General features: G+C 45.3%; 60 protein-coding genes, 6 tRNA genes and 1 riboswitch (2 of these 67 only partly in view). Of the genes, 49 read left to right on the plus strand and 17 right to left on the minus strand.

What is annotated here, in order from left to right; translation table 11 throughout:
• Positions 1-219, plus strand: the 3' end of a protein-coding gene (locus ABIE27_RS21975; protein ID WP_123063288.1) for a Tex family protein. It extends 1,995 nt beyond the left edge of the window; 219 of the gene's 2,214 nt are visible here — the last part of the coding sequence; the start codon falls outside the window, past its left edge; it ends in the stop codon at positions 217-219.
• Positions 220-395: 176 nt separating this feature from the next.
• On the opposite strand, the gene cmpA is transcribed toward ABIE27_RS21975, so the two are convergent.
• Positions 396-539, minus strand: coding sequence for a cortex morphogenetic protein CmpA (gene cmpA / locus ABIE27_RS21980; RefSeq protein WP_123063289.1), 144 nt, complete (start codon positions 537-539; stop codon positions 396-398).
• A 347-nt stretch (positions 540-886) separates the two neighbouring features.
• Entirely contained in the window at positions 887-1,237 is a 351-nt protein-coding gene (locus tag ABIE27_RS21985; RefSeq protein WP_123063290.1) for a hydrolase/acyltransferase, read from the minus strand.
• A 119-nt stretch (positions 1,238-1,356) separates the two neighbouring features.
• Between ABIE27_RS21985 and ABIE27_RS21990 the strand changes: the two genes are divergently transcribed.
• From ABIE27_RS21990 to ABIE27_RS22000, 3 genes are all read left to right on the plus strand, one after another.
• On the plus strand, positions 1,357-1,818 hold the full coding sequence (locus ABIE27_RS21990; protein ID WP_154958617.1) for a SprT family protein: 462 nt from the start codon (positions 1,357-1,359) through the stop codon (positions 1,816-1,818).
• A gap of 94 nt (positions 1,819-1,912) precedes the next feature.
• A tRNA-Asn gene (locus tag ABIE27_RS21995) sits at positions 1,913-1,988 on the plus strand.
• 6 nt (positions 1,989-1,994) lie between these two features.
• Positions 1,995-2,083: transfer RNA gene (locus ABIE27_RS22000), tRNA-Ser, on the plus strand.
• 94 nt (positions 2,084-2,177) lie between these two features.
• On the opposite strand, the gene ABIE27_RS22005 is transcribed toward ABIE27_RS22000, so the two are convergent.
• Positions 2,178-2,876, minus strand: coding sequence for an ArsR/SmtB family transcription factor (locus ABIE27_RS22005; RefSeq protein WP_429351472.1), 699 nt, complete (start codon positions 2,874-2,876; stop codon positions 2,178-2,180).
• Positions 2,877-3,007: 131 nt separating this feature from the next.
• Here ABIE27_RS22005 and ABIE27_RS22010 point away from each other — a divergent pair, with 131 nt between their 5' ends.
• Positions 3,008-3,604, plus strand: coding sequence for a flavin reductase family protein (locus ABIE27_RS22010; RefSeq protein ID WP_123063429.1), 597 nt, complete (start codon positions 3,008-3,010; stop codon positions 3,602-3,604).
• A 169-nt stretch (positions 3,605-3,773) separates the two neighbouring features.
• On the opposite strand, the gene ABIE27_RS22015 is transcribed toward ABIE27_RS22010, so the two are convergent.
• Positions 3,774-4,667 carry a Cof-type HAD-IIB family hydrolase gene (locus ABIE27_RS22015; RefSeq protein ID WP_429351473.1) on the minus strand — a complete coding sequence of 298 codons (894 nt, stop codon included), beginning with the start codon at positions 4,665-4,667 and terminating at the stop codon, positions 3,774-3,776.
• A 5-nt stretch (positions 4,668-4,672) separates the two neighbouring features.
• A complete protein-coding gene (locus ABIE27_RS22020) occupies positions 4,673-5,449 on the minus strand; it encodes a DeoR/GlpR family DNA-binding transcription regulator (RefSeq protein ID WP_123063293.1) in 777 nt (258 codons plus the stop codon).
• Positions 5,450-5,802: 353 nt separating this feature from the next.
• On the opposite strand from ABIE27_RS22020, the gene ABIE27_RS22025 reads away from it, so the two are divergent.
• The 3 genes from ABIE27_RS22025 (at position 5,803) to ABIE27_RS22035 (ending at position 6,167) form a co-directional block, all read left to right on the plus strand.
• Positions 5,803-5,874: transfer RNA gene (locus tag ABIE27_RS22025), tRNA-Glu, on the plus strand.
• Positions 5,875-5,993: 119 nt separating this feature from the next.
• Positions 5,994-6,069 (plus strand) — tRNA-Lys (locus tag ABIE27_RS22030).
• Between the two features lie 15 nt (positions 6,070-6,084).
• Positions 6,085-6,167: transfer RNA gene (locus ABIE27_RS22035), tRNA-Leu, on the plus strand.
• A 103-nt stretch (positions 6,168-6,270) separates the two neighbouring features.
• On the opposite strand, the gene ABIE27_RS22040 is transcribed toward ABIE27_RS22035, so the two are convergent.
• Positions 6,271-7,359 carry a hypothetical protein gene (locus ABIE27_RS22040; RefSeq protein ID WP_429351474.1) on the minus strand — a complete coding sequence of 363 codons (1,089 nt, stop codon included), beginning with the start codon at positions 7,357-7,359 and terminating at the stop codon, positions 6,271-6,273.
• A gap of 301 nt (positions 7,360-7,660) precedes the next feature.
• On the opposite strand from ABIE27_RS22040, the gene ABIE27_RS22045 reads away from it, so the two are divergent.
• On the plus strand, positions 7,661-8,086 hold the full coding sequence (locus ABIE27_RS22045) for a helix-turn-helix domain-containing protein (RefSeq protein WP_123063295.1): 426 nt from the start codon (positions 7,661-7,663) through the stop codon (positions 8,084-8,086).
• Between the two features lie 139 nt (positions 8,087-8,225).
• Positions 8,226-8,651, plus strand: a complete 426-nt coding sequence (locus tag ABIE27_RS22050; protein ID WP_429351475.1) for a helix-turn-helix domain-containing protein — start codon at positions 8,226-8,228, stop codon at positions 8,649-8,651.
• Between the two features lie 86 nt (positions 8,652-8,737).
• Here the strand turns inward: ABIE27_RS22050 and ABIE27_RS22055 are convergent, their stop codons facing one another.
• The 3 genes from ABIE27_RS22055 to ABIE27_RS22065 form a co-directional block, all read right to left on the minus strand.
• Positions 8,738-9,364, minus strand: a complete 627-nt coding sequence (locus tag ABIE27_RS22055; RefSeq protein WP_123063297.1) for a hypothetical protein — start codon at positions 9,362-9,364, stop codon at positions 8,738-8,740.
• Positions 9,365-9,399: 35 nt separating this feature from the next.
• Positions 9,400-9,603, minus strand: a complete 204-nt coding sequence (locus tag ABIE27_RS22060; RefSeq protein ID WP_123063298.1) for an XRE family transcriptional regulator — start codon at positions 9,601-9,603, stop codon at positions 9,400-9,402.
• Positions 9,604-9,865: 262 nt separating this feature from the next.
• Complete coding sequence (locus ABIE27_RS22065) at positions 9,866-10,567, minus strand: urease accessory protein UreF (RefSeq protein WP_123063299.1); 702 nt, start codon at positions 10,565-10,567, stop codon at positions 9,866-9,868.
• Between the two features lie 441 nt (positions 10,568-11,008).
• On the opposite strand from ABIE27_RS22065, the gene ABIE27_RS22070 reads away from it, so the two are divergent.
• Positions 11,009-11,091, plus strand: a tRNA-Leu gene (locus tag ABIE27_RS22070).
• Positions 11,092-11,285: 194 nt separating this feature from the next.
• On the opposite strand, the gene ABIE27_RS22075 is transcribed toward ABIE27_RS22070, so the two are convergent.
• The gene (locus tag ABIE27_RS22075) at positions 11,286-11,765 is read right to left on the minus strand and encodes a glutathione peroxidase (protein ID WP_123063300.1); all 480 of its coding nucleotides are present in this window, start codon (positions 11,763-11,765) and stop codon (positions 11,286-11,288) included.
• 378 nt (positions 11,766-12,143) lie between these two features.
• A riboswitch (cyclic di-AMP (ydaO/yuaA leader) is annotated at positions 12,144-12,319 on the plus strand.
• A gap of 117 nt (positions 12,320-12,436) precedes the next feature.
• Between ABIE27_RS22075 and ABIE27_RS22080 the strand changes: the two genes are divergently transcribed.
• Complete coding sequence (locus ABIE27_RS22080) at positions 12,437-12,865, plus strand: hypothetical protein (protein ID WP_123063301.1); 429 nt, start codon at positions 12,437-12,439, stop codon at positions 12,863-12,865.
• A 157-nt stretch (positions 12,866-13,022) separates the two neighbouring features.
• Positions 13,023-13,721 carry an HAD family hydrolase gene (locus tag ABIE27_RS22085; protein WP_161556870.1) on the plus strand — a complete coding sequence of 233 codons (699 nt, stop codon included), beginning with the start codon at positions 13,023-13,025 and terminating at the stop codon, positions 13,719-13,721.
• 245 nt (positions 13,722-13,966) lie between these two features.
• Here ABIE27_RS22085 and ABIE27_RS22090 read toward each other — a convergent pair whose 3' ends face one another.
• Entirely contained in the window at positions 13,967-15,325 is a 1,359-nt protein-coding gene (locus ABIE27_RS22090) for an Nramp family divalent metal transporter (protein WP_275670033.1), read from the minus strand.
• Positions 15,326-15,734: 409 nt separating this feature from the next.
• Here ABIE27_RS22090 and ABIE27_RS22095 point away from each other — a divergent pair, with 409 nt between their 5' ends.
• The 16 genes from ABIE27_RS22095 to ABIE27_RS22170 all read left to right on the plus strand — a co-directional run bounded on the left by ABIE27_RS22095 (position 15,735) and on the right by ABIE27_RS22170 (position 30,367).
• On the plus strand, positions 15,735-16,154 hold the full coding sequence (locus tag ABIE27_RS22095; protein ID WP_123063303.1) for an organic hydroperoxide resistance protein: 420 nt from the start codon (positions 15,735-15,737) through the stop codon (positions 16,152-16,154).
• A 249-nt stretch (positions 16,155-16,403) separates the two neighbouring features.
• A complete protein-coding gene (locus ABIE27_RS22100; protein ID WP_123063304.1) occupies positions 16,404-16,649 on the plus strand; it encodes a zinc ribbon domain-containing protein in 246 nt (81 codons plus the stop codon).
• Positions 16,650-16,753: 104 nt separating this feature from the next.
• Positions 16,754-17,032 (plus strand): hypothetical protein, encoded by a 279-nt coding sequence (locus tag ABIE27_RS22105; RefSeq protein ID WP_090918103.1) that lies wholly within the window; start codon positions 16,754-16,756, stop codon positions 17,030-17,032.
• Positions 17,033-17,182: 150 nt separating this feature from the next.
• Complete coding sequence (locus tag ABIE27_RS22110) at positions 17,183-17,605, plus strand: thiol-disulfide oxidoreductase DCC family protein (protein ID WP_123063431.1); 423 nt, start codon at positions 17,183-17,185, stop codon at positions 17,603-17,605.
• Positions 17,606-17,736: 131 nt separating this feature from the next.
• Positions 17,737-18,594, plus strand: coding sequence for a DUF6612 family protein (locus ABIE27_RS22115; protein ID WP_123063305.1), 858 nt, complete (start codon positions 17,737-17,739; stop codon positions 18,592-18,594).
• A 218-nt stretch (positions 18,595-18,812) separates the two neighbouring features.
• Positions 18,813-19,196 (plus strand): VOC family protein, encoded by a 384-nt coding sequence (locus ABIE27_RS22120; RefSeq protein ID WP_123063306.1) that lies wholly within the window; start codon positions 18,813-18,815, stop codon positions 19,194-19,196.
• A gap of 159 nt (positions 19,197-19,355) precedes the next feature.
• The gene (locus ABIE27_RS22125; protein ID WP_123063307.1) at positions 19,356-20,636 is read left to right on the plus strand and encodes a hypothetical protein; all 1,281 of its coding nucleotides are present in this window, start codon (positions 19,356-19,358) and stop codon (positions 20,634-20,636) included.
• A gap of 44 nt (positions 20,637-20,680) precedes the next feature.
• On the plus strand, positions 20,681-21,979 hold the full coding sequence (locus ABIE27_RS22130) for a CpaF family protein (protein WP_123063308.1): 1,299 nt from the start codon (positions 20,681-20,683) through the stop codon (positions 21,977-21,979).
• A gap of 154 nt (positions 21,980-22,133) precedes the next feature.
• Positions 22,134-22,895 (plus strand): type II secretion system F family protein, encoded by a 762-nt coding sequence (locus tag ABIE27_RS22135; protein ID WP_429351476.1) that lies wholly within the window; start codon positions 22,134-22,136, stop codon positions 22,893-22,895.
• Positions 22,896-22,907: 12 nt separating this feature from the next.
• The gene (locus tag ABIE27_RS22140) at positions 22,908-23,777 is read left to right on the plus strand and encodes a type II secretion system F family protein (protein ID WP_123063309.1); all 870 of its coding nucleotides are present in this window, start codon (positions 22,908-22,910) and stop codon (positions 23,775-23,777) included.
• 11 nt (positions 23,778-23,788) lie between these two features.
• Positions 23,789-24,040 carry a Flp1 family type IVb pilin gene (locus tag ABIE27_RS22145; protein ID WP_429351477.1) on the plus strand — a complete coding sequence of 84 codons (252 nt, stop codon included), beginning with the start codon at positions 23,789-23,791 and terminating at the stop codon, positions 24,038-24,040.
• The gene (locus ABIE27_RS22150; protein WP_123063310.1) at positions 24,024-24,698 is read left to right on the plus strand and encodes a TadE/TadG family type IV pilus assembly protein; all 675 of its coding nucleotides are present in this window, start codon (positions 24,024-24,026) and stop codon (positions 24,696-24,698) included. The genes ABIE27_RS22145 and ABIE27_RS22150 overlap by 17 nt, the downstream gene beginning before the upstream one ends.
• Positions 24,699-24,794: 96 nt before the next feature.
• On the plus strand, positions 24,795-26,906 hold the full coding sequence (locus ABIE27_RS22155; protein ID WP_429351478.1) for a hypothetical protein: 2,112 nt from the start codon (positions 24,795-24,797) through the stop codon (positions 26,904-26,906).
• Positions 26,907-26,980: 74 nt separating this feature from the next.
• The gene (locus ABIE27_RS22160) at positions 26,981-27,973 is read left to right on the plus strand and encodes a pilus assembly protein (RefSeq protein ID WP_429351527.1); all 993 of its coding nucleotides are present in this window, start codon (positions 26,981-26,983) and stop codon (positions 27,971-27,973) included.
• A gap of 15 nt (positions 27,974-27,988) precedes the next feature.
• Positions 27,989-28,495, plus strand: coding sequence for an A24 family peptidase (locus tag ABIE27_RS22165; RefSeq protein WP_429351479.1), 507 nt, complete (start codon positions 27,989-27,991; stop codon positions 28,493-28,495).
• Between the two features lie 108 nt (positions 28,496-28,603).
• Entirely contained in the window at positions 28,604-30,367 is a 1,764-nt protein-coding gene (locus ABIE27_RS22170; protein WP_429351480.1) for a DUF6382 domain-containing protein, read from the plus strand.
• 26 nt (positions 30,368-30,393) lie between these two features.
• Here the strand turns inward: ABIE27_RS22170 and ABIE27_RS22175 are convergent, their stop codons facing one another.
• Together ABIE27_RS22175 and ABIE27_RS22180 are read right to left on the minus strand one after the other, a co-directional pair.
• Entirely contained in the window at positions 30,394-31,305 is a 912-nt protein-coding gene (locus tag ABIE27_RS22175; RefSeq protein WP_123063314.1) for a TIGR01777 family oxidoreductase, read from the minus strand.
• Positions 31,306-31,478: 173 nt separating this feature from the next.
• Positions 31,479-31,946, minus strand: a complete 468-nt coding sequence (locus ABIE27_RS22180; RefSeq protein WP_192895063.1) for a DUF2621 domain-containing protein — start codon at positions 31,944-31,946, stop codon at positions 31,479-31,481.
• A 166-nt stretch (positions 31,947-32,112) separates the two neighbouring features.
• On the opposite strand from ABIE27_RS22180, the gene ABIE27_RS22185 reads away from it, so the two are divergent.
• Together ABIE27_RS22185 and purU are read left to right on the plus strand one after the other, a co-directional pair.
• The gene (locus tag ABIE27_RS22185) at positions 32,113-33,219 is read left to right on the plus strand and encodes a deoxyribonuclease IV (protein ID WP_123063315.1); all 1,107 of its coding nucleotides are present in this window, start codon (positions 32,113-32,115) and stop codon (positions 33,217-33,219) included.
• A gap of 67 nt (positions 33,220-33,286) precedes the next feature.
• A complete protein-coding gene (gene purU, locus ABIE27_RS22190) occupies positions 33,287-34,180 on the plus strand; it encodes a formyltetrahydrofolate deformylase (RefSeq protein WP_123063316.1) in 894 nt (297 codons plus the stop codon).
• A 108-nt stretch (positions 34,181-34,288) separates the two neighbouring features.
• Here the strand turns inward: purU and ABIE27_RS22195 are convergent, their stop codons facing one another.
• Positions 34,289-34,768 carry a hypothetical protein gene (locus ABIE27_RS22195; protein ID WP_429351481.1) on the minus strand — a complete coding sequence of 160 codons (480 nt, stop codon included), beginning with the start codon at positions 34,766-34,768 and terminating at the stop codon, positions 34,289-34,291.
• 531 nt (positions 34,769-35,299) lie between these two features.
• Between ABIE27_RS22195 and tkt the strand changes: the two genes are divergently transcribed.
• The 5 genes from tkt to ABIE27_RS22220 all read left to right on the plus strand — a co-directional run bounded on the left by tkt (position 35,300) and on the right by ABIE27_RS22220 (position 40,761).
• On the plus strand, positions 35,300-37,342 hold the full coding sequence (gene tkt, locus ABIE27_RS22200) for a transketolase (RefSeq protein ID WP_123063318.1): 2,043 nt from the start codon (positions 35,300-35,302) through the stop codon (positions 37,340-37,342).
• Between the two features lie 154 nt (positions 37,343-37,496).
• Positions 37,497-37,814 (plus strand): pyrimidine/purine nucleoside phosphorylase, encoded by a 318-nt coding sequence (locus ABIE27_RS22205; RefSeq protein ID WP_090918062.1) that lies wholly within the window; start codon positions 37,497-37,499, stop codon positions 37,812-37,814.
• A gap of 182 nt (positions 37,815-37,996) precedes the next feature.
• Positions 37,997-39,352, plus strand: coding sequence for a glucose-6-phosphate isomerase (locus ABIE27_RS22210; RefSeq protein ID WP_090918059.1), 1,356 nt, complete (start codon positions 37,997-37,999; stop codon positions 39,350-39,352).
• A 168-nt stretch (positions 39,353-39,520) separates the two neighbouring features.
• Positions 39,521-40,153, plus strand: a complete 633-nt coding sequence (locus tag ABIE27_RS22215) for a YigZ family protein (protein ID WP_123063436.1) — start codon at positions 39,521-39,523, stop codon at positions 40,151-40,153.
• Positions 40,154-40,158: 5 nt separating this feature from the next.
• The gene (locus ABIE27_RS22220) at positions 40,159-40,761 is read left to right on the plus strand and encodes a TetR/AcrR family transcriptional regulator (protein ID WP_429351482.1); all 603 of its coding nucleotides are present in this window, start codon (positions 40,159-40,161) and stop codon (positions 40,759-40,761) included.
• Positions 40,762-40,935: 174 nt separating this feature from the next.
• Here ABIE27_RS22220 and ABIE27_RS22225 read toward each other — a convergent pair whose 3' ends face one another.
• Entirely contained in the window at positions 40,936-41,337 is a 402-nt protein-coding gene (locus ABIE27_RS22225) for a secondary thiamine-phosphate synthase enzyme YjbQ (protein ID WP_123063321.1), read from the minus strand.
• A gap of 383 nt (positions 41,338-41,720) precedes the next feature.
• On the opposite strand from ABIE27_RS22225, the gene cysT reads away from it, so the two are divergent.
• The 11 genes from cysT (at position 41,721) to ABIE27_RS22280 (ending at position 51,005) form a co-directional block, all read left to right on the plus strand.
• Positions 41,721-42,536 (plus strand): sulfate ABC transporter permease subunit CysT, encoded by an 816-nt coding sequence (gene cysT / locus ABIE27_RS22230; RefSeq protein WP_123063322.1) that lies wholly within the window; start codon positions 41,721-41,723, stop codon positions 42,534-42,536.
• Entirely contained in the window at positions 42,533-43,330 is a 798-nt protein-coding gene (locus ABIE27_RS22235; protein WP_429351483.1) for a sulfate ABC transporter permease subunit, read from the plus strand. Before cysT ends, ABIE27_RS22235 begins: the two co-directional genes overlap by 4 nt.
• Position 43,331: 1 nt before the next feature.
• A complete protein-coding gene (locus tag ABIE27_RS22240) occupies positions 43,332-44,396 on the plus strand; it encodes a sulfate/molybdate ABC transporter ATP-binding protein (protein WP_429351484.1) in 1,065 nt (354 codons plus the stop codon).
• A gap of 46 nt (positions 44,397-44,442) precedes the next feature.
• Positions 44,443-45,510 (plus strand): sulfate ABC transporter substrate-binding protein, encoded by a 1,068-nt coding sequence (locus tag ABIE27_RS22245; RefSeq protein WP_192895070.1) that lies wholly within the window; start codon positions 44,443-44,445, stop codon positions 45,508-45,510.
• A 189-nt stretch (positions 45,511-45,699) separates the two neighbouring features.
• Positions 45,700-46,146 (plus strand): hypothetical protein, encoded by a 447-nt coding sequence (locus tag ABIE27_RS22250; RefSeq protein ID WP_123063324.1) that lies wholly within the window; start codon positions 45,700-45,702, stop codon positions 46,144-46,146.
• A 233-nt stretch (positions 46,147-46,379) separates the two neighbouring features.
• On the plus strand, positions 46,380-47,174 hold the full coding sequence (locus ABIE27_RS22255; protein ID WP_123063325.1) for an MBL fold metallo-hydrolase: 795 nt from the start codon (positions 46,380-46,382) through the stop codon (positions 47,172-47,174).
• Between the two features lie 164 nt (positions 47,175-47,338).
• A complete protein-coding gene (locus ABIE27_RS22260) occupies positions 47,339-48,304 on the plus strand; it encodes an RNA polymerase sigma factor (protein WP_429351485.1) in 966 nt (321 codons plus the stop codon).
• A gap of 18 nt (positions 48,305-48,322) precedes the next feature.
• Positions 48,323-48,904: an ATP-dependent Clp endopeptidase proteolytic subunit ClpP gene (gene clpP, locus ABIE27_RS22265; RefSeq protein ID WP_123063326.1), complete on the plus strand. Its 582-nt coding sequence runs from the start codon at positions 48,323-48,325 to the stop codon at positions 48,902-48,904.
• Between the two features lie 235 nt (positions 48,905-49,139).
• On the plus strand, positions 49,140-49,514 hold the full coding sequence (locus ABIE27_RS22270; protein WP_123063327.1) for a GntR family transcriptional regulator: 375 nt from the start codon (positions 49,140-49,142) through the stop codon (positions 49,512-49,514).
• 5 nt (positions 49,515-49,519) lie between these two features.
• A complete protein-coding gene (locus ABIE27_RS22275) occupies positions 49,520-50,386 on the plus strand; it encodes an ABC transporter ATP-binding protein (protein WP_429351486.1) in 867 nt (288 codons plus the stop codon).
• On the plus strand, positions 50,379-51,005 hold the full coding sequence (locus tag ABIE27_RS22280; RefSeq protein ID WP_123063329.1) for an ABC-2 transporter permease: 627 nt from the start codon (positions 50,379-50,381) through the stop codon (positions 51,003-51,005). The genes ABIE27_RS22275 and ABIE27_RS22280 overlap by 8 nt, the downstream gene beginning before the upstream one ends.
• Before the next feature lie 551 nt (positions 51,006-51,556).
• Here the strand turns inward: ABIE27_RS22280 and ABIE27_RS22285 are convergent.
• Positions 51,557-52,978, minus strand: a complete 1,422-nt coding sequence (locus tag ABIE27_RS22285) for a PLP-dependent aminotransferase family protein (RefSeq protein ID WP_429351487.1) — start codon at positions 52,976-52,978, stop codon at positions 51,557-51,559.
• A gap of 120 nt (positions 52,979-53,098) precedes the next feature.
• On the opposite strand from ABIE27_RS22285, the gene ABIE27_RS22290 reads away from it, so the two are divergent.
• Positions 53,099-54,031 (plus strand): DMT family transporter, encoded by a 933-nt coding sequence (locus ABIE27_RS22290; protein WP_123063331.1) that lies wholly within the window; start codon positions 53,099-53,101, stop codon positions 54,029-54,031.
• A gap of 88 nt (positions 54,032-54,119) precedes the next feature.
• Here ABIE27_RS22290 and ABIE27_RS22295 read toward each other — a convergent pair whose 3' ends face one another.
• Positions 54,120-54,458, minus strand: a complete 339-nt coding sequence (locus tag ABIE27_RS22295; RefSeq protein ID WP_429351488.1) for a hypothetical protein — start codon at positions 54,456-54,458, stop codon at positions 54,120-54,122.
• Positions 54,459-54,844: 386 nt separating this feature from the next.
• Between ABIE27_RS22295 and ABIE27_RS22300 the strand changes: the two genes are divergently transcribed.
• Positions 54,845-56,165 carry the 5' portion of an NAD(P)/FAD-dependent oxidoreductase gene (locus ABIE27_RS22300; protein ID WP_429351489.1) on the plus strand. It continues 200 nt past the right edge of the window, so only the first 1,321 of its 1,521 coding nucleotides appear in the window; it begins with the start codon at positions 54,845-54,847; its stop codon lies off the right edge, out of view.

The following is a 56,165-nucleotide window of genomic DNA, read 5'->3' on the forward strand; positions in this document are numbered from 1 at the left end:
CAAGGTACCGTTCGCAACGTCATTGACTTTGGTGCCTTCGTTGACATCGGCATCAAGAGTGATGGGCTTGTCCATATCTCTCAACTGAGTAACGGGTACGTTAAACATCCGATGGATGTTGTTTCCGTTGGGGATAATGTGACCGTCTGGGTGATGAATGTGGATACGAAAAAAGGTCGTGTTGGCCTGACGATGAAAAAACCTGCATCTGCAAATTAATTATGAATTATCGTTCTGGCATCATGATGTGATGTCAAAGTCAGCATACGTCCGCAAAAGTATATGCGTGTAAACGTATAAGGGGACAGCCTTCCCGCATGGGGAAGGCTGTTTGCTGTTAAGTATTATCCTTTTTCGTGCAATGGTATGGATTGGGATGGTTTGGTTTACAAGGCTTAAATTTCGTTCTCCATGTTGCGCTGTGAACCGCTGGCAGGTTTGTTGCGATAGAAGTACCAGCATTCGTTCAGCAACTTGATTTGACGACTGTCCTTTTTGTGGAACGCTCGCATGAGTTGGTTGCAGAGCCATTGAGGCAAAGGAATCTCCTCCTTTTGCTAATTCATCTGTACGTTAGCATATGTGGCAATAGCCTGGACTGTGCGAGATAACTCCATGTCAATTGAAAATTGAAAATGATCATAATCTGTTGAACCGGAACGAATCGCATCCTTTTGGCGACAAACTAAGGTTGCTGGGCTGAAGTGATGTCGTTAGTGCGGTGGGCCAAGCTCAAAAAAACAAGGATGAAAAAACAAGAAAAAAGCACATTCCCCGGTGCGGGAAGTGCGCCTTTTGCATTGTAATGAATTTTGCCTATCAAAAGAGAAGAACTACAATATTGCGGTAGATTTTTAAAACGAAGTCATCTCCCTATGAAGGAGAACTACTCCATCTCTTCTTCATACCATTGTTCCAATTGGGCCTGTAGTGCCCGGATCTCGGTAAGCAGGGAAATCAAAGGATAATTGCTTTCACGCAGAGCGGCAAAACGAGCTTCAAGGGCATTGATATAATCAAGGCCGCCAATGATGGACAAGTTTTCGTTTAACAGATCGAGATGATCACATTCGGCAATAGCCCAGGGTAGAACGGGTACATCTGTTGCCGTGAGTTTGTCGATTTCCTTGTGCAGACGCAGATTAAGAGCGCTGAGCTGATAAGCATAGTCCGCGGGCATTTCAACAAACTGCAATTGTTGTTCCTGCTGCAGGATGACGTAGCGCATTGTAGGCATAACGAGTATTAATCTCCCCTCATACATTCTACTTGACAGTGTAGCCTACGAAACGGTTAAAATTCAAGTATTGTACAGGAAAAACAGTGTGCTCGAGCGGGTGGAGAGAGAGGAGAATGATGGAAAATAAGGAATTGCAACAATGGATCGAGCAGATTTCTCTGGAGCATTTCGGAGTTCCGTTTACTCATGAAGCAATATTTAACCGTCGTCTGACGACAACAGGTGGGCGATATATGCTCAAAAGCCATCGGATCGAGATAAATCCACATCAGTTAGAAGTCTACGGAAAAGACGAGGTTGAGAAAATTATCAAACATGAATTATGCCACTATCATCTGCATATTCGAGGGCGGGGATACCAGCATAGAGATCCGGAATTCAAGGCGCTTTTGCAAAAAGTGGGTGGCTCAAGGTTCTGTCAGTCTCTCCCCGGAGACAAGGGCAGAAAACCGCTGCCGTATCGGTACAAGCTGGTCTGCAAGAGCTGCGGGATGGAATATTTGCGTAAACGGAAAATAGATCCCAAGCGTTATCGCTGCGGTCGTTGTTCTGGCAAACTTACACTTCAAACCATCTGATGTACACTATGAATAATCTGTTGTAGAAAGTGAGTCAAAGGCAGGTTGACTTGAATTATTAATCATGATAAATTAATGTTATTCAAGTTAATTTTCCCTGATAGCTCAGTTGGTAGAGCACTCGACTGTTAATCGAGTTGTCACAGGTTCGAGTCCTGTTCGGGGAGCCATTTCTTGGAGAGATACCCAAGTGGCTATAAGGGGACCCTCTGCTAAGGGGTTAGACTGCGTAAGCGGTGCGAGGGTTCGAATCCCTCTCTCTCCGTTCTGAATATACTTTACATTTTTAATCCTCTTTACGTGAATGAGTAAACTCTTCATGTAAAGAGGATTTTTTGGTTTTTTAGCATCTGAGCCGTTTACAGGGAAATCCCCAAAAGCTCGTACAAACCTGATTTTCCAGCCTCGGTCACTTCAACAGAGCGACTTCCTGTTTTTTGACGAATCCAATCCAGTTCAAGTAATCGGTGAACGAGCTGCTCACCAAGCAAGCCGGACAGGTGATGACGGCGTTCGCTCCAGTCCAGACATTTACGAGCGATGGCCCGGCGTGATCCTGGCTTCAATTGTAGCTTAATTCCAAATGAGCTAAACCACTGCAATCCTTTTTCCGTAATTAGATAATCCTTGTCTTGCACTTCTTTGTGTTCAACCAGATAACCTCTTTTGAGCAATGCTTCGCAGAGTAAAACCCCGAGTTTCCCGGCTAGATGACCGTAACAGGTGCGAGCATAACTTAATTGTTGCAGTTGATTGGATTGCTTCAATGAGCGAATCTGTGCAGGTGGAGCGATGCTGGCCATTTTCTCAATCAGATCCGCAATGTCCTCGTTCGCGAGACGATAATACCGATGACGACCTTGCTGTTCTACTTCCAATAGTCCTCCCTTTACAAGTTTAGCAAGGTGATTACTTGCGGTCTGTGGACTGACCGCGGCCATATAGGCCAGCTCGCCGGCAGGTAGAGCCCTTCCATCCAGCAAAGCGGAGAGAAATATAGAACGGCTTGTATCAGCAATAAGTGAGGCGATAACAGTGATATTCGGATATGCATTCATACTTCGATGATAATTGAAATAATGCTGTATTACAATTGGCTATGAATTCATTATCTGAACAGGAGAGGTATAAGGTGAGCAACGATATGAAGCAACAGTATAGCACAAAACAAACGACCCAATCGGCTCAGATGAATCAGCACGAGATTATCAACCCCAGTATTTTATACTATGGCACCCCTGTTATCATCCTTAGTACTTTAAACGAAGATGGGTCTACGAATCTTTCCCCATTATCGTCTTCTTGGGCGCTGGGGGATTGTCTGGTGCTAGGGATAGGTACACAGGGCAAGGCTTATGAGAATCTCTGTCATCATCCTGAATGTGTTATTAATCTGCCGGATGACTCGATGTGGGGAAAAGTTGAAGCGCTGGGGCGGTTGACGGGAAGCTCTCCCGTGCCAGAAGTTAAAGAACAAATGGGATATACGTTTTGCCAAGATAAATTTAGGACAGTAGGTCTGACGTCTCAAAGTTCAGTTCAAGTAGCGCCAGATAAAATAGCTGAATGTCCGCTTCAGATTGAAGCGGCTGTACAATATATACGTATCCCGGAGCATACGCCGAATATGGCGATTGTAGAAGTGAAAGCGGTGAAGGTGCATGCACATTCTCATTTGATATCAGATAGCAATAAGATTGATCCGAAGCAATGGCATCCGTTGATTTATAATTTCAGGCATTATTACGGACTTGGGGAGAGACAAGGGGAGAATTTTCGGGCATAGAAATAAATGGCTGATGAGATCGAGTAAGAGGCCAAATAAGAGGTCGAGTGAGAATTACACTCCTTGGCATGTTGCGGAACCAAAAAAACAAGCACAGGCTGCTCGGTTAAGGAGACTGCTGTGCTTGTTTTCACTTCACTAATGTCATTAACCTTTCATTGGCCTTGTATTAGCCCTCCGAGACAATCGTTTCTTCTGGAGCGATCGGTTTGCCTTCTAACAGGCTATGAATCGCATGAGCGACGCCATGCTCCACATTGGTCCGTGTAATCGTTTTAGCCAACGCACGAATTTCGGGTTCGGCATTGCCCATTGCGATACCTAGCCCAGCCATTTGCAACATGGAAACATCATTAAAGTTATCTCCGATAGCGGCTGTGTCTTTCATCGAAATGTTCAAATGCTCCGCCAGTTTGGAGAGGGCATTGCCTTTGGATACATCCGGGTGCTGCATTTCAAAATTATGCTCAAAGGAGACAACCATTGCAACATCGGTTCTGGAAGAGAAGTATTCTCGTCCGAGTTGCACTTTTTCAGGATTCATCGAGAAGGCCATAATATTGTAAATGCATGCTTCTGCCGGAATTTCAAGGTGGCTGTTCACACGATGATAGTCTTTTTTAGTGTAATGTTTCTTGATTGAATGGATCATCCGCTCGATATCTTCACCGGGTTTTGAACCTAGGACACGTTCGAGCTCGGCGAGCATCGTTTCATGCGTACTGATTGCAGCGAAGATGCCCATCTGAGTTGAAGCTTCATAATAGATATGCTGATCTTCCAGCCATTGCATGACAGAAGCGGCTGTTTCGCGTTCCAAAGGGAGGTGGAATAAGCGTTCTCCATTCTCATCATGAATGGTCGCGCCGTTGGAACCGATAATTGGTGTTTTGATTCCCCCTTGGCGGCTGATCGCCACAACATCTGAATATACGCGTCCGGTCGCTATGGTGACTTTCATGCCAGCCTGTTGCGCCTTCTGGATGGCATCGGCGTTCTCGCGGCTAATTTGGCTGTCTCGATTCAACAATGTTCCATCTAGATCGGTAGCAAATAATTTCATATCTTTTACAACTCCTTATCTTGTGTAGGTTCGGGGATTAAAATCTCAACCTTTTGCTCGTTTAAAAAATCTAGCCATTCCTGATCCGGCCATTGATCTGTAATTAATACATCTACCAGTGACCAATCTGCAAAACGATAACCGTAACGTTTGCCCATCTTGGAATGATCGGCGAGCACAATGACCTTTTTGGCGGATTTCATCATCTGATGTTTGATCTTGCCTTCTTCTTCGGAAGCACTGAATCCATCCATCGTAAAACCACCAATGCCAATAAAGGCTTTATCCACATAGTAGTGGGAGAGTGTCTCAATAACAGGTGTTCCATAGACATAACGCTGTTCCTTATCTAATCGGCCCCCGAGCAGTCGAATCTGGACAGCTGTGTGTTTGGAGAGCGAATCAGCAGAATGGATGGAATTTGTAATAACAGTACAGGATTTACCGTTCAAATTCTCTGCGCAGGATTGAACGGTTGTGGAGGAATCCAAAATGATCGTTTCTCCTGAACGAACCAGAGCCGCGGCCAGTTTGCCAATGGCCCGTTTTTCTTCAGATACATACTTCAGCCGATCTTGATACGACTTGAACTCTTGTGGGGGAGAGGGGAGGATTGCACCGCCGCGTGTGCGAATAATGGCTTCCTGTTCTTCAAGTTTAATCAGATCCCGGCGTGCTGTATCTCGTGAGACATCAAATAAAGATACAATCTCTTCTGCCGAGATACGATGATGTTTGCGCAGGTGCTCTATGATGAGTTGCATGCGTTCTTCTTGAAACAAACGTAAAGCCTCCTTATATTCATGGATGACCGTGCGTTGTACTATAGTTTAATTATAAGTAATTATAATGTGATCTGCAATATTTTAAGGGAGAATAAGTTTTTGTAAGTTTTTTGATCATTAATTTACAAAATTAAAGTACAGTCATGACACGAATATGATTTTGGATTTAAAGAGTAAAGTTTAAATTAAGAAGAGAGATAAGCAGACAAGATGTAGACTGATCGGATAAAAAATGACCTGTAAATACAAGCGAAAATTTGGATTTTAAAAGAAAATAAAAAAAGTATTGCACTATTCTATTTTTCTGTGGTATACTCATTCTTGTCGCCAAGAAGACAAGATGTTTATAAGGCCCGTTGGTCAAGGGGTTAAGACACCTCCCTTTCACGGAGGTAACAGGGGTTCGAATCCCCTACGGGTCATAGTATTACCTCATTCTTCACCGTTAAGAGATTCGCCTTTGAGAAGGATTTCTTTGAAAGTCACTGCTCTGTAACATCCGATAGGAAGCATGGCATAACATCAGGTGAAGTTACATTGAGAGCCATTAGCTCAGTTGGTAGAGCACCTGACTTTTAATCAGGGTGTCGAAGGTTCGAGTCCTTCATGGCTCACCATTTACAATTTTATATGCGGTCGTGGTGGAATGGCAGACACGCTATCTTGAGGGGGTAGTGGGTGTATACCCGTGGAGGTTCGAGTCCTCTCGACCGCATCAGATTAAAAAAGCAAAAACTCTGGGTGCCCAGGGTTTTTGCTTTTTTTTATGTAAGTCAAAGTGGTTTATCAAATAAATAATTTATGGACAATTTTGTAGCCTAGATTCTATTTAAGGTGTCTATATTTTTTTCGATGGATTGAAAAAACTGATCCTCTGCAAGAAGTGCGTTGTTCATCCGTTCTTCGAACGAATGAGAGAGTGTAAAATTTTTTGTTAAATATTGTTTGGTTAAGTATTTTCTCAAGAGATCCCATTGTTTGATGGCTTGTTGTGTAGTTTGAATAATTTCATTCAATGTATTGGAGTTTGTGGATGAACTTAGCAGCGATATTAGTACTTTTTTTCTGTCCGAGTGTCGATTCAAAATTGTGTGAAGCAGAGAATAGGCATCATGTATGCGGTTAGGTATCTTTCTGTTAAGGGGGATGAGCCCGCTAGCCAATAGGTTGTTCAATTCCAAAATCGCTGATCTTCCGAAACATTCGATATATCCATCAACAATTGAGTCGGGCTTATAATAATTTTCCAGTGTTTGCTTAAAAATCTTGGGTACTCTATCGGGTAAATCATGGAGCTCGTCTTGATTAGGGTGTATCGTAAAACAGTTGAATTGGTGATTAAAAGCATTCATAAATGAATGTTTAGTATCTTGGCCAATGCCTTTGTTGACGAGGTAGGGTTTAAAGAATTGTGGATTATAGTTTATGTGATTATCTAAAAAATAAAAGTCTGTATCGGTTTGTCCCAGAATTAAGAATATATGTCCGTCAATAGCAGCTTCTGTTTCATAAGCTGAATTTAATTCATATGTTTTGTAATAGGGGACTTTCTTCATGAAAGTGTTAACAAACACAACCTCGCCGTTAGCCAGAAGGGTCTCTAATTTATCGATGGCGGATGGAGCATCATTGTTAAAGGTATGTTGGTTTGATTTAATTACATAATCTTCTGGAGATTTGATGTTGTTTAATTTAACGTCCAAAGGGTAATTCGCGAGGTCTTTAACGATCTTAAGATTAAAATCATCGAGAAACATTTTATAAGAAAGATTTGAATTTTTTAATTCTTTCTTTAACATGAAGAAAATATTACGAGTATAACAGTCTCCAAGTGCCTGTACTTCAGAATTCGGTTCTCCTTGAGGGGTATAGTAATAATCCATCTCTAATGGATGAAGCGCTCCCATATTGTGCCCTCCCAAAATGATATTTTAGTTTATGATGTTTTGTAATCTATACTGTGGTTATCTCTGTCATTAAAAAGGAATATTGTAGATTTTTATATGTATTATTCAGCGTGATATAAAATGTATATAATGACTCTTATGATGAATATTATGGTAATTATAATCATATTTTATATTTATTTCAAGTTTGGTTTGGGACTCTGATCGTCTGGATAAAAGGGCTGAGGATTCAGAAATATTGTGCTATAATTCAATCATATGGCATTTAAGTTGATTATTACGGTTGGAAGGCGGTTCTTGCATGCAGTCAATCTATGAGCGAATTGAACATCTGATTGCCGAAAGAGGGATGACGAAGAAGGCCTTCTGTGAACAGCTGAAGATAAGCACAGGCAATTTGGGTGACTGGAAACGTGGTAAATCAATCCCAAGTACCAATAAACTGATTGAAATTGCTTCATTTTTTGATGTGAGTCTGGACTGGTTAATGATTGGGCGTTTATCTAAGGAAGCCATTGTGCGGGAAAAGCGGGAAGATTATTTTTTTAACGTGTTGCGGCAAATGAATTGCCAAGAGAGTGAATTATCGACTGTGGAACAGTCTTTTATTAGTGAATATATCGAGTTTACTCGTTATCGTAAATTTAAAGAGAGTAAAGATGCCGGAAACTATCGTTACCAACCTGAATTGGAATACGAAAATAAGTCAGAGCTGGATGAAAGGTGAAATGGTTTCTGGAACTCCCGACGCGCGTGTGTCATATGCCTCGTGGAAAGAGTAGATGAAAACCTCCAGTGGTGCTAAAACAGCATGGAGGTTGTTTGTGTTAAAATGTTGATTATTACGGTTGGAAGGCGGTTCTTGCATGCAGTCAATCTATGAGCGAATTGAACACCTGATTGCCGAAAGAGGGATGACGAAGAAGGCCTTCTGTGAACAGCTGAAGATAAGCACAGGCAATTTGGGTGACTGGAAACGTGGTAAATCAATCCCAAGTACCAATAAACTGATTGAAATTGCTTCATTTTTTGATGTGAGTCTGGACTGGTTAATGATTGGGCGTTTATCGAAGGAAGCCATTGTGCGGGAAAAGCGGGAAGATTATTTTTTTAACGTGTTGCGGCAAATGAATTGCCAAGAGAGTGAATTATCGACTGTAGAACAGTCTTTTATTAGTGAATATATCGAGTTCACTCGTTATCGCAAATTTAAAGAGAGTAAAGATGCCGGAAACTATCGTTACCAACCTGAAACGGAAGACGAAAATAAGTCAGGGCAGGAAGGGACGTAATTGCCTCTGGATGACAAAAAACCTCCATTTGTGCCGCAGGGAATACCTTTGGTACAAATGGAGGTTTTTTATGTAGAAATATCCGTTTAGTGATGCTGATCAAGAATGCTGGAGTATTGGGGGTACAACTCACGGATACACTCTGGGCAGATGTCATGAGTAAACTCGGCGGAAGTGTGTTTCTCCAGATAATGTTCAACGCTGCTCCATTCGTCTGATTCATCCTTGATGTGTTTGCAAACGGCACAAATAGGCAGCAGTCCATGGAGGGTGCGAGCTTCAGTCAAGGCTTGTCGCAGCTGAAGCTCTGTCTGCTTCTGTTCTGTAATATCTGTGTGAGCAACCAATGCGAGGTCGGTATCTAACGCAGGCCCATCCTGTAAGGGAGTAAGTTCTACGCGAAACCATTTCTCTTCATTGTGTGGTGTGGTAACAGAGATGTCGTATGTATGGGTTTTGTTAAAAGGAACAACGTTATGTCTCAGATACCTCGCGAACTTGGTTGGATAGTGGTTTTTCTGTTGTGCTGCCCAAGCTTCCATCAGGTGAAGATAATGATTGTGGCGGCTGGCTGCGTGTAAGAAAAGTTTATGAAGTCCGTGCTGCCAGGCGCGATTGCAGCTCCGTATCATCCATTGATGATCAATAATGATCAACTGATGCTTGGTGGCCTGGAATGATAGGCTTTCTAGGTCGGATGTAATAGGTCTCATGGGAGAAGTCCTCCTTATGATGGATGAAAGTGTTCTTATCTCAGTTCCTCTGGTATGTTCAAAATGTCAGCGACCTGATGTCTGAATCGGGTTGCTTTGCGTGTGCCATGAATAAGGTTGGATAGACGGTAAGGAGGAATGCCGTGTTGTTCACAAAAGGTTTTCTGGTCGACCTGAAGTTCGGTTAGCCTTCGTTTGATAGCCCATCCGAACGGAGTGACTGGCTTTTTCTTGTTCAATAGGGTTCACCCCTGAGTAGATTTTATAGTATTCAGCAGGTTGTTCTTCGTGTAAAATGGATAGAAATACGTGCTGTTAATTCCATTATATACGTAAATTCGTCATCTAACAATTAAAAGATACGGAAATAAGTGTATTTTTTGAATTATTATGACGTAAATACGCTTTTTGTAATTGGATAAAATATAAAAAACACGCCAGCAAGGGGATTGCGGCGTGTTTTTGGTGTGCTCTGAAGAGAGGGAGAGAGGAGTGTGGAATTTATGCTCTGTAAGCATGGAGGCCTGCTCCAAGCATATGGAAGCTGGGGAATAACGACTTCATAGACATGGACGTAGGGTGCACATGTGCATCCGGTGAGGAGGCACTCACGGTAGTCCATTCATCCTCAAGGTCTGCGGTCAGGCGAGCCAACAGTTCCCGAGTGGTATTTTCACTTAGAGGTATAACTTTGCTAGCTTCGGATACACACGCATTCATGGCTGAATGCAAGTAACCGAGAACCGCCTCCTCGACGGGGATGTCGAGGTGGTGGTTGATCCAGGCGTGAACGGTGGGGAGACAGCCTACTGAATTGTATTTTGCGAAGATTTGTTCAAGTGGGCTAAAGTCGATCCAAGGATGCAAGGCGCGAGAAAGTTTGATTAAACGTTTGCCTATGATTGTTGCTTGCTCTCTCAGTTCAGGAGGGGTTCGCTGTACATGCACAAGTTTGTCGATCAGGGCAATCCGCCAAGTATCCTTATGATCTGTTGCGGTATATATCCCCTTGATGGCCATACCTTCGAGACGAACGAGACTGGGGTGTAACTGGCAGCGCATAAACGATTCGAGTTCCTCGGCTGTTCGAATGGTGCCTTCCTTGATGTGAGTGTCCATGCCGAAGAAATGGGTGAATCCTCCCACTTGGACAGAGGGATCAAGCAGTTTCGCATAATCGAGCAGCTTATTCCCGCGGTTCACGATCTTTCGCCTCCTGTACTTTAATGTGTTAGTTTTAATTACACAAATTATTTTTTCTTAAGTTTTATGTGTAAATCCGAATTATATGATATATATATTCACATAAACATCCGTATTTTGTCAATGGTTTATGAGAAAATAAAGACTTTATTAGATATGCATCGCTTATTGTGTTAACTAAAGTTACATGATTATTCTATCTGTGTTATATATTCATCTTTAAAATCATTTTGGTTCTTTTTACCGAATCGGATTAATGATATGTGTTTTTCGAGGAAATATGACTACATTTTGCAGGGGGGAGATTGGAATGGAAAAGGGGTTTTTTAGAATTAGAGTAAATCCGATTGTGATGAAAAAAATAATAAAGTGAATCATAAATGCTTTACTTTTGTTTGAGAATCCGGTATAATCAATTCTGTTGCCGATAATTTACGACATGCGGTCGTGGTGGAATGGCAGACACGCTATCTTGAGGGGGTAGTGGGCGTACGCCCGTGGAGGTTCGAGTCCTCTCGACCGCATTATTATGAAGTGTTACCGTGGGAAGCTTTCCGTGATGGAGAGCTTCTTTTTTTTTGTTGTCACATCGAAACAAGGGCGAATTATTAAGGATGTGCCTCAAAAGAGGGGGTAAAAAATCCACCTAAAAGCTTGAGCAGTGTCGGGCTCTTTGCTTTGTAGGTGGCTTGTTTTTGTTCGTTCGAACGTCTACATTTTATTTGTTAATCAGCTTCTGAATATCCTCTTCGATTTTATCCGGTGTAGTCTGTGGAGCATATCGTTTCACAACTTTACCGTCTTGATCGACAAGGAATTTGGTGAAGTTCCATTTGATGGCTTTGGAACCGAGCAAGCCTGGTGCTTCTTTCGTAATGTGCTGGAAGAGCGGATGAGCGCTGGAACCATTGACGTCAATTTTTTCAAACATAGGGAAGCTTACGCCATAATTCATCTGACAGAATTCAGCAATATCGTCGGAAGATCCTTTTTCCTGCGCGAACTGATTGCTTGGAAAACCAAGTACTTCGAACGGTGCATCCTGGAATTTATCCTGCAACTCTTGCAATCCCTTGAATTGAGGTGTTAGTCCACATTGGCTTGCGGTATTCACAATTAACAACACTTTGCCGCGATATTGGGACATCTCAATTTCTTGTCCGCGGAGGGTGTTTACTTTGTAATCATAAACTGACATGGGGAAAGCCTCCATCCTTTTATTCTTAATATACTTATTATATTTTAAACAATTAAATAATGCAAAATTTATTTTGGTTTACCGTTGTTATAACCATTAACTTGCTGGAGTCCCAAATGGATAAGAGATATATGAATCAATTTTTGTGCGGTTGAGAATTAGATAGATTGGAAGAGAGGGATGGCGTATAACCTTATTGTAAGCGTTATTATCGCTGGTTATTGCCGGAAATCTGGCGATTCGGTGATCTGTATGCACTTTACATGATCATGGCACGGGTGTATGATTCATAGCGTAATTTGAATTTTAATTAAATTGTACCTGAAAAACGAAACAAACGATAATATCGATCGGTCTTATAATCAAGATGTACGAACGATGTTTTAATCGCTGAGTTTCCATTCATTGTGGGTGGAAAACGGGGGAACCAACAGAATGGGCTGTATGACAGCAGCAGACATTCATGGGGTGAATTTTCCGGTGAAAGCTGGAAATAGGGCGACTCTCGCGCCCGAATCCGTCAGCTAACCTCGTAAGCGTTAAAGGGAGAGGCAACAAACCGCACGCTGGTTCATGGCGCATTTGTCATGGATTATTTAAGAAGCGTTTCGGAGGCCTTGGTCCCCACGCTTCTTTTTTGTTGTCTTTTCACGCCAAGGGAGGAACAAAGAATGGATAAAGAGATGATTTTGGTAACCGCTCCAAATGAAGCAGGACGTAAATTTGTGAAATTGCTGATGTATAAAAAAATGCCATTTGCCGTTCTGACGAACAGTGCTGATGAGGAGCGCAAACTTCGCCGTATTGGCGTAGAACACGTCATCCGTATGAATACAGCAGCTGCTGAGAAATGGTTTTTGCCGCAAGGCAGTGTAGGCAATGTGTTTATTTTTGAGAACAGTTTGAACTTGACATGTCGCTATCTTCAAATTTGTCGCTCCTGGACATCGAAGTCCTTGTGTGTGATCACGGAGCAGAGCCATCCTAAAGGGATTTATCGTGGAATGGGCGCGGATAAAATTGTGTATTCACTGAATGGAGAAGTTGGGTTCCTTCTCAATAGTTGCAATAAACCGGAAGCTGAAGTGAGTAGCTTGTGATTGACATTGATCCCAGGTAGGACGCCTGTTATAATTGCAGGTATAGACTAACGGAATTTGAGGAGACTCATGCTTGTCGTGAGTCTTCTTTTTTTATGGAAACTGTACGGTAGTATAGAAGCTAGGGGTAACCTGTAGCTTACGAGGAGGAATCAGCGTGCCGGATATTGCCGGATTGAAGTGGTTGTTTTTTGATGTGGGGGATACGCTGGTGGATGAATGGGAGCCAGTAGATGATATTATTGGGCAGTTCGTTCGTGAGGCTAATGATTACGGCTATCCAGTAAAGATTGAGGCGGTACGAGAACTGTTTGCTACCTGTTACCGTAATTATGAACAGTGGCCTATGAAAGTAGCCATACGTACATATATTCATGATGAAGACCACCGCATTCAGATTCAGAACAAGCTGAAATTCCATAAAGAATTGGAGCAACCGTTTCCTTCTGCAACCAAGGTGCTTGAACAGCTTTCGGAGCATTATCGTATTGGCATCATTGCGAATCAGAGTCCTGGGACTGAAGCAAGGCTGGAGAGCTACGGACTTCGTAAATACGTTCATGTTTTGGCCTGTTCGGCAGAAGAAGGGGTGTCCAAGCCTGATCCGGAGTTGTATGCAGTTGCTCTGAAGCAGGCTGAATGCTTGCCCGAAGAAGCGGTTATGATTGGTGATCGAATCGACAATGATATTATGCCAGCACGTAGTTTGGGCTTACGCACCATTCGTATTTTGCAGGGGTACGGAAGGTTCCAGCCAGAGCTTTCGGATGGCGAGCGTGCAGACTGGACGGTTGAGTCGCTCGATGAACTTCTACCCCTGCTACTACCTGATAACGATGCTAAAGAATCCTTGTGAGTATCTAGTTAAATCAGTGGATTTAGAGGGGATAACGGCTACTCGCCAGGTTCTTCTGTCATCGGAGTGGACTGTGTAAAATCTTTAGTTCAACTTATATAGAAAAGGCTGATTCGCCCGGTATGTGAATACCGTGGGCGCATCAGCCTTTTTTAAAATTTATGATACATAAAAAGTTGAACAAGTTTTTTTACACAGTAACGGAGTGAAAGTGTAAACATCCTTAGTTTGACTTATATATAAGCTTAGAACAGCATGATGGTCTGGATGATTAAATACACATTCAGGACAACGATAATAGCCGCGATAATCCAGGAAACGGTTTTGAGCCACAGTTTGTTTGCAAAAGGCCCCATGCTTTTTTTGTCACTTGTGAACATCACAAGCGGGATGACGGCAAATGGCAGTTGCAGGGATAGGATGACCTGACTCAAGATCAGTAACTCTTCTGTGCCGCGCTCACCGGCAATAGCAGTGACGATGACAGCAGGGATGATGGCGATCAGTCGGGTAACCAGTCTACGCAACCACGCCGGGATACGGATATTCAGGAAGCCTTCCATAACGATCTGTCCTGCGAGCGTGCCTGTAAGGGTTGAGTTCTGACCGGATGCGAGCAAAGCTACGCCGAACAGGACGCTGGCAATGGTTGTGCCAAGCAGCGGAGTTAGTAGATGATACGCATCGGATATCTCTGCTACCTGTGTCATGCCAGCGCTGTGGAATACAGCTGCAGATACGATCAGGATGGCCGCGTTAATGAATAGAGCTAGCGTCAAAGCAATGGTTGAATCCAGTGTGGTGTAGCGAATAGCTTCTCTCTTGCCCTGAGTCGTCTGCTCAATCTGGCGGGTCTGCACGATGGATGAATGCAGATACAGATTGTGCGGCATAACGGTAGCTCCGATGATGCCAATGGCGATGTAGAGCATGGCTGGGTTCTGCAAAATTTCGGTACTAGGAACGAATCCGTGAAGAACACCGCCCATATCCGGTTTCGCCAAAAATAGGTCGATGCCAAAACAAAGAGCTATGGTCGCCATCAGCACGATGACGAGTGTTTCCAGCGCACGGAATCCTTTATTTTGCAACACGAGAATGAGTAACACATCCACGGCGGTAATAATCACGCCGTATAACATGGGAATATTAAACAAAAGTTTAAGGGCGATTGCTGAGCCGATGACTTCAGCGAGGTCCGTAGCGGCTATAGCCAGTTCGCATAAAATCCATAACATCATGACAACGGGAGCGCTAAAGCGTTCACGACAGGCCTGGGCAAGATCACGCCCAGTGACAATACCCAGCTTGCCTGCGAGGGATTGAAGCACCACAGCCATCATGTTGGAAAAAAGGATGACGGACAATAACGTATATCCGAATTGCGAGCCGCCTGCGATATCCGTAGCCCAGTTGCCGGGGTCCATATAACCGACAGCGACAAGATAACCTGGGCCGACAAAGGCGAGGAACTTTTTCCACCACGCCGCATTTTTGGGTACTTTCATGGAACTGTGTGCCTCGCCTAGCGAAGGGGTCATCGTAGCTGCAGAAGCAGACGCATATTCGCTGGATGGAGGATTGAACGGATTTTTTTGACTCATACATGGATCACCTGACTTTACAATAAGATGTGGCCGGCTTGTAGCCGGAATAAATTCAATGTTAGGATGTGCTCTGGCACAAACGCTGTGACAAACGCACGGCATGAATAGGGGTGCTAATATATCTAAAATTGTATGTTGATATTTACATTGTACATCCTCAATAATTTTTGTCTAGTGCAACTTTTGTGTATTCGGACAAAACATGAGACGAATCAGAGGTTATATTTTCAAATAACCTCTTTGTATCGTACCCAATACGTAAAAAGATACGACTTTTACCAAGTGCGCATGAAATACAGCAAGATGTAAAAGCTGATAAAGTACACAATCAGACGTTTCAAATTGAGCCAGAAGTTTAAAATGAATTGTAGGCAGTTAAAACTTTATTAACGAAGGAGAGATTCTGATGGAAGCTTTATATACAGCAACAGCGACAGTAAAAGGTGGACGAACAGGTTCGGTGGCTTCTTCGGACGGTGTACTGCAACATGATCTGAAAATGCCGAAAGAGCTTGGCGGTGCCGGTGGAGAAGGCACGAATCCCGAGCAACTTTTTGCAGCTGGATACGGTGCATGTTACGAGAGCGCTCTGGCTAACGTGGCACGCAAAGCAGGTGTGAAATTGGAGAATGTCGTTGTAACCAGCAACGTATCGATCGGCAAAGATCCAACAGATGACGGATTCAAGCTAGCGGTTCGTCTGGATGTGAGTATGCCGGGAGTGGATCGCAGCCAGGCTGAGGATCTTGCCCGCAAGGCGCATGACTTCTGTCCTTATTCAAAAGCAACACGCGGCAACATTGACGTTGTACTCAACGTCGTTTAATAGATAGGAGAATTCCTGGCTCTTTCTCTTTGAGAGTGACAGGTAAAATAAAGAGCAAGGTATCCAGTGATATCTGATCTTCAAGCACACAAACCCTGCTGGTAGCTCAGCAGGGTTTTGTTTTCCAAATTATTACACCCAAGAATCACCTAATCTGAAAACGGGGGAGGATTTCTCCGTGTTAGGTCGTACTCTTTTACATAAACGTACAGTCACTTCATGCCACATATTCCATAAGGGGGAACGGCGATGAGTATTGAAGAGATGATTGAGAGAAAATTTGTATGCACCAAATGCCGGGGCACGGAATGCAGTATCAAGGAGGTTTCCATGTCAGGGGCGGGGCTCAGCAAGGTGTTTGATATTCAGCATAACCATTATTTGTTTGTGGGCTGTACGGCTTGCGGATATGTGGAGGTCTTTAACCCGGACGTGCTGAAAGGCAAGAAACAGGGACAAGTTGGTACGATTTTGGATATTCTGTTTGGCGGATAGACATGCGTGAGTTGACATCGACCTGAAATTTCTTTAATATGATTTAGTACTGAAAGTGTCAGTGTCATTAGCATGAACCAAATTTGAATTCACGGGTGATATCCATGTCTTATAGACCAAGCATTGCACAACTGCAAGTAGCCAGCAAAAACGAAAAAGACGGATTGTACGAATTTACGATGAAACTGGTGGATGGTACACAGTGCCGTGTATTCTACTCCAAATCTCCGGATTGGAAAATGACTGCGATCAGCCGTCTGCAGAAAACACCTTGTCCTGTATGTCGCAAAGACTTTATCTGCAAATGTATGGATCAATGGTCAGGTGACCTGCATCAACAAATGATTAACGACGAGTGGATGGAAAAAGCACTGGCTGAGTAATTGTCGGACAGTTATGAGCGTAGGCACTGAGCCTGCGCTTTTTTTCTATTTTACCAGAGAGCTTGGCAGGATAAATTCAGGTTAGGCGAGAAAAGTTGGCTCAAAATGGGTAAGTAATCTAACAGCACCATATAGGAGGCCACGATCATGATGACAGTAGCGCAAGAGGATAAGCACCAGGGACACCCAATTGTTCTTGTAGACGGCGTATGCAACTTTTGCCAGGGGATAACAAAATGGATTATCAAGCGTGACCCGGAAGGGAAATATCACTTTGCTTCACTTCAGTCAGATGTGGCGAAAGGGTTGCTGGAGAAGGGTGGACTGAGAACTGACAGCATGGATACGTTTGTATTGATTGAAAATGGAACATATTATACACGCTCAACAGCAGCGTTAAGATTGGCTAAAGGTCTCAAGTTTCCTTATCCGCTACTATATGCGTTTATTATTGTACCCAAATTCATTCGTAATGCAGTATACAACTGGATTGCGCGCAATCGTTATCGTTGGTTTGGGAAAGAGGAGGCATGTATGTTGCCTACATCTGAGACTAAAGATCGATTTTTATAAGTATAAAAGTATCAGTTTTCGAGGATAAGCTTCCATAAGAAAGAAGTTTCATGTAAGGTGATTAATATCGGAAATTACTGGGTAATTACTGTGGGTTACATTATTTTTTACATTATTGGGAGGACAACAACTTGAAGAAGTGGACGACAATGATTATTGGGGCATTATTGGCAGTAAGCTTGGCAGCATGCGGAAATGACACAGATAAATCTGCAACGCCGCCAGCAGGTAATGAAACAACGACTGAAAGCAACAATACAGCGGAGCAGAATGCGGCTGTTCCAACACTGGATGAATTGCTTGCCAAAACAGGTGAAGCAACGAAAGCGCTGAAAAGCTTCACTACGGAAGCTAACATTGATCAAAAGATCAAATTGGATGCTGGTGAGCAATCTCAGGATCAGCAGGTAAAAACGTCTTTGAAAATGGATATCATTAAAGATCCAATGATGATCTATCAAGAGATGGAAATGGATATGTCTGGACAGAAGCAAAATGTAAAACAGTATATTACTTCAGACAAAATTTACTCCCAAGTGGGTGACCAGTGGGTATCGATTCCAGAAGATCAAACGAAGGCACTCATCGAACAATTGAAAGCTAGCATGAATCCGGAAAAAGAGCTGGACCAATTCAAAAAAGTAAAAGAAGACGTTAAGATCACCGAAGAGGGCGACAGTTATGTTCTGAACGCAGATGTATCGGGTGACAATGTCAAGGAATTGGCTAAATCCGTTATGGAACAAAACGGTTCAGATGCTCAAATGCAGGCTATGCTTGATCAAATGAATATTAAGAGCATGAAAATGAAATATTTGATTAACAAAGAGACGTCTCTTATGGAAAAGATCGATGTAGAAATGGTGATGGAAATGGAGCAAAACAATCAGAAAATGACGATGGACATGAAAATGGACACTTCGTTCTCCAACCATGACAAAGTTGCAGAAATCAAAATCCCGCAAGAGGCTTTGGACAGCGCAAAATAAGTAAAGCCTTAAACACCTTTGATTCTGAATACGGACTACCTGTGGGTAGACCGGATAAGGATCAGGGGTGTTTTTTTGATTTTTGCATTTCTTTAGCGTGTTATAATAACATGTATGATTTATTTTTAGATTTGCTATTTGCAGAAGGATGATCTGTAAGTAAAAACATGGTTGCCTGAGGTTAATGCATCATTGTTTAATGGGGAGGGGATGCCGAGATGATCAGATATGCACATATTCATCACGTAAGTCTGGCTGTTCGAGATTTAGAAACGGCAAAAAAATTCTATTCAGATTTGCTCGGAATGCAGGAGATTGAGCGTCCTCCGTTTCGTTCCACGGGTGCATGGTATGCGATTGGCAGTCAGCAACTTCATCTGTTGCAGCATCCAGAAGGTCACACGCTGCGGGAAGCGGGGATTGATACGACCGACGGACATTTTGCACTTTGGGTGGTCAGTTATTCGGAGACGATCGCTTGGCTGGAAGAGCAAGGTGTTGAATATGAAGCGAGACCGGATAGTGTGGCTGGATTTGCCCAGATTTTTATTCTTGATCCTGATCGAAATATCATCGAATTTGGAGCGCCTTACGGTTCCTAACTGAGAAGGCTAGAATAAATCCCTTGCTCGTCCAAAAATTGTATGTTATAGTATGCATACATTCATAGCACGTGACGGAAGCACCGTCCATATCCTGCAATTTCATGCGGGAAATGGGCGGTGTTTTTTTGTGCTTTTTTTGATGGGAGGTAGACGTAATTGATTGTCCTTAAGGCAGTGCTGATATCGAGGGATAAAGATTATATCCGAGCTTGGCTTGACTACGTGCAGAGTAGTTCGTCAGGCTCCACGATGCGATTCATTGCTTTTTCACAGTGGGAAGCATTCAGAAATCATATGGATAAACAGGACGAACAAGAGCTGCCTGATCTAATCATCGCTGAACCGGAGTTTCTAAACCCATGGTTGATGAATGGTGGGGATGCCTCAGGTATCCCATGGCTTATGCTTAGCGAAGGAACTGACGAGGGACACGAGGTGAATCGACTGATGAAGTATCAGCCGTTGCCTGCGTTGTTTGAAGCCGTTAGGAGGGCTTGCAGGCAACCGCGTAGTAAGCGGAGTCGACATTCGGGTCAAGAAACGTTAGCGATCGGTGTGTTATCGGCATCGGGTGGGAGCGGTAAAACAGCCGTAGCTCTGCATATGGCGAAGCAACTTGGACTCGCTGGGTATTCTGTGTTGTATCTCAATCTGGAGACTCTGGACAGCTCGTTTCCTTTCCTTGAGAAAGGTTTGCGGCGGGGCAGTCAGCATCACGTAGAAGCAGAGACAGGTTTATCACGACTATTATATGATCTGAAGGCTGCTAAAAGGGAAGTAGCTGGGGGGCAGCGACTACGGAGGGATCAAGGTCCCGTACAAGAGAAGGCAGCAGGGTTAAGGATCAGTACGGATGCACATACAGATGTAGTCTCTGGTGCTGATTCTGATATCTCGGTAACGGGAAAAATGAAAGCAACAGTGGAGTATGTGGTTGGGCATGATGCGTTAAAGGCGGATGTGTTCTGGCCTTTAGCCAACCGTAAGGAAATGGTACAGATGTCTAAAGCGGACACGGCGGATCTGATTAAGTATCTGACCGATTCCGGGCAATATGAAGTGCTGATTCTGGACGGAGACTCAGGCTGGGATGAACGTAGTGAGGGTATCCTGGAGACGGCAGATACCTTCGTCTGGCTAGTAGAAGATGATATCGCTGCGATGCATCGATGGGGGCAATGGCTTCAGCATAACGAGCGTACCCGAACGGAACGGTTAGGAAGTATGCTAGAGCGCACATATTTTGTCATCAACAAATATCGGGAGCAAGTGATCAATCCATTGCCAAGACCTGATCTGTATGTGGATGCGGTGTTGCCTTATATTCCTTCTTGGAAACAGATGAATCAGGAAGAGGTCATGCTGAGCTCACCGATCTTCCAGCGTGAAGTCAAGAGATTGTGTGAATTGCTGATTCAGGCTGAAGGAGGCGGTTAGCCAAAGACAAGATGCACATTTAAATTGGAGGAGCCTGGAGAGTTATGACAGATCATTTATGGAGCATCACAGATCGTGAAGAACGATTTCAAATGCTTCGCAGAGAGGTTCGAGCTTCGCTCGACATGACTTCTTCTGCCGAGGATGAGGAGTTGTGGCAAGGGATTGAGAGAAAAGTTCTCGGTGATTCGGGCCTGGAAGATTTGACTTCAGGTGAGCGCCATGTCCTGGTGCGGCGATTGTACGATTCTTTTCGCGGGTTGGATATTTTGCAACCTTTGGTGGATCACCCGGACATTACGGAGATTATGATCAACAGTCATCAGGAGATCTTTGTTGAGCAAGAAGGGGAGGTCAGACAGATTCCACTGCACTTTGAATCCAGAGAGCGGCTGGAGGATATTATTCAAATGATCGTGTCTGGTGTGAACCGCATTGTCAATGAATCTTCCCCCATTGTGGATGCTCGCCTGAAGGACGGTTCACGGGTTAACATTGTGCTTCCGCCTATTGCGCTAAAGGGGCCAACGATGACGATCCGGAAATTCCCAAGTGAGCCAATGAAGATGTCTGATCTGATTGAGAAGGGGGCCCTGCATGAGGAAGCAGCCGTGTTATTACAGCAGTTAGTAAGGAGCAAGTACAACATTTTTATCGGGGGAGGCACGGGCTCGGGAAAAACAACTTTTCTAAACGCGTTATCCCAATTCATCCCTGCTGATGAGCGGATTATTACGATTGAGGATTCAGCGGAGTTACAGATCGTGACCGTGCCCAATCTCGTCTCCCTGGAGACGCGAAATGCCAATACAGAGGGCAAAGGTCTTATCTCCATCCGGGACCTGATTAAATCCTCTTTACGGATGCGTCCAAACCGGATTGTTATTGGGGAAGTACGCGGAGCGGAAGCGCTGGATATGTTACAGGCGATGAACACTGGGCATGATGGATCGTTGTCGACTGGTCATGCAAATACGATCTCGGACATGATCAGTAGACTTGAAACGATGGTCCTTAGTGGAGCGGAACTTCCCATTACCGTCGTAAGACAGCAGATTAGCTCGGCCATTGATATTTTTGTACATCTTTCGCGGCTTCGAGACCGTTCACGTCGTGTGACTGAGATCAGTGAAGTGACGGGTTTACATCATGGTGAAGTGCTTCTGAACCCGTTGTTTCGATTTCAGGAGCAGGAGGAACGGGAAGGGCGTATCATCGGTGGACTCATCCGGGTGGGCAGCCTGAAGAAGGTGGATAAGATTCAAATGGCCGGCCTTGGAGAATGGCTTGAGAAATACATAGAACAAATAGCCGTGCAGACTGGACAAGAGGACAAGCGGTGAATTGTAAAACATAAACTGAGCAATAGAATGGGATACAAAGTAGGGGGATTACATCTTATAACAACTATAATTAGTTATTTTTTGATGTAACCAGTTATGTTGTTAACGATTTTGGGAAGTTCCAAACCATATCGTGAAAGAAAGAGGGTGCAGCGTGGGGCAGGGCAGGCAGACATTGACGAATTACACCATATATACACTTAGCTCAAGACAGCGAGTTGTCTGTATGCTGGTCAGTGGATCATTATTTTTCGGTATTGGTTTGTTATTTTACCATCACTGGATGGCAGGGATGATACTGGCTACAGGTTGTATATGGGTGCCCAGGTTTTGGACAAAGGTGCTACTGGACCGCAGAAGGATGACACTAAGTTTGCATTTCAAGCAAGCTCTATATGCGCTGTCCTCGGCCCTGGCGGCTGGGAAGTCGGTGGAAAACGGTTTTAAGGAATCCGTTGAGGACCTGCGGATGTTGAACCCTGAGGCTGATACCGATTTGATTCGGGAGTTCACTATATTGCGGACACGCATGGAATATGGTCAGCCGATTGAAGAGGCGCTGCAGGATTTCTCGGAACGGGCACAGATTGAAGATATTACGAATTTTGCAGACGTGTTTATTACTTGTAAACGAACGGGAGGTGATCTGGTAGAAGTGGTTCGTCGTACCTCCACAGTGATTGGAGAAAAGCTGGATATTCAACAGGACATTATGGTTGCTGTGGCACAGAAAAGATTTGAATCCAAGGTGATGTTTGCGGCACCATTCATTTTTCTGTTATTTCTCAACCTGACCGCCAATGATTTCATGGAACCACTATACAGTGGGCTCGGATATCTCATTTCTACAGGTACACTTGCGGTGCTGGTCTGCTGTTATCTATGGATTCATCGCATTATGGATATCAAAGTGTGAGGAGATGAAAAGATGCTGTTTCCCCTCTTGATTGGAGGAGTACTCAGCGCGGGCTGGATTTGGCTTGATCGAACCCTGGGGAAAACCTACAAGCATTTGCGAAAGCTGCATATGGAAGGTTTACGTTTGAAAAAAATGCACGCTCCGTTTCTGTTTATGCTGGACAAGTTCGAGATCGGCCGCAGACTGCCTGTACTTATGTTCCGGATGCAACACGCGATCCAGAAGATGTATGGCATACAACATAGCGGTGAAAAAACGATGCTCTATTGTGCTGAAATGTTGACGTACTCGTGGCTAGTGATGCTGGCAGGATGTTTACTATCCCTCGTGAAGGAGGTAGGCACGGGAGGATTAGCTGGTGGGGTTATTCTTGCAATCGCTTTGCCGTTTGCGATGTATAAGGATCTTTACACCAAGGTAAAGCGAAGGGATCAAGATATCCTTATAGAGCTGCCTGAACTGCTTAATCGAATTGTGCTCTTGGTTGGAGCGGGAGAAACGGTACAACGTGCAATCGTTCACTGCGTGAATAGCCAGAGTGAGCGGGATCACCCATTGTACAACGAATTGCGGAGAGCAGCAGGAGACTGGAATAACGGGTACTCGTTTCAGCAATCTTTAGAGCAGTTCAGCCGCCGCTGCGGTGTGCAGGAAGTGACGATTTTCACAACGACGGTTCTGCTGAATTTCCGGCGTGGGGGAGGTGACTTTGTATTGGCGCTGCGCGATTTGTCACATGTATTGTGGGAGAAACGCAAGACGGTTAGCCGGGCCAAGGGAGAGCAGGCCTCTTCGAAACTGGTATTTCCGATGGTATTGATCTTTTTTACAATCGTGGTCATGATCGGTGCGCCTGCTTTTATGATGATGAATATGTAGGAGGAATTGGGATGATTAGAGTAGGGGAGCAGATGATGGAAGTAAAGGAGCGGACAATGGAAATGAGTGGTCAGATGAGTGAGATGATGAAAAACAAGGCAGCGGCATTTTGGAAAGAAGAAGAGGGTTTGGGTACGCTGGAACTGATTCTAATTATTGGTGTAATCATCATTATAGCATTGATCTTCAAAGACCAGATTAAAACTTTGGTAGAAAGACTGCTGAAAAATGTCAGCAACAAAAGTAATGAGTTTTTTGAGTAGACGTTTCAGAAAGGAAGAAGGGAGCTTCACTATCGAAGCTTCCCTGGTCTTCCCGATCATATTATTTATCCTTGTGGTACTGCTTTTCTTCACGATGTACATGTACCAAAAAACATTTTTAAACCAGCATGCTTATGCCGCTTCTGAACGAGCTGCCTACAGTTGGGACAATAGCCACAAACAGGCGCTGACAGGTGAATATGCTACCGGCGAATATGATCACTTGTACTGGCGGCTAAGCGACGATCGGCTGTTAGGAGCATTGTTTGGTTGGGCGGGAGCGGACAATGAGGTTAGCGCTTCTATACCTGGAGCTGAAGGCGGCAATCTTTCGGAAACAAAACTAGCACAAGCTTCCAGCCACATGCCCTCAGCCATGAAGGGTACAATGACATATCAAAATGCATTGATCCAGCGGAAGGTAACCACTGAGCTTGAGCAGGTTATATCGTTGCCGCTGCCCTCATTTTTGTTTAATTCCGGCCATCGTGTGCTCACGCAGGGCTCCTCTGCTGTTGTAGAACCGGTTGAGTTCATCCGAACGGTGGATTTGATCCGTTATTACGGTGCGAAGTTTAAAGGAAAAGGCGGAAAGGGAGCAACTTCAGCGGTGGAGGCAGGACAAGTTATACAGCATTTTGGGAAAAACGAAAAATGAGGAAAGGGGAGGGAGGCACTGTTTAGAAAAAGAGATGGTGAGTCTGGAGCTGTAACGTTATTTCTGATCTTGATCCTGGCTGGAGTATATATGTTTGTGGCGATTTTTATTGATTATGCGAGAATTGCTGCATTCAAAGTGCAGACGGAACGGATGGTACATGCTGCAATGAGATCCGTTATGTCAGCTTATGATACATCACTTCGAGAGTATGGTTTGTTTGCATATGGCGACAGTAGCGGAGATGCCATTATGGCAAAAGTGTTAAATGATAGTGTGAAACCTTCCTCCGTAAAGGATAGTTTTCCGATTCTGGATATGCAATGGGACACCACTTCACTCGGTATGGACCGTGAACTGGGCAGGTATGATATTTTTAATCGTCAAATTCAGGAAGACATGAAGTATAGAGCTCCGGTTGATTTTGTTATTGAAGTGATTAATCGATTCAAACCGATGTCAGAGGAGATGAAGGAAGCCGCACATACCGTGGATCTGTTGAAGAAATTACAAAAGCTCTATGACAAACGTGAGAAATTGCTGGATGAAGCGATCAAAAATCAGATTGAATCTGCCGAGAAGGTAATGAAACTTCCAGATTTAATCATGAAACCGCCAGCCCAGGCCATCTATGAAGAAATGCTTGAGGCAACACCTGAGACAGCAGCAGAAGCGGCGGCACGTTATGCCGATTACCTAAGCAAGAAACAAGCAGATGAAGGACTGCCTTTAATTGAACAGCTGTACATATTGGAATTGGGGCGTTACCGGACAGGTGTAAATCAGATTGTGACAGGAATCAGTATGTTGATACAACCAGCGCTAGAGGCGCATAAGACCAAACTATTGGAAGCGCAGGACAAGATCGAAGAGGCACGTAAAATGAATGAAGAGATGAAACGAGTGATTGCGGAAGGGGAAAGTCGTTCCGAGAATGCCAGTTATGATAACGTGGGCAATTCTAGCCTTCCTGGAACGAGTCCGACATCTGCGGGTTCCGGCAATGAGGCCAAAAGCACACGTTCGCTCGCTTCCGAGCTTGTCAGGGAAGATGCGCTATTTGATCGGATAAAATCTCGTGTGATCTCCCAAAATGAAGACTTCTCTGGCGTGCGAAAAGATAGCATGGAACTTAATGCCCAGCTTCGGAGTGTGACGGGTATGAGTGGTGTTCCAATTAAACCTGCGGTCAGGCAGGCAAGTCAGACTACCGAACGTTATATGAATTCTTTTGGCAGAACAGGTCCTTTCAATCTTATCTCACAGAGCCAACAGGAGCTCGAAAACGGTCGGGGATCGGATGCCCAGCGTAAAGAGAATGATAAGCAATCCAAAGGGAAATTGAAGGAAATGAAACGGTTATTTAGCCGGATTGAAAACGGGACTTCTGGTTCCGTGCAGAAATTCAAACAGCTGGAACAATTTTATGAGGCTAACATCGCGTTCAATCAAAAAAGCTCTGATCGAGCGGAAAAGGCAAAGATTGCGAGTGATCCGTATGATTCCGGTGGAAATGCCATGAAGGGAATGGATCACCTGTTTGGAGGAATGTCAGGACTACTGGGAGACCTTGGCGATGAGCTGTTTCAAAATGAATATGCGCTTGCTTACTTTGATTCCATGGATTTTAGTCAATTGTTTTCCTGGACGGAAGGCAGTGGAGATGTTAATGACGTGTTCAAACTGGAGAATCAGGAGCTAGAGTATATCCTATACGGCTTTCATAACCCTTCAGGTAACATCGCATCTGCATATGCGGAAGTCTTCGGAATCCGTCTGGCAATTCGTACAGCTGAGGGGCTAAGTGAGAATAGTAAGCTGGGAAATCCGCTTCTTGTGTTGTCTGCCGCGATCCTATACGGAATTACGCATGCAATTGAAGATATGGACAAGCTGGCGAAGGACGGAAATGTTGAATTGTCCAAATATATCAAGGTGAAGCTGACATACAGGGATCACCTCAGATTGTTCCTGCTAATGCATAGCAATAATGATCGCAAAATGTCCCGAATGTTAGCCTTGATCCGATTGAATACGGGAGCTAACCCGGATGAGAAAAAGACTTATGCTTCCGGACAGGTACGCAGCAGCATTAAGCTATGGTTTTTGCCTGGAATTGTGCGAAGTATAGGCGCTGTTATGGGCAGTGAGGATCAAGTACAAGATGGACGCTTTTTCATTGAACGGAAGGCGGATTATTCCTATTGAACAGGTGAAAACATGTTGATGGAGGCATGATGGAAAAAAGGGTTCAGGTTCAGGGTGAAAGGAAATGTGTGCAGATGCAACATCGAATCATGCGGATAAGCAGATTGGAACGCTTGAAGTCCCTGAGGAAACAGATGCTTGAAGCGAAGAAAGAACAGGGCACTATGGTGCTGGAGGCTTCGCTGGTGCTACCTGTTTTTCTATTCTTTATTCTATTTCTTATCTTCATTGTTCAGATGACGCTGATTTCCACCGCATTGCAGAGTACAGCGGGGGAAACGGTAAAACAGTTATCAACGAAGATTTATCCAGTATCGCTTGCCTTCGTGCCTTCGGATTCTGCTGGAGGAGAGGGCCTAGAGGAGAAAGGGAAATGGCCCCAGCTGTCTCTGACAGAATGGGCAGACGGTTACGCTTCTTCCCTGCCCTCACCCTTAAGTGACTGGGTGCGAGATGCAGCGAAACGTGGTGAAGAGCCACTGCAAAGAATCAAAACGTCGGTAATGGAAGCCATACTTGACCCGGTTGTGAAGCCGTTGTTGCAACCCTTTGTTGAAACTACTCTGCTAGACATGGAACGTATTCATGTTAACGGAGTATCTGTTCCTAACTTGAAGAATAAAACGAATCCGTATTTCAGATTAGAGCTGAGTTATGAGCTGCCTGTGAAGGTTCCTTTTCTCGGCAAACCTTTGCGAATCCAGGTTGCTGCAGCAGAACGGATATGGATTGGTGACACAGGCGAGGGAACTGGTTACGGAAGCGGGGGAGAAAATAGTGCCGGTTCAGCAACTGTTTTATCAAAACCAGATCCGGCTTTTATAGGGAACCATGCAACGATAAAGGTTCAGGTCGAGCCAGGGGCAACGGCTAATCTCACGATTTTTTACAAGTCTGGTGAGAGTTCTGCGAAGCATATTGGCTGGGCAACAGCTGACGAGAATGGAATCATAGAATGGACATGGTTTGTGGGCACTCGAACAACGGAAGGGACTTGGAGCTTTGTTGTAGAGACCGCGGAGGGGATGCAGACGGAAACTTCATTTACGGTAGCATCCAGAAAATAAGGAGCGATGATATAGGTGGGTTGGTTTTATGTAATCTGTGGTGTATATCTTCTGGTGGCGTTTGTAACCGATATAAGGTCGATGAAAATTCCGAATCGGTTGACTCTGCCAGTAACGGCAATAGGAGTAGTTGCTCATCTTGCGTGGGGGGGCTGGCGAGGGATGTGGTTCTCTTTAGCTGGATTTGCTGTTGGTTTCGGTATGTTGTTTTTAATGTATGTCATTGGTGCAGTCGGTGCAGGAGATGTGAAATTATTTGGGGGTATAGGAGCCTGGACGGGGTTTACATTTGGTATACACGTGATCATATATTCCATTTTGTACGCCGGATTGATCGGCTTAGTGATCCTTTTGTTTCGCAAAGATGCGTCAAAGCGGATACGTACAATGATGTTTAATGTATTCGGTTTCTTTAAACTAGGTTCTCTTAAACTTGTAAGTCACGAAAAAACGTTGAAGTTTCCGTTTATGCTGGCTGTACTTCCCGGTTTCGTAAGCTCATGGATTTATATGTTTGGGTAGTTGTATGCACGGGGGAAACAGCATTTGATAGACTCACCTGTCATCACAGTATCCGTGAAATGATTCTAGTTCAACGTACTATATTAACAATGGGAAGTGAGGAGCGGTATGTATGGATTAACGAGGGATTTCGTACGTAACGGCGGGACATTTATGATTTTGGAAAAAACGGACGGGCTACGGATGGAGGAACTTAGCAGGATACAGATCGGCATGTTAACTTCAAATCGAATTCCTCGTATGCTGCCTTTGTTCACACGGGAGATTGATCAGAATGTAACGTTACAGTATGACATCTCTGGATATAAGATGTTGTCCCAGATGTTAAAATCGAGTCAAATCAGCTTGACAGTGTTGTACAATCTTTTATTTCAGTTAGCAGAAGCCCTCGCGGAGTGCAGGCTCTACATGTTGGAGCCGCAAAATTTGTGCATTCAGGAAGACTATATATTTATTCAGGGGGCAATGGCGCAAGGGGAACTTGGTTTAGTTTACGTACCCATCATGAATGCCCATGCCCGGCAGGAGAAGCAAACGCCGCAGTTATTCCGTGACTTGGTAATCAAGCTTATGGCTCATGTTCAGGAAATAGAAGGAGAGGGCATACAACGAGTATTACAGTTATGTGACGACGAGCGGTGGGACATTCGGCAATTACGTGAACTATTATTAGAATTGAGTACTGGCCAACCTGCACGATTGGTATCCAGTCAGCTACCGGAAAAGAAAAGTGACGCCAGCTTTAATTACAATAAAGCTGATATAGAGCAATCAGATCGTCATCAGCGTGAGCGCCAGCAAATCATTAAACTGGATGCAGACATTAAAAAAGTAGCCCCCTATGTGAAATCTTTGTTACACAGGCCAACAGCGGCTGGTCAACTTTCGACGATAAATACAAACTACTTTCATCAGAATCAGACCTCAACTCAACTTGAGTCTTCTTCATCATTTGTTTCCGCGGATCAGGAAAATGTGGTGATGGAAGAGCAAAATTCGGTTACTGGCTCTTCGCGTACAACATATATCTGGCTAGGCTGTATGGTTGCCATGGCTTTGGTATGGAGGTTTATCTATATGCAAGAGCCAGGTCAGAAGGCAATGATTCTGTCTACGGTGCTAAGTATTGTCCTCATTGCAGGGGCAAGTTGGATGTGGAAGAGAATGGGTGGTTCTCCTGATAAATCTGACGTTCGTCCGCTTTTCTCTTTATCATTGCTAGGCAGGAAAAAGGACAAGGGTGCTAAAGTAGAAGAGGAAATGTTTCAGGAGAGTTGGCGCTGGAATGCCATGGATAAGTCCAAAGAAGATAAGGTAAAATCCATAGAATCTTTGCCTGCCGCTGCTGTTGATGAAGATCATACCTCTTCCCGTCTTCGCCATATGAGCACATCCTCTAAGAACTTAACGTCTGAAGATATGCTCAATCCGCTGTATACTGCGGAACAGGGAAGAGAAGGCGGGAACACTTCTGAACTCCATCTTAGGGCTTCTGCCGCAGAGGCAACAGTTAATCTGCAGCCACTGGCCGGGTTAGCTAATAAAGACAGAAGCTCTAATGCACCATCATATTACCTGGAACGAACTCTAAATAAAGGTGAACGGAGCGAACGTGTTGATGTGAAGGGGGCATCGTTTGTCATCGGAAGAGCAGCGGATATGGTTCAATATGTCGATAACTCGACAGGTGTATCCCGTGCACATGTAGAATTGAGTCGAGGCCAGTCCGGCTATGCTATCAAGGATTTAGGGTCCGTCAATGGAACGATGCTTCAAGGAAATCTGTTGGCTCCTTACAAAGAATATCCACTGACGGACGGGGATACGTTCATCCTGGCCGAATCGGTCTACGTTTATCGAGTGGCAGGATGAACTGTACACACCAATTATAATCTGTTTTAGTCGGACAACCCTCGATGCTTCAAGTCCTCGAGAGCCTGAGTCAATGTGGGGAAGGTGAACTTGAAACCGTGATCCAAGGCTTTTTGCGGAATGACCCGCTGCCCTTGCAGCAGGACGACGGATAATTCACCAACTAGTGTTTTGATCAGGAAGCCGGGCACAGGGAACCAGTGGGGACGATGATAGACTTTACCTACTGTACGGCCGAATTCATCATTGGTTACCGGGTGGGGAGAAGAAGCGTTAACTGGACCCGAAATTTCTTTGTTATGAATAGTAAAGTCGATCAATCGAACGATATCCATGATGTGAATCCAACTGGTCCACTGCTTTCCGCTGCCGATTTTGCCGCCGAATCCGAGCATATAGGGCAGTTTCATCAATGGGAATGCCCCTTTTTTATGACCCAAAACGAGACTGACCCGGATTTTGACGAGTCTTACATCCCGGATGGCATCGGCAGCAACTTCCCATTGTTCCGAAACGCGAGAGGGAAAATTCATCGGTTTTTGCGGACTGTTCTCATCAAAGGTTTCGTCGGGAGATGTTCCGTAGATCGCCATGGCTGAAGCCTGGACAACAACTTCCGGCTTTTGCTGTAGCGATTCCACTAATCTAGCAACCCGGGCAACCGTCGTAACTCTGGATTCCACAATTTCCAGCTTGGCCTTCGTAGTCCAACGTTGGTTCAATGTCTCACCCGCTAGATTCACCAGAGCATCAAAACCTTCCAGTTCCCGCGGCATTTCTTCGAGCTGATCCCAAGATATATATGTAAGGTTTTTACTCGGATTATGCATGTCAGGCAGCTTGCGAGTGATTACTTTCACATGATGTCCGGCCTGCAACCAGTAATCTACAAGTGCGCCTCCGACAAATCCGGTTCCTCCACAAATGGCAATTTTCATATTGAACATCCTCTCTTATGGGTCAAAAAGCCCCGCATGGTAAGTTAAATGAGTGAAAAGGACTTACCAAGCGGAGCTAATATGTGTTTAATTTAACCAAATTGGTGCCATATCTAACGATGCTGGCCTGCTTTATTTTCCAATCTGTTCATACGTTATAATTCATCAAAAGATTATTTCATCAAATGGCGATAGGGAGTATAGTCGATTTTATTTTTCTCCAAAAATTTCACCAGAAATTTGTTGTCCCGTTTTGGTGTCGCAATGATGTAACCTTTAATGCAATGATCTCTCGACACTTCGGTTGCATGATCTTCCACGGCAATTTTACCAATCTCGGCAGCAATGGAATGTTTGGCAATGTCGCGAAATGGTCCGGGAACAGGCTCAACCAGTTGATCCAAAAAAGCTTTGGCTTCATCCGTCCACAAGTGGCGGCTTGTCTCCACCCAGTAGTTCTGCCAATCCAGCTTGGACTTGCCGTCTGCCTTGGGCAGCACCTTAAGGAACTTGCGCATCATGAAAAATCCACCAATGCACATGCTACCAAGTAGCACAAGCGTCCAGAAAGCAATCGTATTCATAAACCAGTTGCTGGGAGAATTGCTCGTTAGAAGCTGGACGTAGGTATTATAAATCATTGCGAAATCACCTCGGTTTATTGATTTTCACGCCCTGATGAATAGGCGTCCATGTTCCGTAATATGCTGTCAAAAATAGCCTCTCATTCGAATTATATCGCATTTCTAGATTTATTTCGATAATCGCGTTATGATAGTGGATAATTCAGAAAAAGGGGGATCAATGATGCTGAAAATCGGCTCCCATGTGTCCTTTTCGGACAAGGGATTATTGAGTGCAACGAAGGAAGCGTCCTCGTACGGTTCCAGTTCGTTTATGATATATACGGGTGCACCGCAGAACACACGCCGCAAGCCAATTGAATCAATGTTTATTGAGGAAGGCAAGCTTGCCATGCAGGCAGGCGGATTTGAGGAAATTGTTGTGCATGCTCCTTATATCATTAATCTGGGCTCTTACAAGGACAGCACATATGGACTGGCTGTGGACTTCCTGCAGGAGGAAATTCGCCGTACTCACGCCATTGGTGTGAAAAACATCGTATTGCACCCTGGTGCATTTACGGACAAGGATGCTCATTATGGTATCGAACGTATTGCGCAAGGCTTGAATGAAGTGCTCGATGGCATTCAGGAAACCGATGTGAATATTGCGCTGGAGACGATGGCCGGTAAAGGAACCGAGATGGGGCGCAGCTTCGAGGAACTTGCACAGATTATTGAGAAAGTAAAACATAACGAACGACTGACCGTGTGTATGGATACATGCCACATTCATGATGCGGGTTATGATATCGTCAACGATCTGGATGGTGTATTGGATCAATTTGATCGCACGGTTGGACTTGACCGAATTGCTGTAATGCACATTAACGATAGTAAAAATGCTGCCGGTGCACGCAAAGACCGTCATACACCGATTGGGTCGGGCTGGATTGGATTTGAAGCGATCAACCGCATTGTAAACCATGAAAAACTGAATAATCGTCCATTCATTCTGGAAACGCCGTGGATTGGTAAAGATGCCAAAACCCAGCGGCCAATGTATGAAATTGAAATTGCATTGCTGCGAGGAGATGTGGAAGGCCGTTTCGGTCAGGAGTTCCTGAGTGAAGTCGAGCAACTGCAACATTTCTTCAAAGGTAAGGAAGTGAATTCCCGTGCTTATGTACTTGATGTATGGACACTGCTCAAAAATGATGCCAAAGCCAAAAAAGCTGATCCGCGTGAACCGCTGGAACGCTTGTATGACATGGTAACAGAGGCGGCATTGTTCCCGCATTTGAATGAAGAACAAATCAATCATCGCTTGATAGCTTGGCTTGCAGGGTAATCCCTGCAAGTCTTGCCTGATATACTTCACGTATGTCTTGTCTAATTGAAGGAGGAAGATTAACCCGATGGAGATTCACGCAAAACAAATACGACCTGATGATCAAAACCGCGCCAATCGAGCGCGTATGCTTATTTCCTGTCCGGATGGACCGGGAATTGTAGCAGCGGTATCACATTTTTTGCATCAGCATGGTGCCAACATTGTACAGTCTGACCAGTATACGATGGACCCGTCAGGCGGTATGTTTTTTATGCGGATCGAGTTCGATCTTCCGCAACTGGAGAGTAACTTGGCGAAGCTGGAAGCGGATTTTGCCGATGTGGCGGCACGTTTCGAGATGGAGTGGTCTCTTTCCGCGGTTAGCCGCAAAAAAAGGTTGGCTATTTTTGTATCCAAAGAAGATCACTGTCTGGTAGAGTTGCTCTGGCAATGGCAGGCTGGCGATCTTGATGCGGACATCGCGCTTGTGGTCAGCAACCATTTGGATATGAAAAACTATGTGGAATCGTTCGGCATCCCATATCACCATATTCCGGTTACAGCCGATACGAAAAAAGAAGCAGAGCAGCGTCAGCTGGAAGTGATCGGCAACGATGTGGATGTGATTATTCTCGCTCGTTATATGCAGATTATCTCTCCAACGTTTATTGAACATTACCGTAACCGTATTATCAACATTCATCACTCGTTCTTGCCAGCCTTTGTTGGAGGTAAGCCATACGCTCAGGCCTATAACCGTGGTGTTAAAATCATTGGCGCAACGGCGCATTATGTTACGGAAGAGCTGGATGGCGGACCAATTATTGAACAGGACGTTCAGCGTGTAAGCCATGGAGATAATGTGACTGAATTAAAACGCATTGGACGTACCATTGAGCGTGTTGTGCTTGCGCGGGCTGTAAAATGGCATGTGGAAGACCGTGTTCTTGTACACGAAAATAAAACAGTCGTATTTTAAGTCTAAGTTTACGCTTTAATACTGCGCAAGGTTGATCCGTAACCTCATAAGAGAGTTACTCGGTAACCGTTTAGACTTCGATGCACCATAAAGCCGAGCGGCTCCAGTTCAATAATGAACTGCGTGCCGCTTTTTGGCGTGCAAGTATTTTCCACACAGACCTAGCAAAGCGCCAAAGAGAAGGTGGCCAATGACCCAATAGAAAATGGCACCAGCGTCATTCAGATCGGGCACACGTGAGGATAACGGAGACAAAGGGAGATAGAGCAGGGAAGAGGCGGCGCCGAGAAATATTCCTCTGCTGACTGGACGGCCTGTACGTCTGACCCACCAGATGTAGAAAATCCCGATGACAACAGATACAGCCAGGTGCAAGGAGAATTCGATCCATTCGGGAAACCGCGGAGGAAGCCCTGGTACAAAATCAACGTTCAGTAGCAGGGTGTACACTCTTTCGCCAGTTAATGTCTGAACCACTTTTAGAAATAGTCCTAGAAAAATGCCACTAACGATTCCGGTTATGATCCCCGAAAACCAGGGTAATGATAATTTTAACGAATTAGACGGGTGTCGCGTTTGATCTGGCATTTCAAGCCCTCCTTGGGTATGAAGCGTATCTAATTGAAAAATAAACCGTTAACCGTATGCTCGAATCGAGAGGCGCTGATCAGCACAAGCCGATTTTCACGTTAATCTCTAAAATGTGTATGGTTTTCGGCTTAAAGGTTATACTTCATCCGATGGACTAGGGCGTATCTTGAAACCGACTGAAGTGCATCTTTTACCGCCTTTTCGCCCCCTGCTGCGTCACTTTCCCTTGACGTGCCCCGGCACGCCTGCGGTAAACTTCCTGGCTTGGAACGAAAATTTGGCAAAATCTGCTTCCTTCAGCGTTTTCAGACACACCCTAGCAATGTTTAATCAGGATCACCTGAATTTTCCGTAACTTTCTAAAAGAAGGTTATGGAAAAGCTTCACGGCAAGTGATACAATACAAAAGTGAATAAGTCAAAATGAAACATTCAAGCGGATTCACTTATTGTTTATGCGGTTTGCTTGTATGATGAGAGGGACTCGCTTGCGCACCCGACTTATCTAAAGACATGAGGAGGACAAACCATGACTGACAAGAACGAAGCGATTCAAAAGGACGAGAACACCACAATCGACAACCTGTCGATTACAACCGTACGTACTTTGGCGATTGATGCAATTGAGAAGGCAAATTCCGGACACCCGGGTATGCCGATGGGCTCCGCTCCGATGGGGTACCAGCTTTTTGCAAAAACGATGACTCATAACCCGGACCACCCGACTTGGATTAACCGGGACCGCTTTGTGCTGTCCGCAGGACATGGCTCCATGTTGCTGTACAGCTTGCTGCACCTGAGCGGCTACGATCTTCCTATGGAAGAATTGAAACAATTCCGTCAATGGGGAAGCAAAACTCCGGGTCACCCGGAATTCGGACATACAGCTGGTGTTGATGCAACTACCGGACCACTGGGTCAAGGTATTGCGATGGCAGTTGGTATGGCCATGGCTGAAGCTCAGCTGGGCGCAACTTATAACAAAGATCAATTCAACGTTGTTGATCACTACACATATGCAATCTGTGGTGATGGTGACCTGATGGAAGGCGTATCTCATGAATCTGCTTCCCTGGCTGGACGTCTCGGCCTTGGCAAACTGATCATGCTGTTCGATTCCAACGACATCACGCTGGATGGCAAACTTGACCTGTCTTCTTCCGAAAGCATCGCTAAACGCTTTGATGCGTATGGCTGGCAAGTGCTGCGCGTTGAAGATGGTAATGATCTGCCTGCAATTGAAAAAGCAATCAAAGAAGGTCAAGCAGACACAGCGCGTCCTACATTGATCGAAGTGAAAACCGTAATTGGTTATGGTAGCCCGAACAAACAAGGTAAAGGCGGCCACGGCGGTACTCACGGATCTCCACTGGGTGCAGAAGAAGCTAAACTGACTAAAGAATATTATAAATGGGTATACGAAGAAAACTTCCACGTACCGGCTGAAGTACGCGATCACTTTGCTCAAGTCAAAGAAAAAGGTATCGCTGCAAATAAAGCTTGGGACGAGCAATTTGCGGAGTACAAAAAAGCATACCCTGAACTGGCTGCTCAGTTCGAAACAGCAATTAACGGCGACCTTCCAGAAGGTTGGGATCGTGATCTGCCTAAATATGCAGCAACGGACAAAGCATTGTCTACGCGTGTAGCTTCCGGTAACGCTCTGAACGGTCTTGCACATAATGTGCCTCATCTGACAGGTGGTTCCGCTGACTTGGAAAGCTCCACAATGACTCACCTGAACAACTTGACTAACTTTACTCCAGAAGACTATTCTGGTCGTAACATCTACTTCGGTATCCGTGAATTCGGTATGGCTGGTGCGATGAACGGTATGGCATTGCACAGCGGTGTGAAAGTATTCGGCGGTACGTTCTTCGTATTTACCGACTACCTGCGTCCTGCTGTTCGTCTGGCTGCACTGATGAGCCTGCCAGTCACGTATGTCCTGACTCACGATAGTATCGCTGTTGGTGAAGATGGTCCTACGCATGAACCGATTGAGCAATTGGCTTCCCTTCGTATCATCCCGAACCTGACGGTAATTCGTCCAGCTGACGGTAACGAAACTTCTGCAGCTTGGGCTTACGCGCTGGAGAACAAGAGCAACCCGGTTGCCCTGGTTCTGACTCGTCAAAACTTGCCGATCCTCGAAGGAACTGTAGAAGGTGCACGTGAGAACTTGAAACGTGGTGCTTATGTGGTATCCGACGCTAAAGACGGCAAAGCGGTAGCACAAATCATTGCTACAGGTTCTGAAGTACAGCTGGCGGTTAAAGCTCAAGCTGCACTTGCTGAGCAAGGGATTCAAGTTCGCGTAATCAGCATGCCTAGCTGGGATCTGTTCGAGAAACAAGACAAAGCTTACAAAGAGTCTGTTCTTCTTCCAGATGTTAAAGCACGTCTGGCGATCGAAATGGCTCACCCAATGGGCTGGGAAAAATATGTCGGAGATCAAGGTGACATTCTCGGAATTAGCACGTTCGGTGCTTCCGCGCCTGGCGACCGTGTAATCCAAGAGTATGGTTTTACTGTGGATAACGTAGTTAGCCGCGTAAAAGCATTGCTGTAATAAAAACTTTATACTTTAACCGTCTGTCATGGGCCGAACGTCTTCCGGCGCTTCTGGCTCATGACAGTTGTTATTTCCGCAGAGTCAAGGGCGGCATGGCTGCCCTGATCTGTGTTGCCTTTTGTTTTCATTAACTTCAGGGGAGCGGGTACGCATGTCACAATTCGATCAAGTCAGTGTAGTGAAAAAGGCCAACATTTATTATGATGGTCAGGTAACCAGTAGAACGGTTATTTTGGGGGATGGCAGCAAAGTGACGCTGGGCATCATGCTTCCAGGTAACTATGAGTTCGGCACAGATTCCCGCGAAATTATGGAGATTCTGTCCGGCGATCTGAGAGTATTGCTTCCTGGTGAAGAAGAGTGGCAAGAGATTCAAGGCCAAGCGACATTCCACGTGCCTGCTGAATCCAAATTTAAACTGGAGATACGCAGCGTTACCGACTACGTCTGCTCGTACCCGGCGGAATAACACAAGAAGGGGAACTCGAACCGCAGTGTTGCGGATTCGATTTGCCCTTTTTGCTTCTTGATTGTTAACAGCCAAGTTCATGCGTAAGCTTGTCAGCAGGGTGGATTTGAAGTATCCTTAGGACAAGTTGTTTAACATGGAAAACGGAATTATTATACCGATATCAGGAGGTTTTTGAGATCATGGCAAAAAAAGTGACATTTGACTATAGTACAGCTTTGCAATTTGTAAACCAGCACGAAGTAGACTATTTCGCTGAACCGATCCGTTTGGCTCACGAGCAACTTCATAACGGTACAGGAACAGGTTCCGACTATCTCGGATGGATCGACCTTCCGACAGCATACGACAAAGAAGAATTTGCCCGCATTCAAAAAGCCGCAGCTAAAATCCAAAGTGATTCCGAAGTGCTGATCGTGATTGGTATTGGTGGATCATACCTGGGAGCACGCGCAGCGATCGAAATGCTGACACATTCTTTCTACAACAACTTGCCGAAGGACAAACGCAAAACTCCTGAGATTTATTTTGCTGGTAACAACATCAGCTCCACGTATGTGACACATTTGCTGGATCTGGTAGAAGGTAAAGACTTCTCCGTGAACGTTATCTCTAAATCGGGTACAACAACTGAACCAGCGATTGCTTTCCGTATTTTCCGTGCAGCTCTGGAGAAAAAATACGGGAAAGAGGAAGCTCGCAAACGCATCTACGCAACAACAGATAAAGAGCGCGGAGCGCTCAAAAAGCTGGCAAATGAAGAAGGTTATGAATCCTTCATCATCCCGGATGACGTAGGCGGACGTTATTCCGTACTCACAGCCGTAGGTTTGTTGCCAATCGCAACAGCGGGCATCAACATCGAAGAAATGATGCAAGGCGCAGCTGACGCTTCCAAAGAGTACAGCAATCCGAATGTAGCGGAGAACGAAGCGTATCAATATGCAGCCGTTCGTAACGCATTGTATCGCAAAGGCAAAGGCACAGAGATTCTGGTGAACTACGAGCCGTCCTTGCACTTCGTATCCGAGTGGTGGAAACAGCTCTTTGGTGAAAGCGAAGGTAAAGACTACAAGGGTATCTATCCTGCATCGGTGGATTTCTCAACAGACTTGCACTCTATGGGCCAATTCATTCAGGAAGGTAGCCGGAACATCTTCGAAACCGTTATTCAAGTCGCTGAAGTATCCGAGCACATTTCCATTGAAGCTGATGCAGACGACCTGGACGGTTTGAATTTCCTGGAAGGCAAAACGATGGATTTCGTCAATAAAAAAGCATTCCAAGGAACGTTGCTTGCACATACAGATGGCCAAGTTCCAAATCTGATTGTGAACATTCCAGATATGACTCCATATTCGTTTGGATATCTGGTATACTTCTTTGAAAAAGCATGCGGCATTAGCGGATATTTGCTGGGTGTGAATCCATTTGACCAACCGGGTGTGGAAGCATACAAGAAAAACATGTTCGCATTGCTGGGCAAACCAGGCTTTGAAGAAGAGAAAGCAGCGCTCGAAGCGAGACTTTCTGAATAATTCACGGCTCCGCTCATATAGTTAAATAAAGATTGTTAAGTCCATCCGGGAATGCGAGCTTTTGCAGGGTATCGTTTCCCGGATGTCATTAACCAAGGCAGTTCATCCGCAATATGCGGGGAACTGCTTTCTTGTAAAATGGATGATTTACGGAAAGTTGGATTAAAAATGATGGAACGTTATCGAACAGTTCGAGGATCGGGCCAACTGGAAATTGTGATCAAAAAATCACGGTTTATCGGTCATATCATGCCGGTCACAACTGAGGAGGAAGCCATTGCTTTTATTGATGATATCAAGAAAAAACATTGGAATGCGACACATAACTGCTCAGCATACATGATTGGCGAGCGGGATGAGATTCAGAAGCAGTCTGATGACGGGGAACCGAGCGGTACAGCGGGTAAACCTATTCTTGAGGTGATCAAGAATCAGCAATTGAAGAATGTAGCGATTGTCGTTACACGATACTTCGGGGGAATCATGCTTGGCGCTGGAGGACTTATTCGTGCGTATACAGACGGAGCTGTCGCAGCAATTGAAGCAGGAAAAGTTATTACCAAAGTGCTGCATCGAGAAGTATTTGTAGAACTGGATTATACGTGGCTTGGGAAAGTGGAAAATGAGTTAAGAGGCCGGGAAGTGCGTACAGGTGAAACGGCTTTCACCGATAAGGTTACGTTAACGTGTCTTCCGCCGGATAGTGAAACCGAGGCATTTATTGCCTGGATTACGGATTTGACGCAAGGACAATCCCGGATCACGGAGGGACAGCGGCTTTATTTTATTGAAGGGGAATAAAATATATGGCTAGAAGAGCAGTCGAACAGGAGTTGTCGAGGGAGCGGATACTGGAGGCGGCGAGGCATCTTTTTATTACCAAAGGATACCGCGCCATTTCGATGCGAAGCATCGGCCAGCATCTAGGCTATAGTCATGGGTCGCTGTATTATCATTTTAAGGAAAAAGCAGAGTTGTTCTATGCGATCGTGGTAGAGGATTTCAACCATCTGGGACATCTACTGTTGCAAGCCATGGTCAGGCCGGTTGCAGGCGGCGCGAACAAAGTTGAGCATATTTTGATGGAGTTTATTCGATTTGGTCTGGAAAATCCATATCAATACGAGATTATGTTTATGATTCGAGACGAGGAGTTATTGTCCTATTGTCGTACGGAGCAGGGGCGTTGTTTCGAACTGTTTGCGTCGATCATTCGGCAGTATATGAAGGAAGAGGGCTGTGCCGAAGAGGATATTGAGCATGTGCCGCGTACTTTGTTTCTGGCTATGCACGGATTCATATCTTATTATATTCAAGACCGTTTGACGTTTGCGGAGATCGAATCCTCTGCATTGTCTCATGTGAAAGTATTGTGCCGTAATTTGGGTCAGCAGCCTGGCGTGCAATAATTGCCGCTTTTGCTTGTCCTCATACTTCAAGGCGGTGATTGATCATAACGTTAACTCTTTATTACGTTATCATGCGAAAGATAATATCTGTACACGCTGAAGACGACGACAGGCGTTCCTGAACCCAGTAAAGGGTGGAACGCCTGTTTATGTTTGTCTTTTTTGAGATGAAACTTAACCTTCCATAATTTTGATGAAATACTCCCGATGACGTGGCCCATCAAATTCACAAAAATAGATCCCTTGCCAGCGTCCCAAGAGTAGTCTGCCTTCATGCAGGATGACAGTCTGTGACGGACCGGTAGTTATTGATTTGAGGTGAGAGGCCGTATTGCCCTCGGCATGACGATACTGAGGGTGCTCCCAGGGGTACACCTCATCGAGACGTAACAAGACGTCATGTTTAACATCGGGGTCCGCATTTTCATTAATGGCAATCCCTGCCGTTGTATGGGGGCAATAAATAAGCACGGTGCCATTCCGGATGCCACTACTTTGTACAACCTGCTCAACATCCCGTGTGATCTCCTTCATTTCATCTCTTGCAAATGTTGATATGCTTTTCGTATATAACATAATTAATCACTCCTTCACGTAGTAATGTCTTTCCTGAATTTTAACTCTTTAGATTGTACCTTAACCACCCGAGGCTAAACAAACCGCACGGATAACATGTATACATAAATGTTTGATCTCAAGTATTGAACGAAATTGCGTCAATCTAATGTACTAAATTCGTTTATGAAAATGGGGAGATTCGTTTAAACAGAGCATCAAATAGTTCGAATAAAAGCATTGACGATCAGCACTGCAAACTGGTAAAGTATCAGATAAGCAAAAACCAAGTAGACTAATGGGAATAATAATAAAGTAAACTTATCCAAATCAGGGGAATATCGCATGAAATCAGGTAGACTGCCGACCGGAGTTAAAGCCGGAGGCTGGGAGGGAACACAGTAATGAACACCGTTCTTCGTCACAAGGGATGGACTTGGGGTTTTCGCAGTACCGTATTGTTATATTTCATCGTACTCATTGTACTTCCAATCATCGGTGTGTACGCCAACTCCTTCTCTGAAGGGTGGAGTAATTTTGCTGAGAGTATCATGGATCCTATTGCATGGAAGGCGGTGCTGTTAACGGTTCGTCTGGCCGTGGTTGCCGCTTTAATTAATGTGATCTTAGGAACCATGATTGCCTGGGTGTTAACAAGATATCGATTCGTTGGCAGATCATTTCTTAATAGTCTTGTCGATTTGCCTTTTGCATTGCCAACAGCTGTAGGCGGTCTGATGATTATGCTGTTGCTCGGCCCAATCAGTGCTGTCGGGAAACTGGCTGAGTCGATGGGGTTTGAAATTGTATTTCATCAGCCTGCAATTGTGATTGCGATGACCTTTGTTACCTTTCCTTTTGTCATTCGCGCAGTGCAGCCTTTGCTGGAAGAGATCGATCCTTCCGAGGAAGAGGCTTCATACACGATGGGTGCTTCCAAGGCACGTACGTTCATGCAGGTCATTCTTCCATCCATGGCTCCCGGCATGATTAGCGGCGGAATGTTGGCTTTTTCCAGAGCGCTCGCTGAATTTGGCGCAGTTGTACTGGTTGCCGGTAATATTCCAGGCAGAACACTAACAGCTTCCGTTTTCATCTATGGAGAGATTGAAAGTGATAACCCGACAGGGGCGGCCGCGGTATCCGTATTGTTGCTAACACTCTCCTTTCTGATCCTCTGGCTAATCAATCTCGTACAGATGCGGGGGAGAAGAAGATGAGAAGACTCTTAATCGGACTTACGTTTGTAGTGTTCACATTGCTGTTGATCATTCCTCTCGGACGGATTCTGATTGGCGCATTTGAGGACGGTGCTGGCGGCTTTGTTAAAGGTATTATGCGTCCGGAGGCGCTTCACGCACTGATGATGACAGGGCTGGTCGTTCTGGTGGTTACCCTGTTAAATACATTGTTTGGCATTATGATGGCGATTTATCTGGTTCGTGCAAGCTGGCTGAGTGATCGGGTGAAAGGGTTGCTTAACAGCATTGTCGATTTACCTTATGCGGTATCGCCGGTTATTGGCGGTTTGATGATTGTTTTGCTGCTTGGACCGAACAGCATCATGGGAGGATTTTTTGAGGGCATCGGATTTAATGTGGTATACGCTTTTCCAGGCATGGTTATTGCCACGTTGTTCGTTACGTTTCCGTTGATGGTAAGAGAGGTCATGCCTGTCTTGCAGGAGCTTGGTTCGCAGCAGGAGGAGGCGGCTTCCACACTCGGAGCCTACGGCTGGAGAACGTTCTGGAGTGTAACCTGGCCTTCCATTCGCTGGGCAGTGGTTTATGGTCTGGTTCTGACGGTAGCGCGCTCACTGGGAGAATTCGGGGCAGTATTGGTCGTGTCCGGTAACATTATGAATAAAACGCAGACAGCAACAACGCTGGTGTATCAGGATGTAGAGAATTTCAACGTGTCTGCCGCGAACGGTGTGGCATTGGTACTGGTAACCTTCTCTGTAGGACTGCTGCTCCTGATGGAGTGGGCCAAGAAGCGAAAGGAAGTGCATTGAGATGCATGTAGAAGTTCGTGATCTTAACAAACACTTTGGTGATTTTCATGCGGTAAAAGATGTCTCATTCGATATTGCCAAAGGCCATCTGATCGGTTTGCTCGGCCCCAGCGGAGGCGGGAAAACGTCGATCTTGCGTATGCTCGCAGGGCTCGAAAGCCCAGGCTCGGGGGAGATCCGGTTCCACGGAAAAGTCGTGAATCATCTACCGCCTCAAGAACGGGGCATTGGATTTGTATTTCAGAACTATGCGTTGTTCAAACATATGAGTGTTTTTGATAATATTGCATTTGGTCTCAAGGTGAAAAAAACACCTAAAGCCCAGATTCGTGATCGCGTGATGGAACTCGTTGAGCTGACTGGGCTGAAAGGTTTCGAACAGCGTTATCCGCACCAGCTGTCGGGTGGACAGCGTCAACGTGTGGCTTTTGCCAGAGCGCTTGCGCCTGAGCCGCAGTTACTGCTTCTGGACGAACCGTTTGCCGCCATTGATGCTAAGATTCGTCAAGAGCTTCGTTCATGGCTGCGTGAGCTGATTGAAAGGGTAGGCATCACGTCCATCTTTGTTACTCACGACCAGGATGAAGCGATTGAAGTCGCAGACGAGATTATGATTATCAGCCAAGGTCGTTTAGAGCAAAAGGGTACCCCTTGGGATATTTATAAAAATCCGCAGACCCCATTTGTGGCGACCTTTATTGGGGAGTCTACGGTGGTGGAGGATGCCTCTCAGCTGAAAGGCTTCGAACATGCGGTGCAAGGTGGCAATACGCGTGCACTGATCCGACCGGAGTACATCGAGATTGGACTCAAGAATGAATTCACCATGCTGTCTGCAACGGAAAAAGGGATCGTAAAACATCTTCACTTCCGCGGTAGTGAATGGATGGTTGAAGTTGAGGTGGAGGGCCACAAGCTCATCACCTATCGCTCTCTGGAGAAAACGACACTGGAGATTGGGCAAACGATTCGTGTACTTGTGCATCGTGCGTATATGTTCAATGACTCGGTGAGCTGGGTCGTGGAGAACCGATTGAAAGAAGATCCGATGCCAGTCATGATCTAGAATGGAAGATGTTAAGGAAAAAGCAGAAAAGAAAGAAGGAGCAGCCATGCCGACGAGCCGAAACAAGAAGAAATTCAATCCTCTATATTTCATTCTGATGCTTGTGCTCGTCTGTGTGACTGCCGGATGCAGCAAGCAGGAGCAAGGACAAACAGCCACAGTTACGAGTGGTGATTCTTCGAACACACTGGTTATCGGTGCATATAGCGTAGCGAAGGATGCGGTAGGCGAACTGTTGCCCAAGTTCCAGGCAGAATGGAAAGCCAAGACGGGACAGACCATCAATTTTCAAGAATCCTATGAAGCTTCAGGAACACAGGCGAGAGCGATTGTTGGCGGGTTCGAAGCGGATGTAGCCCTGCTTGCGATGGAAAGTGACGTCGATAAACTGGTGAAGGCCAAGCTTGTCACTGCGGATTGGAAACAAACGCCGAATGAGGGCATGATTACACGTTCAATCGTTGTGCTGGGTACACGAGCAGGCAATCCACTGGGGATTAAAGATTTCCAGGATTTAACCAAGCCTGGCGTGAAGGTGCTGTATCCTAACCCGAAAACATCTGGCGGTGCACAGTGGGATATTAATGCGATCTATGGTGCGGGACTGAAGCTGTCGGAGGAGAAAGAGGGCAAGAAAGACCCTGCCGCAGCGAAAGCATTTCTGGAAGAGGTACACCAGAACGTTGAATCCCTGGACAAGAGTGGTCGTTCCTCGATGGCTGCGTTTGAATATGGTGTAGGAGACGTTATCGTAACGTATGAAAATGAGCTGCTTGCCCGAATTGCCAAGGGTGTAGATTATGATATCGTGGTACCGAAAAATACGATTTTAATCGAAAATCCCGCAGTGGTGGTGGATAAATACGCCGACAAACATGGCAATCGGGAGCTGGCGGAAGCCTTTATCGCGTACTTGCGAACACCTGAAGCACAGCGTATATTTGCGAAACACGGCTTCCGCTCCGTAGACCCGGACATATTTGCCGAGACGAAAGAATCGTTCCCGACACCAGCGGGGCTGTTTGATATCAACTATCTGGGTGGATGGGATGAGGTGCGTAAGACACTGTATTCCAAGCGTGGAGTCTGGTATCAGGTGCTGGCAGGCCTGTAACCGCTACTCTCCAGGTTATTCTGTCATCGGAGTGTTCCGTGTAAAATCTCTAGTTCAACTTATATAGGAATGCGAACCTTCATTTTGCGGCATGCCGAGATGGAGGTTTTTTACTACGAAAAGGTTATAATAGGAAGTATACTAATACACATGTTGGCATAATTGTAGTTGCAGAAAGGTGTGACCTTAATGAGTACAGAGATTAAATTGTCCCAAAGCACAGCGATTCGACTGGAGCAAGCCCGTGGCAAAGGCATGTCAGAAGCGGATATATTAAAAGCGATTCAAGCCAAGGATGTAGCGGCATTTGATAGCGTATCCGAGGAGCATTATCGGTACGATACGTTTTTCTCGTATGCGGACGAGCATGGTGAGAACTTGGAAGGGGCTCTACAGAACGGATATCGAATTACGTTTAATACGCGTGGAGGGCTTGGCATCTGGCTGGAAAAAGCATTTAATCTGCAAGCAGACAAGGATTTCACGGTGGGTGAGGGGATCATCACCGGTTTGCAGTTGACCGCAGAACAGGCTGAGGTGCTAGAGCAACGTCTGGCATGGAACTGGGTCATTACGGATAACATAGAGGTTCCTGCTGGCCGTGAGCTGACGTTGAAGCTGCGTGCGCTGGTGTGAGCGGACGGATATGGAACTATCATGTCTGAGGCTGGGCTTCTCCAGCCAGATCAGACGACAGACTTTCCCGGCAGCAGCGATGCGCTGTGAGTGGGGGAGTCTTTTTTTTGCAAAAGCGGAGGTAGGGGATTACAATTTACATAAAATATTTGAGGCACAACTATGTTGATTACGAATGAAGAGACATCACATCTGAGCTGAATAGGCTTCAGGGAGCGAGAGGGGAATGCGGAATGAATCAGCTCACATTTCTGGGCACAGGAGATGCCATGGGTGTTCCACGGGTATATTGTAGTTGTGAGATATGTACGGAGGCAAGGCGGACAGGGGAAAATCGACGAAAACGTTCATCTGTCCTGATTCACGGGGGCGGTGACTTTCGAGATCAGCATGTAGACGGGATGTTTATGATCGACTGCGGGCCGGACTGGCGTTCTCAGATGGAAGATCAGGGAATGCGGATGGTGCATACGCTGCTGATTACACATGCTCATTTTGATCATATTGGGGGTTTGCCAGAATGGGCAGATGCGTGCCGCTGGCTAGGCGTGAAGGGTAGATTGTATGCCCCGCGAGAGGTAATCGTTACGATACAGGGGCAATTTCCGTGGCTAGCTCGTCACATGGATTTTTTGGAAACCGATAATGGGATCGAACTTGGTGGATGGAAGATTCGTTCCTGGAAAGTGTGTCATGGACATAACGGTTTTTCGTATGCATATCGGCTGGAGCGTGAGGAGTATGCGTGGGCGTACTGTTCGGATGCCATAGATTTGAAGGAAGAAGAACAGGAACTGTTGCATGGACTGGATCTGCTGGTTCTGGGGACGAGTTTTGTACATGAGCTGGCGGAGTTTTCGACGCGTTCGGTGTATGATATGCAGGAGGCGCAGGAGCTTTTGCGAGTGTTGAAGCCGGGACACACCTATTTTACACATATGTCTCATGATGTAGATGTAAGGCAGAACTATAAACTGGATGAGGGCATCACCATAGCACGAACGGGCATGACGGTGGCACTGGGTTAGGATTCGATGTGAAATCGGGATTCAGCAATGAAAGTGGATAATTTGAGATCCAGGAATAGTTTTGTTTTGAAAAAATAAATGAAGAAGAGCGTATCCTTTACAGGAGGTTCTTCGTTTACATAATGAAACACTTAATCAGGAACCAGCAAAGGGGGGCCCCCGAGATGGCCTTTGTGAAGTCCGCAGATTGCGAAGTCTATGAAATGAACCTAGTCACAGCCATGAGAAACGATAAATTGAAGGCGATAAATCAAACGAATCAAGGAAGTCAAAACCATCATCAAGCTATAGCAGTTAATCATACTGATGCCATTGATTGTAGAGACGGTGTTGAAGGTAAACGTGTTCCAAATCCAGCGTTGCACGATGTATTGCCTGAACTAATGGCTTCGCTTTATGCATACTGCATGTCACTCACCAAGTCGGTGACAGAGACAGAGGATCTTGTGCAGGAAACTTGCCTTAAGGGATTATCATCTGCGGTGGCGCAAGCTTCGGAAAGAACAGACACGTCGTTTAACTGGGAGGCTTATCTGATTCGTATCGCACGCAATACATGGATTGACGGTATTCGTAAGCAAGAAAAGCTGCGCTCTATACTCGACGAGATGAAACCTGTCATGTTTGAATTTGCGAGAGAGGAATCCTTTGAAGAGCTGGAATCTGCGGTACAACTATTGATTCACACCTTGCCGCCCTGGCAGCGTGCGATCTATATATTACGTGAAATCATGGGATATAAGGCGGCAGAAACTGCTGAGATGCTGCGTACAACCGAAGGGGCCGTAAAAGCAGCATTAAACCGTGCCCGCACAGCTTTGAGCAAGGTCAGGCATAAATTGGTGGAAGCAGGGATGGATGCTGCATTGGAACAGGGGACGATGGAAGAGCCCGCTGATCTGGAGCAAGAGCAGCTCCGCAGTTATCTGATGGCTTTCCGTCAAGGGGATACTGCACGTCTAATTGATCTGTGCCTGAATCGCACGGAAGATCCGATGGCTGTGGCGGGTATGATTCTGCAGCAGACTCTGCCGTCTAAAGCGATGCAGCCAGTGATGTACGGTTATGCCGCTTCGAGTACGAATTCGATGTTTTTTGGAGGTGGGTATACGGTCATCATGGCTGCCTAATATAAGGAGGCGACATATATGAACGTAGTACCGTATGTTGTAGAACAAACTGCTCGCGGCGAGCGGAGTTATGATATATATTCGCGATTGTTGAAAGACCGCATCATTATGGTGTCGGGAGAGATTGAGGATCAGATGGCCAATGCTATCGTGGCTCAATTGTTGTTTTTGAGTGCCGAGGACCCGGATAAGGATATTCAGATGTATATTAATAGTCCGGGGGGATCGGTTACAGCGGGATTCTCGATTTATGATACGATGCAGTTTGTGAAGCCGGATATATCGACGATCTGTACCGGTATGGCGGCGAGTTTTGGTACGATTTTGCTGGTGGGCGGCACGAAGGGGAAACGAATGGCGTTACCGAACAGCGAGATTATGATTCATCAGCCGCATGGAGGCACACGCGGGCAGGCATCTGATATGCTGATACATGCAAACCGTATTATCCAGCACCGCCAGCGTCTGAATCAGTTGCTTGCAGACCATACAGGCCAGCCGCTGGAGCGCATTGAAAAAGACTCTGACCGCGATTATTTCCTCACCGCAGCCGAAGCAGTGGAATACGGTCTGGTGGATAAGGTTGTTACAGGTGCGTAGTGTCACCGTAGATGAAATTGACGAAGCGAGTGGCACAGAAAACAAATATAAGCGCAATAAGGAATGAAAAGATTTGGACGACAGGGGACTGTCGTTCTTTTTTTGTTTTTTTCTGATGGAGAGAAGAAAATGGATAAAAAAGGTTGACCTTAACCAGGTATAGTGTGTATATTATATATATACAATATGCTTGGTTATTTATATGAAACAATGGCAATGAGGTGAAGGAACAAACATGAATATACGGATATCCAATGCATCAAGCGATCCCATATATATCCAGATTTTATCCCAGATTCGGCAGAGCATTCTGAACGGAGAACTGGCAGCAGGAGACCACCTGCCTTCTATCCGTCAACTTGCGAAGGATTTGCAAGTCAGCGTCATTACAACGAAACGTGTATATGAAGAGCTGGAAAAGGAACAGTTAATTGATTCCGTGGTTGGCAAGGGAAGTTTTGTATCCGGTGCAAATCAGGATTTTATCCGGGAGAGACGTATGAAGCAGTTAGAAGCGAAGATGCTTGAGGTTATCCAGGAGAGCAAGGAACTGGGCATGAGCGCACAGGATTTGATTCAACATCTTACTTTGTTGTTAGAGGAGGAATAGGCACGATGAATGCGATAGAATTGCGGAATGTTACGAAGGGGTATCCGTTATTTAAGGTGGATAACATATCCACGGATGTGAAGCAGGGATTTATCACAGGGCTCATTGGCCCAAACGGAGCCGGAAAAAGCACATTAATCCGAATGATTACCGGACTCATCCATCCTGATCAGGGGACAGTGCGAACGCTGGGCAGTGAGAATCCGAGCGGTGATGTGGATGTCAAGCAGCGGCTCGGTATTGTGTCCGATGAATGCTTTTATTATGAACATTTGACCATCAGGGAGATGTCACGTTTAATTGCCCCTTTTTACAGTCGCTGGGACCATGCCGTATTCAAGAGTTATTTGGAGCAATTCGAATTGTCTCCGAAAAAGAAAATCCAGGATTTATCTAAGGGCATGAAGATCAAATTCTCGCTTGCCGTTGCTCTGTCTCATGATGCCGATCTGCTTGTCATGGATGAACCAACATCCGGTCTTGATCCAGTTTTTCGGAGAGAGTTGCTTGATCTACTGGCCAGCATGATTCAGGACGAGACCAAATCCATCATTTTCTCGACACATATTACGACGGATCTGGAGCGGATCGCGGACTATATCGCTTTTGTTAATCAAGGCAAGCTGATTTTCAATGAAGCCAAAGACGACGTGCTTGAGCGCTACATCATTGTGAAAGGGGATATGGATCTGCTGGATGCTGATACCCGGCGTCAATTCATTGGCATACGTGAAACATCGATTGGTTTTGAAGCGTTATCGGACAACAAAGCGGAGGCGCAGCGTATGTTTGGCAGTGAGGCTCTTATGCATAGGCCCGCATTGGAAGACTTGATTTATTTCACGGCAAAAGGGGGGCGTCAACATGCTTAATCTGCTTCGCAAAGACTTTATTGCACTGAGAAGTTCGTTGTGGATTATTGCTCTGTATGTGGTGATTTTCAGCTGGGCGTTTATTCCGAAGATGGAAATGTCCATGTATCTCGTGGGGATTTATACGGCTTTTGGCTCGATTATGCTAGCTACGATGGTGGACATCAAAAACCATAATCATAACTTTTTAGTTACACTTCCGGTCAGTCGCAAACAGATCGTGCAAGCAAAGTACCTGTCTTCCATTCTCTATTCCCTGTTTGGAGTCCTTGTATCCTTCGGCATTCACAAGATTGTTAACCTGAATTATCCTGAACTCAACAAACCTCATTATTCCCTGTTAGATATCCTCATTTCTATGGGGTTGGTATGTATACTGGTCTCTATTTATATGCCACTTTTCTATGCACTCAGTAAAAAGGGAGCAGGCATTATCAATACGGTTTTCTTCGTTTGTTTAATTGTTCTTGCTCAACCGACTGCGTTTATTCTTGATGTTGCGGGTAAAGAAGGGCTTATTACAACGCCAATTATCTTGGGGATTGCCGTAGCCGTAGTGGCTCTGTTTCTTGTATCGTATGTCGTCACGATCCGGTTATTTGAGAGAAAAGATCTGTGAGCGATTTGCTTTATGGACTATTGACTTATATAAATCTAGGTGTGCCACAGGGGGAGTCGAGCGCTAACGATCACAGATGACCCTATTTGCTACAATTCAGGTGATTTCGGAATGTAACGATCTCAGGAGACGCTATTTTAATTATTTCGATGGAAAACAGGCCTCAATAGCTCGTTTTCATTGAAATAAGCTCCATGGTGATCGTTACATTTTTTAGTTCGTGAAAAAAGACCACATAAGTTTTCTGGTGATCGTTAGCGTTGGCATGAGGTGGACGTTGACGTTGACGTGCTCACAGAGGAAACAGCCAGTTTGACGATAGACAAAAAGTTGTCTGACCTAAGCCTTGGACACCTTTCCCCGTTTTCGTTGAATCTCTGAGCTTTCGTTGACCGACTGTCTGTGGGTACATTCAGAATCCTGCACTCTTTTAAGACTTGCCAAGGTTTAATTCACTCCTCAAACTTCCTTATCCGGCCTGGATTCCGGTACTCCTTCGTATCTCTGTTGCTCTTAGGCCCTCAATGTCGATCCTAAACGAAGTTTCGTTTTTAACTTCTCGCCGCTAAGGTGATCAGTCTGTCCATGCCTTCCCGGATTTGCTGCTCACGGGCATAAGAGAAGGAGAGGCGAAGCTTACGATTTCCTGAAGTGGGGGAGGGATCAAATACGGTTCCAGGTACAAAAGCAATGGAGTGCTCCATACTTTGGTGCAATAACCTGCCTGTATCGATACCCTCTGGGAGCACTGCCCAGATATTCAGCCCCCCTTCAGGACGTGTCCATGCCCAGTCCGTATCCAGCAGACACTGCTCCATGACCTCCATTCGAAGTTGAAGCGCAGTTCGCAGTTTGGACAGATGCTGATGCATACGATCCGACTGGAAATAACGAAGAAACAGCTTCTGATTCAGGAGCGGTGATCCGTTATCTGTCAGGGCTTTGATCGCCTGGAGTCCTGCCATGAGATGTGAACGGCACATGATGGCTGCGATACGCAGACCCGGAACAACATATTTGCTGTAGCTGCGTATGTACAATGTATGTCCGGAAGTATCATAAGTGAAGATCGGCGCAGGTGGCTTCTCTTTAAAATAAATATCATATGTGCTGTCATCCTCCACCAGGAAACAGCCATATTGTTCAGCCAGCTCAGGCAGCTGTTTGCGTTGCTCTACAGAGATGCTGATGCCTGTCGGGTTTTGGAACGTCGGTGTCATATAGAAGAGGCGTGGTTTTTCTGTTTTCATCAGATGTTCAATCTGCTCCAGATCATACCCTTCGGGATGGATGTCGGTAAAAACAAGCCGTGCACCCTGTTTGCGGAAAATTTCCATGGCAGGGCCGTAAGTTGGTCGCTCAATCAGTACCCGATCTCCAGGCTTGACCAGTGCACGGGAGATGACATCAATCGCCTGTTGAGCACCGGATGTAATCAGCACTTCGTCAGAGGACAGGTAGAAGCGTTCTTTGGCCGTCAAATGGGTGGCCAGACTGGTACGAAGCTCTAAATCGCCTTGGATCGTTGAATACGTACCGAGTAGACGAGGATATTGATCTAACAGATCGCGCATTAACTCGCCCCAATATCGGTTGGGCAATAGTGCAGGATCGATTAATGATTTGGAAAACTGATATTCCGCTTCCAGTGATTGGACCCGGTCAAGTGTGTCCCAATGGAGCCAGGCAGACACGGAGGGATCATCTCCCTGATCTGTATCGGCTAGTGGTTTGGCTGGACTGACGTAATAACCAGATTTGTCTCTAACATAGACGATCCCACGCTGTTTTAACTCCTGATACGCTTTGAAAACCGTTAGCCGGTGTACGCCGAGCAGTTCGGATAAGCTTCGTACCGAAGGCAGTTTTTCCTGTTCAACCCACTCCCCTGCCTCAATCCGTACCATGAGATAGTGGATAACTTGCTCGTACCGTTTCATGCTGTTGTCTGCCATCATTACCGTTTTGCTCACCCGACCCACGCTCCTTTTGATCTCCATTGTAACAGTTAATGAGAGATAACTGTTCTATTTTGTTCATTCTGTTCTGTAGACCATGAGCTATGATGGAGAACAGATAAAGGAGTGGTTAACATGGTAGGGATTGCATTTACCGTAATGTGTCTCGTTTTTGGAACAACGTTTCTGGCGATTAAAATTGGAGTGGAGGCAGGCATGCCGCCTTTTCTATCTGCTGGACTGCGGTTTGTGATTGCGGGAGCTTTAATGTTTACTTGGATGTGGATGAAGGGGAAAGTGAGTTTGTCCCTGTTATTCCGCAAAGAAATGCTGATTACAGGTGCAGGTCTAACATTTGCGACCTTTGCCACGTTATATTGGGCAGAGCAGCATGTCAGTTCCGGTGTTGGCGCTATTCTATCGGCAACAGGGCCGCTGATGATTATGCTTATGCAAACGGCATTGTTACGGCAGAAAACCTCTGCCCGCATGCTAATTGGTTGCTTGATCGGGTTTACAGGTGTTGTACTAGTCGTTTTGCCAGGCGTATCGCTTGGTGCAGGCTCTTTATTTTTGTGGGGATGCATCGCGGTGCTGGTGGGGGAAGTCTGTTATTCCGCAGGTACGTTATATTCCAAAAAAGTCATTCATCAATTCAGTGACATGAATCCTGTTGCCATTAATGCGGTGCAGATGATGTATGGCGGTGTGTTGTTATTTATCCTCTCTGCACTGACGGAATCCTGGAATATGTCGGCACTGGATGTACTGCCGGCAGTGTCGTCCGTAATCTATCTGACGGTCATCGGTTCAATGGTCGGGCACAGTCTGTTCTATTGGATTATGTCACGCACTAATCCGCTGTTCCCAGCAACCTGGTTATACATATCGCCACCAATTGCCGTTGGGCTCGGTGCGATCGTGTACGGAGAACATGTCAGTTGGGTGACGTGGGTCGGTGTCGTTTTGGTTATCTCGGGGCTGTTAACAATGAATGAGAAGGTAAACAACTGGTTAAAGAAAGGAAAGCGTGTGAGGGCGAACGTTCGAACTTCTGAATCTGTTTAGTAAAGTGATTTCTTCATTCCACCTATTCTAGTGTCTTTTTAACAGCTCAATCTGGAAATCAGTAGTTAATTTCAGATTGAGCTATTTGTTATTTCAACAAGATTTTCTCGTTAACCAATAGATAGTAATACTCATCCATCTGTTCAGCTGTAATATTTTCTTCAAAATGATGTATCCACCAATTCACAAGTAAACTAATAACCCCTGAGTGAAACTCGACTGCAAGTTCTACGGGAAGTGAGAATTGTTTACCTCTATTTTTTAATTCCATAAAATCCTGCTTGAATATTTCTTCGATGTATTTTCTGAAAAAATGTTTGAATCCCTCATCCTTCTTTTGATTTTGGACCATTCTCTCCAGTACATTGCCTGACAAAATTGTAGCGATACTTTGCATAGGCTGTCGCAGTCTGTCTTCCACGTTCATTTGTAAATAATCCTGAAGGAGCGAAGTCAGGGTAGAGGACAACAGCGCGAATTTATCTCAAAATGTTTATAGAACGTTGTTCGGTGCACCATGGCTTTATCGCATATTTCGTTAACCGTAATGTTACTGAATAGCTGGCCTTGCTCACATAACAGAGTCAAAAGGGCCATCGTCAACAGTTTTTGAGTTCGAGCAACTCTCAAATCCGTTCTTTTTCCAATTATTTTCATCTACACCATTTCCTTATTGTAGTTTAACTATATATTATTCTTAAATTGATTATTACTAAATAAGATATTTTAACTATATATTAGTATTATAAGAAATATTTTGATTACTCTAGAAGTGTAGATAAAATCTAACGTCATAGAAAGGATGGAAGAGAGATGTCTGATATGAAAAGAGCTGTGGTGATCGGAGCAGGGATTGCGGGGTTAATCACTGCAAGAATGTTATCTGATTATTATGATGAGGTATGTATTATCGAGCGAGATGAATTGCCTTCTGAGCCGTCGAACCGGCAGGGAGTCCCTCAATCTTTTCATCCACATCGGGTATTACCGCGCGGCGGACTCATTCTGGAGCATTACTTTCCCGGGTACAATGATGAATTGATTGCACTTGGCGCCATTCCTTCACATGAAGAAGAGATTGTGAATGCAAATAAATACGGTAAATTTAATCATAAAGTGAATGCTTCTTTCATCGAAATTGCATCAAGCAGCAGACCCTTGCTGGAATGGGTACTGCGGAAGCGAGTGCAGAATATAAGTCATATCCGCTTTTTAACGAATACGGAAGTTACCGGGCTGATGGTTTCGGAAGATCAGAGTTCCATTATAGGCGTTTATACAAAGGAAAGACGCTCGGAGAGTCGGAAAGAAAGACGGGCTGATATGGTGATTGATGCCTCAGGGCGTTCCTCCAAATTGATTAAATGGCTTGATCAGATCGGATTATCTGTACCGGAGCCCGAGGTGTTGAAGGTATCTCTTGGCTACAGTACCCGGTATTATAAGATACCATCTCTTATTCAAAACGAATGGAAAACGATATTGACAGAATCAGATCCCGAGCAAGGTATTCGTGCAGGTATGTTGTGGCGCATTGAAAATGATATCGCTGGAATGCTGCTTTTCAATGCAGGAGGAGATGCATATCCTTCGACCCATCCCGATGAGTTTCAGGAACAAATGAAGCATCTGTTTGCTTCAAATGAAATCATGGAGTTGGCGGAACGGCTGGAACCTTTCCAGGGACCGAGGGGATACCGCATTTCCGAGTCTATCCGTCAACATTATGAACGCATGGAGGACTGGCCTTCCGGATTACTCGTCCTTGGCGATGCATTTTGCAGCTTTGATCCGATTCATGGACAAGGAATGACGGTTGCTGCCATTGAAGCCGATACGGTAAGAAAATGTTTGGAGCTGCAGCGAGTACATCCTGAGTCGAAGTTTGAGCTCAAAGTGCTGCGTCGGATGCAGCAAGCCATTGAACCGGCATGGTGGCTTAGTTCTGTAGCTGACTTGCGTTGGAGAGGTGTTGAACATGTTGGGTCATCTCAACCACGAGGGGTTACTTTTGCTCAGAAATATATCAATTTGTTTACGAAGCAGGCGATGAAAAAGGCGATGTATGAAAAAGATACTCATCTTTTTTTCATACAGTTTCTGATGAATGCTTTGATTCTTCCTCCGGGTGAAT

The organism is Paenibacillus sp. 4624 (assembly GCF_050435065.1).
Lineage (GTDB): Bacteria > Bacillota > Bacilli > Paenibacillales > Paenibacillaceae > Paenibacillus > Paenibacillus amylolyticus_D.

Bases quoted from the DNA above. Each gene is read 5' to 3' on its own strand.
- ABIE27_RS21985 (WP_123063290.1), bottom strand. From the start codon at position 1,237: ATGCCTACAATGCGCTACGTCATCCTGCAGCAGGAACAACAATTGCAG.
- ABIE27_RS21990 (WP_154958617.1), top strand. From the start codon at position 1,357: ATGGAAAATAAGGAATTGCAACAATGGATCGAGCAGATTTCTCTGGAG.
- ABIE27_RS22005 (WP_429351472.1), bottom strand. From the start codon at position 2,876: ATGAATGCATATCCGAATATCACTGTTATCGCCTCACTTATTGCTGAT.
- ABIE27_RS22010 (WP_123063429.1), top strand. From the start codon at position 3,008: ATGAATCAGCACGAGATTATCAACCCCAGTATTTTATACTATGGCACC.
- ABIE27_RS22015 (WP_429351473.1), bottom strand. From the start codon at position 4,667: ATGAAATTATTTGCTACCGATCTAGATGGAACATTGTTGAATCGAGAC.
- ABIE27_RS22040 (WP_429351474.1), bottom strand. From the start codon at position 7,359: ATGGGAGCGCTTCATCCATTAGAGATGGATTATTACTATACCCCTCAA.
- ABIE27_RS22045 (WP_123063295.1), top strand. From the start codon at position 7,661: ATGCAGTCAATCTATGAGCGAATTGAACATCTGATTGCCGAAAGAGGG.
- ABIE27_RS22050 (WP_429351475.1), top strand. From the start codon at position 8,226: ATGCAGTCAATCTATGAGCGAATTGAACACCTGATTGCCGAAAGAGGG.
- ABIE27_RS22055 (WP_123063297.1), bottom strand. From the start codon at position 9,364: ATGAGACCTATTACATCCGACCTAGAAAGCCTATCATTCCAGGCCACC.
- ABIE27_RS22075 (WP_123063300.1), bottom strand. From the start codon at position 11,765: ATGTCAGTTTATGATTACAAAGTAAACACCCTCCGCGGACAAGAAATT.
- ABIE27_RS22080 (WP_123063301.1), top strand. From the start codon at position 12,437: ATGGATAAAGAGATGATTTTGGTAACCGCTCCAAATGAAGCAGGACGT.
- ABIE27_RS22090 (WP_275670033.1), bottom strand. From the start codon at position 15,325: ATGAGTCAAAAAAATCCGTTCAATCCTCCATCCAGCGAATATGCGTCT.
- ABIE27_RS22095 (WP_123063303.1), top strand. From the start codon at position 15,735: ATGGAAGCTTTATATACAGCAACAGCGACAGTAAAAGGTGGACGAACA.
- ABIE27_RS22100 (WP_123063304.1), top strand. From the start codon at position 16,404: ATGAGTATTGAAGAGATGATTGAGAGAAAATTTGTATGCACCAAATGC.
- ABIE27_RS22105 (WP_090918103.1), top strand. From the start codon at position 16,754: ATGTCTTATAGACCAAGCATTGCACAACTGCAAGTAGCCAGCAAAAAC.
- ABIE27_RS22110 (WP_123063431.1), top strand. From the start codon at position 17,183: ATGACAGTAGCGCAAGAGGATAAGCACCAGGGACACCCAATTGTTCTT.
- ABIE27_RS22120 (WP_123063306.1), top strand. From the start codon at position 18,813: ATGATCAGATATGCACATATTCATCACGTAAGTCTGGCTGTTCGAGAT.
- ABIE27_RS22130 (WP_123063308.1), top strand. From the start codon at position 20,681: ATGACAGATCATTTATGGAGCATCACAGATCGTGAAGAACGATTTCAA.
- ABIE27_RS22140 (WP_123063309.1), top strand. From the start codon at position 22,908: ATGCTGTTTCCCCTCTTGATTGGAGGAGTACTCAGCGCGGGCTGGATT.
- ABIE27_RS22145 (WP_429351477.1), top strand. From the start codon at position 23,789: ATGATTAGAGTAGGGGAGCAGATGATGGAAGTAAAGGAGCGGACAATG.
- ABIE27_RS22150 (WP_123063310.1), top strand. From the start codon at position 24,024: ATGAGTTTTTTGAGTAGACGTTTCAGAAAGGAAGAAGGGAGCTTCACT.
- ABIE27_RS22160 (WP_429351527.1), top strand. From the start codon at position 26,981: ATGCAACATCGAATCATGCGGATAAGCAGATTGGAACGCTTGAAGTCC.
- ABIE27_RS22170 (WP_429351480.1), top strand. From the start codon at position 28,604: ATGTATGGATTAACGAGGGATTTCGTACGTAACGGCGGGACATTTATG.
- ABIE27_RS22175 (WP_123063314.1), bottom strand. From the start codon at position 31,305: ATGAAAATTGCCATTTGTGGAGGAACCGGATTTGTCGGAGGCGCACTT.
- ABIE27_RS22180 (WP_192895063.1), bottom strand. From the start codon at position 31,946: ATGATTTATAATACCTACGTCCAGCTTCTAACGAGCAATTCTCCCAGC.
- ABIE27_RS22185 (WP_123063315.1), top strand. From the start codon at position 32,113: ATGCTGAAAATCGGCTCCCATGTGTCCTTTTCGGACAAGGGATTATTG.
- purU (WP_123063316.1), top strand. From the start codon at position 33,287: ATGGAGATTCACGCAAAACAAATACGACCTGATGATCAAAACCGCGCC.
- ABIE27_RS22195 (WP_429351481.1), bottom strand. From the start codon at position 34,768: ATGCCAGATCAAACGCGACACCCGTCTAATTCGTTAAAATTATCATTA.
- tkt (WP_123063318.1), top strand. From the start codon at position 35,300: ATGACTGACAAGAACGAAGCGATTCAAAAGGACGAGAACACCACAATC.
- ABIE27_RS22205 (WP_090918062.1), top strand. From the start codon at position 37,497: ATGTCACAATTCGATCAAGTCAGTGTAGTGAAAAAGGCCAACATTTAT.
- ABIE27_RS22210 (WP_090918059.1), top strand. From the start codon at position 37,997: ATGGCAAAAAAAGTGACATTTGACTATAGTACAGCTTTGCAATTTGTA.
- ABIE27_RS22215 (WP_123063436.1), top strand. From the start codon at position 39,521: ATGATGGAACGTTATCGAACAGTTCGAGGATCGGGCCAACTGGAAATT.
- ABIE27_RS22220 (WP_429351482.1), top strand. From the start codon at position 40,159: ATGGCTAGAAGAGCAGTCGAACAGGAGTTGTCGAGGGAGCGGATACTG.
- ABIE27_RS22225 (WP_123063321.1), bottom strand. From the start codon at position 41,337: ATGTTATATACGAAAAGCATATCAACATTTGCAAGAGATGAAATGAAG.
- cysT (WP_123063322.1), top strand. From the start codon at position 41,721: ATGAACACCGTTCTTCGTCACAAGGGATGGACTTGGGGTTTTCGCAGT.
- ABIE27_RS22235 (WP_429351483.1), top strand. From the start codon at position 42,533: ATGAGAAGACTCTTAATCGGACTTACGTTTGTAGTGTTCACATTGCTG.
- ABIE27_RS22240 (WP_429351484.1), top strand. From the start codon at position 43,332: ATGCATGTAGAAGTTCGTGATCTTAACAAACACTTTGGTGATTTTCAT.
- ABIE27_RS22245 (WP_192895070.1), top strand. From the start codon at position 44,443: ATGCCGACGAGCCGAAACAAGAAGAAATTCAATCCTCTATATTTCATT.
- ABIE27_RS22250 (WP_123063324.1), top strand. From the start codon at position 45,700: ATGAGTACAGAGATTAAATTGTCCCAAAGCACAGCGATTCGACTGGAG.
- ABIE27_RS22255 (WP_123063325.1), top strand. From the start codon at position 46,380: ATGAATCAGCTCACATTTCTGGGCACAGGAGATGCCATGGGTGTTCCA.
- ABIE27_RS22260 (WP_429351485.1), top strand. From the start codon at position 47,339: ATGGCCTTTGTGAAGTCCGCAGATTGCGAAGTCTATGAAATGAACCTA.
- clpP (WP_123063326.1), top strand. From the start codon at position 48,323: ATGAACGTAGTACCGTATGTTGTAGAACAAACTGCTCGCGGCGAGCGG.
- ABIE27_RS22270 (WP_123063327.1), top strand. From the start codon at position 49,140: ATGAATATACGGATATCCAATGCATCAAGCGATCCCATATATATCCAG.
- ABIE27_RS22275 (WP_429351486.1), top strand. From the start codon at position 49,520: ATGAATGCGATAGAATTGCGGAATGTTACGAAGGGGTATCCGTTATTT.
- ABIE27_RS22280 (WP_123063329.1), top strand. From the start codon at position 50,379: ATGCTTAATCTGCTTCGCAAAGACTTTATTGCACTGAGAAGTTCGTTG.
- ABIE27_RS22290 (WP_123063331.1), top strand. From the start codon at position 53,099: ATGGTAGGGATTGCATTTACCGTAATGTGTCTCGTTTTTGGAACAACG.
- ABIE27_RS22295 (WP_429351488.1), bottom strand. From the start codon at position 54,458: ATGAACGTGGAAGACAGACTGCGACAGCCTATGCAAAGTATCGCTACA.